General features: G+C 38.2%; 65 protein-coding genes and 1 riboswitch (2 of these 66 running past the window's edge). Of the genes, 34 read left to right on the top strand and 31 right to left on the bottom strand.

The window, feature by feature from the left end; all coding sequences use genetic code 11:
• Together EPA86_RS14525 and EPA86_RS14520 are read right to left on the bottom strand one after the other, a co-directional pair.
• Positions 1–93, bottom strand: partial view of a helix-turn-helix domain-containing protein gene (locus EPA86_RS14525; protein ID WP_140604859.1) — the 5' portion only. The gene continues 636 nt to the left of window position 1, outside the view; only the first 93 of its 729 coding nucleotides appear in the window; the start codon lies at positions 91–93; its stop codon lies off the left edge, out of view.
• A gap of 210 nt (positions 94–303) precedes the next feature.
• Positions 304–504, bottom strand: coding sequence for a cysteine-rich CWC family protein (locus EPA86_RS14520; protein ID WP_170309669.1), 201 nt, complete (start codon positions 502–504; stop codon positions 304–306).
• 249 nt (positions 505–753) lie between these two features.
• On the opposite strand from EPA86_RS14520, the gene EPA86_RS14515 reads away from it, so the two are divergent.
• Complete coding sequence (locus EPA86_RS14515) at positions 754–1314, top strand: peroxiredoxin family protein (protein WP_140604855.1); 561 nt, start codon at positions 754–756, stop codon at positions 1312–1314.
• A gap of 20 nt (positions 1315–1334) precedes the next feature.
• Here EPA86_RS14515 and EPA86_RS14510 read toward each other — a convergent pair whose 3' ends face one another.
• The 6 genes from EPA86_RS14510 to thiC all read right to left on the bottom strand — a co-directional run bounded on the left by EPA86_RS14510 (position 1335) and on the right by thiC (position 8096).
• Complete coding sequence (locus tag EPA86_RS14510; protein WP_140604853.1) at positions 1335–2048, bottom strand: lipoate--protein ligase family protein; 714 nt, start codon at positions 2046–2048, stop codon at positions 1335–1337.
• A gap of 37 nt (positions 2049–2085) precedes the next feature.
• Positions 2086–3633 (bottom strand): thiamine phosphate synthase, encoded by a 1548-nt coding sequence (gene thiE, locus EPA86_RS14505; RefSeq protein ID WP_140604851.1) that lies wholly within the window; start codon positions 3631–3633, stop codon positions 2086–2088.
• Between the two features lie 147 nt (positions 3634–3780).
• On the bottom strand, positions 3781–4575 hold the full coding sequence (locus EPA86_RS14500) for a thiazole synthase (protein WP_140604849.1): 795 nt from the start codon (positions 4573–4575) through the stop codon (positions 3781–3783).
• Positions 4576–4580: 5 nt separating this feature from the next.
• On the bottom strand, positions 4581–4793 hold the full coding sequence (thiS, locus tag EPA86_RS14495) for a sulfur carrier protein ThiS (RefSeq protein WP_140604847.1): 213 nt from the start codon (positions 4791–4793) through the stop codon (positions 4581–4583).
• Positions 4790–6073 (bottom strand): FAD-dependent oxidoreductase, encoded by a 1284-nt coding sequence (locus tag EPA86_RS14490; protein WP_140604845.1) that lies wholly within the window; start codon positions 6071–6073, stop codon positions 4790–4792. The genes thiS and EPA86_RS14490 overlap by 4 nt, the downstream gene beginning before the upstream one ends.
• 64 nt (positions 6074–6137) lie before the next feature.
• Positions 6138–8096 carry a phosphomethylpyrimidine synthase ThiC gene (gene thiC, locus EPA86_RS14485; protein ID WP_140604843.1) on the bottom strand — a complete coding sequence of 653 codons (1959 nt, stop codon included), beginning with the start codon at positions 8094–8096 and terminating at the stop codon, positions 6138–6140.
• 83 nt (positions 8097–8179) lie between these two features.
• A riboswitch (TPP riboswitch) is annotated at positions 8180–8277 on the bottom strand.
• A gap of 173 nt (positions 8278–8450) precedes the next feature.
• Between thiC and EPA86_RS14480 the strand changes: the two genes are divergently transcribed.
• The 5 genes from EPA86_RS14480 (at position 8451) to EPA86_RS14460 (ending at position 12448) form a co-directional block, all read left to right on the top strand.
• A complete protein-coding gene (locus EPA86_RS14480; protein ID WP_140604841.1) occupies positions 8451–9047 on the top strand; it encodes a HutD/Ves family protein in 597 nt (198 codons plus the stop codon).
• On the top strand, positions 9047–9754 hold the full coding sequence (locus EPA86_RS14475) for a lysoplasmalogenase (protein WP_140604839.1): 708 nt from the start codon (positions 9047–9049) through the stop codon (positions 9752–9754). The genes EPA86_RS14480 and EPA86_RS14475 overlap by 1 nt, the downstream gene beginning before the upstream one ends.
• 142 nt (positions 9755–9896) lie before the next feature.
• Positions 9897–10493 (top strand): PEP-CTERM sorting domain-containing protein, encoded by a 597-nt coding sequence (locus EPA86_RS14470; RefSeq protein WP_170309668.1) that lies wholly within the window; start codon positions 9897–9899, stop codon positions 10491–10493.
• A gap of 69 nt (positions 10494–10562) precedes the next feature.
• Positions 10563–11129, top strand: coding sequence for an SOS response-associated peptidase (locus EPA86_RS14465; RefSeq protein WP_140604834.1), 567 nt, complete (start codon positions 10563–10565; stop codon positions 11127–11129).
• A gap of 83 nt (positions 11130–11212) precedes the next feature.
• A complete protein-coding gene (locus tag EPA86_RS14460) occupies positions 11213–12448 on the top strand; it encodes a TMEM143 family protein (RefSeq protein WP_140604832.1) in 1236 nt (411 codons plus the stop codon).
• Positions 12449–12461: 13 nt separating this feature from the next.
• Here EPA86_RS14460 and EPA86_RS14455 read toward each other — a convergent pair whose 3' ends face one another.
• A complete protein-coding gene (locus EPA86_RS14455) occupies positions 12462–13925 on the bottom strand; it encodes a substrate-binding periplasmic protein (RefSeq protein WP_140604830.1) in 1464 nt (487 codons plus the stop codon).
• Between the two features lie 133 nt (positions 13926–14058).
• Here EPA86_RS14455 and EPA86_RS14450 point away from each other — a divergent pair, with 133 nt between their 5' ends.
• A complete protein-coding gene (locus EPA86_RS14450; protein ID WP_140604828.1) occupies positions 14059–14439 on the top strand; it encodes a VOC family protein in 381 nt (126 codons plus the stop codon).
• 368 nt (positions 14440–14807) lie between these two features.
• Here the strand turns inward: EPA86_RS14450 and ahpF are convergent, their stop codons facing one another.
• Positions 14808–16358, bottom strand: coding sequence for an alkyl hydroperoxide reductase subunit F (gene ahpF, locus EPA86_RS14445; RefSeq protein ID WP_140604826.1), 1551 nt, complete (start codon positions 16356–16358; stop codon positions 14808–14810).
• Between the two features lie 79 nt (positions 16359–16437).
• The gene (ahpC, locus tag EPA86_RS14440; protein ID WP_140604824.1) at positions 16438–17001 is read right to left on the bottom strand and encodes an alkyl hydroperoxide reductase subunit C; all 564 of its coding nucleotides are present in this window, start codon (positions 16999–17001) and stop codon (positions 16438–16440) included.
• 246 nt (positions 17002–17247) lie between these two features.
• Between ahpC and EPA86_RS14435 the strand changes: the two genes are divergently transcribed.
• From EPA86_RS14435 to EPA86_RS14420, 4 genes are all read left to right on the top strand, one after another.
• On the top strand, positions 17248–18150 hold the full coding sequence (locus EPA86_RS14435; protein WP_140604822.1) for a hydrogen peroxide-inducible genes activator: 903 nt from the start codon (positions 17248–17250) through the stop codon (positions 18148–18150).
• Positions 18151–18319: 169 nt separating this feature from the next.
• Positions 18320–19669, top strand: coding sequence for an alpha/beta hydrolase (locus EPA86_RS14430; protein WP_140604820.1), 1350 nt, complete (start codon positions 18320–18322; stop codon positions 19667–19669).
• Between the two features lie 114 nt (positions 19670–19783).
• On the top strand, positions 19784–20860 hold the full coding sequence (locus EPA86_RS14425; protein ID WP_140604818.1) for a sensor histidine kinase: 1077 nt from the start codon (positions 19784–19786) through the stop codon (positions 20858–20860).
• A gap of 39 nt (positions 20861–20899) precedes the next feature.
• On the top strand, positions 20900–21628 hold the full coding sequence (locus EPA86_RS14420) for a LytR/AlgR family response regulator transcription factor (protein WP_246058410.1): 729 nt from the start codon (positions 20900–20902) through the stop codon (positions 21626–21628).
• 250 nt (positions 21629–21878) lie between these two features.
• On the opposite strand, the gene EPA86_RS18400 is transcribed toward EPA86_RS14420, so the two are convergent.
• The 3 genes from EPA86_RS18400 to EPA86_RS14410 all read right to left on the bottom strand — a co-directional run bounded on the left by EPA86_RS18400 (position 21879) and on the right by EPA86_RS14410 (position 22847).
• Positions 21879–22124 carry a sigma factor-like helix-turn-helix DNA-binding protein gene (locus EPA86_RS18400; RefSeq protein WP_246058408.1) on the bottom strand — a complete coding sequence of 82 codons (246 nt, stop codon included), beginning with the start codon at positions 22122–22124 and terminating at the stop codon, positions 21879–21881.
• A gap of 65 nt (positions 22125–22189) precedes the next feature.
• Positions 22190–22420 carry a sigma factor gene (locus tag EPA86_RS18395; RefSeq protein WP_246058406.1) on the bottom strand — a complete coding sequence of 77 codons (231 nt, stop codon included), beginning with the start codon at positions 22418–22420 and terminating at the stop codon, positions 22190–22192.
• A 4-nt stretch (positions 22421–22424) separates the two neighbouring features.
• Complete coding sequence (locus EPA86_RS14410) at positions 22425–22847, bottom strand: hypothetical protein (RefSeq protein WP_140604814.1); 423 nt, start codon at positions 22845–22847, stop codon at positions 22425–22427.
• Positions 22848–23099: 252 nt separating this feature from the next.
• Here EPA86_RS14410 and EPA86_RS14405 point away from each other — a divergent pair, with 252 nt between their 5' ends.
• The 12 genes from EPA86_RS14405 (at position 23100) to EPA86_RS14350 (ending at position 33374) form a co-directional block, all read left to right on the top strand.
• Positions 23100–23444 (top strand): 5-carboxymethyl-2-hydroxymuconate Delta-isomerase, encoded by a 345-nt coding sequence (locus tag EPA86_RS14405; RefSeq protein ID WP_140604812.1) that lies wholly within the window; start codon positions 23100–23102, stop codon positions 23442–23444.
• A 35-nt stretch (positions 23445–23479) separates the two neighbouring features.
• Entirely contained in the window at positions 23480–23848 is a 369-nt protein-coding gene (locus tag EPA86_RS14400; protein WP_140604810.1) for a hypothetical protein, read from the top strand.
• Positions 23849–23953: 105 nt separating this feature from the next.
• A complete protein-coding gene (gene lexA, locus EPA86_RS14395; RefSeq protein ID WP_140604808.1) occupies positions 23954–24577 on the top strand; it encodes a transcriptional repressor LexA in 624 nt (207 codons plus the stop codon).
• Between the two features lie 552 nt (positions 24578–25129).
• Positions 25130–26272 carry a cytochrome c oxidase subunit II gene (gene coxB, locus EPA86_RS14390; protein ID WP_140604806.1) on the top strand — a complete coding sequence of 381 codons (1143 nt, stop codon included), beginning with the start codon at positions 25130–25132 and terminating at the stop codon, positions 26270–26272.
• 3 nt (positions 26273–26275) lie between these two features.
• Positions 26276–27871, top strand: coding sequence for a cytochrome c oxidase subunit I (gene ctaD, locus EPA86_RS14385; RefSeq protein ID WP_140604804.1), 1596 nt, complete (start codon positions 26276–26278; stop codon positions 27869–27871).
• Positions 27872–27876: 5 nt separating this feature from the next.
• Positions 27877–28428 carry a cytochrome c oxidase assembly protein gene (locus EPA86_RS14380; protein WP_140604802.1) on the top strand — a complete coding sequence of 184 codons (552 nt, stop codon included), beginning with the start codon at positions 27877–27879 and terminating at the stop codon, positions 28426–28428.
• A 29-nt stretch (positions 28429–28457) separates the two neighbouring features.
• Complete coding sequence (locus tag EPA86_RS14375; RefSeq protein WP_140604800.1) at positions 28458–29342, top strand: cytochrome c oxidase subunit 3; 885 nt, start codon at positions 28458–28460, stop codon at positions 29340–29342.
• A 12-nt stretch (positions 29343–29354) separates the two neighbouring features.
• Entirely contained in the window at positions 29355–30143 is a 789-nt protein-coding gene (locus EPA86_RS14370; protein WP_170309667.1) for an SURF1 family protein, read from the top strand.
• A gap of 1 nt (position 30144) precedes the next feature.
• Positions 30145–30732, top strand: a complete 588-nt coding sequence (locus EPA86_RS14365; protein ID WP_140604796.1) for a hypothetical protein — start codon at positions 30145–30147, stop codon at positions 30730–30732.
• Between the two features lie 13 nt (positions 30733–30745).
• Positions 30746–31774, top strand: coding sequence for a COX15/CtaA family protein (locus tag EPA86_RS14360; RefSeq protein WP_140604794.1), 1029 nt, complete (start codon positions 30746–30748; stop codon positions 31772–31774).
• 6 nt (positions 31775–31780) lie between these two features.
• Positions 31781–32731: a heme o synthase gene (cyoE, locus tag EPA86_RS14355; protein ID WP_140604792.1), complete on the top strand. Its 951-nt coding sequence runs from the start codon at positions 31781–31783 to the stop codon at positions 32729–32731.
• Between the two features lie 16 nt (positions 32732–32747).
• The gene (locus tag EPA86_RS14350; RefSeq protein WP_140604790.1) at positions 32748–33374 is read left to right on the top strand and encodes an SCO family protein; all 627 of its coding nucleotides are present in this window, start codon (positions 32748–32750) and stop codon (positions 33372–33374) included.
• Between the two features lie 20 nt (positions 33375–33394).
• On the opposite strand, the gene EPA86_RS14345 is transcribed toward EPA86_RS14350, so the two are convergent.
• Entirely contained in the window at positions 33395–34456 is a 1062-nt protein-coding gene (locus tag EPA86_RS14345) for a polysaccharide deacetylase family protein (RefSeq protein WP_140604788.1), read from the bottom strand.
• 88 nt (positions 34457–34544) lie between these two features.
• On the opposite strand from EPA86_RS14345, the gene EPA86_RS14340 reads away from it, so the two are divergent.
• Positions 34545–35891, top strand: a complete 1347-nt coding sequence (locus EPA86_RS14340; protein WP_246058405.1) for an MATE family efflux transporter — start codon at positions 34545–34547, stop codon at positions 35889–35891.
• A gap of 18 nt (positions 35892–35909) precedes the next feature.
• On the opposite strand, the gene EPA86_RS14335 is transcribed toward EPA86_RS14340, so the two are convergent.
• The 4 genes from EPA86_RS14335 to nfuA all read right to left on the bottom strand — a co-directional run bounded on the left by EPA86_RS14335 (position 35910) and on the right by nfuA (position 37558).
• The gene (locus tag EPA86_RS14335) at positions 35910–36194 is read right to left on the bottom strand and encodes a hypothetical protein (protein WP_140604786.1); all 285 of its coding nucleotides are present in this window, start codon (positions 36192–36194) and stop codon (positions 35910–35912) included.
• 108 nt (positions 36195–36302) lie between these two features.
• Positions 36303–36671, bottom strand: a complete 369-nt coding sequence (locus EPA86_RS14330; RefSeq protein WP_140604784.1) for a VanZ family protein — start codon at positions 36669–36671, stop codon at positions 36303–36305.
• Position 36672: 1 nt separating this feature from the next.
• A complete protein-coding gene (locus EPA86_RS14325) occupies positions 36673–36927 on the bottom strand; it encodes a hypothetical protein (protein ID WP_140604782.1) in 255 nt (84 codons plus the stop codon).
• Positions 36928–36979: 52 nt separating this feature from the next.
• Positions 36980–37558, bottom strand: coding sequence for a Fe-S biogenesis protein NfuA (gene nfuA, locus EPA86_RS14320; RefSeq protein WP_140604780.1), 579 nt, complete (start codon positions 37556–37558; stop codon positions 36980–36982).
• A 242-nt stretch (positions 37559–37800) separates the two neighbouring features.
• Here nfuA and EPA86_RS14315 point away from each other — a divergent pair, with 242 nt between their 5' ends.
• On the top strand, positions 37801–40350 hold the full coding sequence (locus EPA86_RS14315; RefSeq protein ID WP_140604778.1) for a M14 family metallopeptidase: 2550 nt from the start codon (positions 37801–37803) through the stop codon (positions 40348–40350).
• 27 nt (positions 40351–40377) lie between these two features.
• Here the strand turns inward: EPA86_RS14315 and EPA86_RS14310 are convergent, their stop codons facing one another.
• Complete coding sequence (locus tag EPA86_RS14310) at positions 40378–41160, bottom strand: ComF family protein (protein WP_140604776.1); 783 nt, start codon at positions 41158–41160, stop codon at positions 40378–40380.
• Positions 41161–41215: 55 nt separating this feature from the next.
• On the opposite strand from EPA86_RS14310, the gene bioH reads away from it, so the two are divergent.
• The 3 genes from bioH (at position 41216) to EPA86_RS14295 (ending at position 43451) form a co-directional block, all read left to right on the top strand.
• The gene (gene bioH / locus EPA86_RS14305; protein WP_140604774.1) at positions 41216–42064 is read left to right on the top strand and encodes a pimeloyl-ACP methyl ester esterase BioH; all 849 of its coding nucleotides are present in this window, start codon (positions 41216–41218) and stop codon (positions 42062–42064) included.
• A gap of 86 nt (positions 42065–42150) precedes the next feature.
• Complete coding sequence (locus tag EPA86_RS14300) at positions 42151–42450, top strand: hypothetical protein (protein ID WP_140604772.1); 300 nt, start codon at positions 42151–42153, stop codon at positions 42448–42450.
• Positions 42451–42473: 23 nt separating this feature from the next.
• Positions 42474–43451 (top strand): putative metalloprotease CJM1_0395 family protein, encoded by a 978-nt coding sequence (locus tag EPA86_RS14295; RefSeq protein ID WP_140604770.1) that lies wholly within the window; start codon positions 42474–42476, stop codon positions 43449–43451.
• On the opposite strand, the gene EPA86_RS14290 is transcribed toward EPA86_RS14295, so the two are convergent.
• Positions 43448–44104, bottom strand: a complete 657-nt coding sequence (locus tag EPA86_RS14290) for a TetR/AcrR family transcriptional regulator (protein WP_140604768.1) — start codon at positions 44102–44104, stop codon at positions 43448–43450. The genes EPA86_RS14295 and EPA86_RS14290 overlap by 4 nt on opposite strands.
• Before the next feature lie 221 nt (positions 44105–44325).
• On the opposite strand from EPA86_RS14290, the gene coaD reads away from it, so the two are divergent.
• Positions 44326–44796, top strand: a complete 471-nt coding sequence (coaD, locus tag EPA86_RS14285; protein ID WP_140604766.1) for a pantetheine-phosphate adenylyltransferase — start codon at positions 44326–44328, stop codon at positions 44794–44796.
• Positions 44797–44843: 47 nt separating this feature from the next.
• Here the strand turns inward: coaD and mutM are convergent, their stop codons facing one another.
• The 8 genes from mutM to radC form a co-directional block, all read right to left on the bottom strand.
• Complete coding sequence (mutM, locus tag EPA86_RS14280) at positions 44844–45659, bottom strand: bifunctional DNA-formamidopyrimidine glycosylase/DNA-(apurinic or apyrimidinic site) lyase (protein ID WP_140604764.1); 816 nt, start codon at positions 45657–45659, stop codon at positions 44844–44846.
• 28 nt (positions 45660–45687) lie between these two features.
• The gene (locus EPA86_RS14275; protein ID WP_140604762.1) at positions 45688–46188 is read right to left on the bottom strand and encodes a hypothetical protein; all 501 of its coding nucleotides are present in this window, start codon (positions 46186–46188) and stop codon (positions 45688–45690) included.
• A gap of 97 nt (positions 46189–46285) precedes the next feature.
• Complete coding sequence (gene rpmG / locus EPA86_RS14270; RefSeq protein ID WP_044834320.1) at positions 46286–46441, bottom strand: 50S ribosomal protein L33; 156 nt, start codon at positions 46439–46441, stop codon at positions 46286–46288.
• A gap of 21 nt (positions 46442–46462) precedes the next feature.
• Positions 46463–46699, bottom strand: a complete 237-nt coding sequence (gene rpmB / locus EPA86_RS14265) for a 50S ribosomal protein L28 (protein WP_084692866.1) — start codon at positions 46697–46699, stop codon at positions 46463–46465.
• Between the two features lie 249 nt (positions 46700–46948).
• Complete coding sequence (locus tag EPA86_RS14260; protein WP_140604760.1) at positions 46949–47392, bottom strand: hypothetical protein; 444 nt, start codon at positions 47390–47392, stop codon at positions 46949–46951.
• Positions 47379–48047: an AAA family ATPase gene (locus EPA86_RS14255; RefSeq protein WP_140604758.1), complete on the bottom strand. Its 669-nt coding sequence runs from the start codon at positions 48045–48047 to the stop codon at positions 47379–47381. The genes EPA86_RS14260 and EPA86_RS14255 overlap by 14 nt, the downstream gene beginning before the upstream one ends.
• A gap of 122 nt (positions 48048–48169) precedes the next feature.
• A complete protein-coding gene (locus EPA86_RS14250; protein WP_140604756.1) occupies positions 48170–48481 on the bottom strand; it encodes a PilZ domain-containing protein in 312 nt (103 codons plus the stop codon).
• Positions 48482–48557: 76 nt separating this feature from the next.
• Positions 48558–49241: a RadC family protein gene (gene radC, locus EPA86_RS14245; RefSeq protein ID WP_140605033.1), complete on the bottom strand. Its 684-nt coding sequence runs from the start codon at positions 49239–49241 to the stop codon at positions 48558–48560.
• Positions 49242–49367: 126 nt separating this feature from the next.
• On the opposite strand from radC, the gene coaBC reads away from it, so the two are divergent.
• The 3 genes from coaBC (at position 49368) to EPA86_RS14230 (ending at position 52802) form a co-directional block, all read left to right on the top strand.
• Positions 49368–50576 carry a bifunctional phosphopantothenoylcysteine decarboxylase/phosphopantothenate--cysteine ligase CoaBC gene (gene coaBC / locus EPA86_RS14240; RefSeq protein WP_140604754.1) on the top strand — a complete coding sequence of 403 codons (1209 nt, stop codon included), beginning with the start codon at positions 49368–49370 and terminating at the stop codon, positions 50574–50576.
• A 54-nt stretch (positions 50577–50630) separates the two neighbouring features.
• Positions 50631–51227 carry a nucleoid occlusion factor SlmA gene (gene slmA, locus EPA86_RS14235; RefSeq protein ID WP_140604752.1) on the top strand — a complete coding sequence of 199 codons (597 nt, stop codon included), beginning with the start codon at positions 50631–50633 and terminating at the stop codon, positions 51225–51227.
• Between the two features lie 111 nt (positions 51228–51338).
• The gene (locus tag EPA86_RS14230) at positions 51339–52802 is read left to right on the top strand and encodes an aminoacyl-histidine dipeptidase (protein ID WP_140604750.1); all 1464 of its coding nucleotides are present in this window, start codon (positions 51339–51341) and stop codon (positions 52800–52802) included.
• Positions 52803–52810: 8 nt separating this feature from the next.
• On the opposite strand, the gene EPA86_RS14225 is transcribed toward EPA86_RS14230, so the two are convergent.
• Positions 52811–53869, bottom strand: coding sequence for a GGDEF domain-containing protein (locus EPA86_RS14225; protein WP_140604748.1), 1059 nt, complete (start codon positions 53867–53869; stop codon positions 52811–52813).
• 177 nt (positions 53870–54046) lie between these two features.
• Here EPA86_RS14225 and EPA86_RS14220 point away from each other — a divergent pair, with 177 nt between their 5' ends.
• Entirely contained in the window at positions 54047–54547 is a 501-nt protein-coding gene (locus tag EPA86_RS14220; protein WP_140604746.1) for a hypothetical protein, read from the top strand.
• A 317-nt stretch (positions 54548–54864) separates the two neighbouring features.
• Complete coding sequence (locus tag EPA86_RS14215; protein ID WP_140604744.1) at positions 54865–55524, top strand: response regulator; 660 nt, start codon at positions 54865–54867, stop codon at positions 55522–55524.
• A 32-nt stretch (positions 55525–55556) separates the two neighbouring features.
• Here the strand turns inward: EPA86_RS14215 and EPA86_RS14210 are convergent, their stop codons facing one another.
• On the bottom strand, positions 55557–57671 hold the 3' portion of the coding sequence (locus EPA86_RS14210; RefSeq protein WP_140604742.1) for a hybrid sensor histidine kinase/response regulator. The gene runs 1356 nt beyond the window's last position; 2115 of the gene's 3471 nt are visible here — the last part of the coding sequence; the start codon falls outside the window, past its right edge; it ends in the stop codon at positions 55557–55559.

Raw genomic sequence — 57671 nt, 5'->3', positions numbered from 1 at the left:
ATAAGACTGTTCAATACCGGCAAGTTCGGCCAGCTCAGGCTGGCTTAATCCTCGTTTGGCTCTTAAGCTTTTTAATTGATCACCTAAAGTCATTTTTCATCCTTTTTCTTTATATAACACGGCTTATGCTGGCTCGGGTTACTGTTATGAGTTATAGCTTATTGAGTGAAGCGCCGGCTGCTTCTTGTTAACCTAAGTTTGATTTAAAAGAAATATATTAAGTCAGGCTTAAGTTAAGTAAGGTTATTCTTGGTTATTCCTATATAAATAACTAGCTGAATATTGATGAATATTAAATGATATCTATGAATTTACTGGCTTTTGCTGGTTCAAGTATTGTTCGACACACCTTTGACAAATACAACGCTTGTTTTTAACACCCTCAGGTAATTGCTTAATTAAGCCTTCGGGTACAGGTAACACTTTGCACCAACAATCATTAATTGTAGCTACACGACAATGGTTTTCACACTGACATAAGGGACAAATATTTTCTTCTTGCATGTTCAAAACTCTTCCTTTCATCAAAGCTATAGAGAGCACATTGCCGATATTACAAGCGACTCATCATAATAGATTTCTAGAGTAAAAGAGTAGCTTTTATAGCAAAGTGTTCAAAATAGCATGCACTGAATGAAAGATTTTCTTACGGTAAAGGGTCTTTGCTTACGCGGTATTAAATTTACTTATGAAGTAACTGATACCAAAGATACTTTATACAACATGTACTCATTTATTGATTAGAGATTATATATGAACAAAATGCTTACCATTGCAGCAACATTATTACTTGCTGTGTTTGCTCAATGTCATGCTAGTGAAAAGAAAACCATAGAAATAGGGCCAAAAATTGGCGAAATAGCGCCTGAAATCATGGTTGTGGATGAAAATAATAAAAAACAAACCATTAAATCTTTATCACAAGAGAATGGCATGATCTTAGTGTTTTTCAGATCAGCTGACTGGTGTCCGTTTTGTAAACGTCATTTAATTGAGCTAAAAGCTTCAAGCGCTAAATTGAATAAATTAGGCTATGGTGTTGCTGCACTTTCTTATGATAGTACTGAAATATTGGCCCAGTTTTCTCAAGAACATCAATTGCCATATCCGTTATTATCAGATCAAAATATAACAACTATCAATGCTTATAAAATAAGAAATAAGCAATATAATCAAGGCGATAGTAATTATGGAATTCCATATCCGGGTATAGTTATCATCGATAACCAAGGCAAAGTAGTCGATAAGTACTTTTATCAAGGTTATAAACAGCGCGTTAATTTTGAAATGCTAGCAGAAAAGCTCGCAAAGTAAGTATGTATCCTAGCCTATAGTTAGCGATACAACTGACTTTCAACAAAAGCATCAATGAGTGACTGGTACAAGATATCAATAGTTGGCCTTTCACTCAAATGCTCAAATAATGAAGTATGCACTTTTGCTTTAACTAACTCTGATTTTCCACACTGTTGATAACACAAGTTTACTGGCTGGACGAGTTGTTCAAATAATACATCAATAAGGATGAAAGCTTGTGCTAAGACTATTTTTCCTCCGCCACTTTTTAACACAACTCGTTGAGCTGTACCCACCACTTTTTTACCTTGTATATTGAGATTATAGTCACCATCGCAATAGGAAAAGGGCGTTGCATGTGCTTGAGTTTTAACGCCCCATTTAGCAAAGAAAATGGTTAAAACCGCACATAAGTTTTCGTAGGCTTGCGTAATGGAATACGGCTTATCTTCATGCCATTGATAAAGATGAGATAAATTAATTACCCCTTGGCATTGAGGTACAGGCGCGCCACCTGTTTTGCGTGTATACAGCTTCCAGCCATTTTCTTTTAGAGCATTAATTAATTCTGGTGATTCAGGCCATTTTTTGCCTGCTGGCAACACCAGTGTAGGTTCATTGGCCTGCCAAAGCATTAAGCATTGATCGAGTTCCCCCTGTTGCAGCTGTTTTAGCAAAACACTTTCTTTGCTAAAGACCTGTTCAACAGAGCTTGCTTCAAACTGAAGTAACTTTTGCTTTTTTTTCATCATGTAATTAGCTTTAATAAACTCGATAACAAGGTCAATATTAAAGAAATGCGGTTAACTCAGCAACTGCAAGCTCAGGGTTTTCCGCTTTGGTTATTGCGGTTACCACAGCAATACTATCAACGCCGGTCGCTAAAACTTGTGGAGCTCTTTCAATATTAATACCACCAATAGCAACAACGGGAGTTTGTTTTTCTTGCTGTTCAGGTCTTAAACTTAATACTTGTGCTAAGTTGTTTAGCCCTTGTATTTGGCCGGTCATATCTTTGGTGGTGGTTGGAAAAATAGCACCTATGGCTAAATATGACGGCTGTAACTGTTGTGCTAACAAAAATTCATAACAACCATGAGTACTAATGCCCAAGCGAATGCCAGATTGTTGAATAGAGTGTAAATCTGCCTCAGCTAAGTCTTCTTGACCAATATGGACGCCATAAGCTCCGTACTTAATCGCCAACTGCCAATAGTCATTTATAAAGAGTCGGGTATCATAATCTTTGGCTAGTTCTACTGCTTCACTTATCACGTGCTCTAACTCGTCATCGGCTAAGTTTTTCACTCGCAGTTGAATGATTTCAAGGCCTAGTGGTAATAAACGCTTTAACCAATAGATAGAGTCGATGACGGGGTATAAGCCTAACTTTCTGCCGTTAAGGTTTAAGGAATTAAATGCGGGTAAATCTTGATATTGGCGAGATAGTTCCTCACTAACTTTTGGAAAATCAACGGCATTAGTTGGCCATGATAATGCTTCAAAGGCACCATAATATTGATGTTGCTTTGCTTGGCTCTGCTTAATCGAGGCTTGCAAGCCTTGGTTAATAAACGCTTTACTTAAGGTAAAGGCGTCACGTACTAAATAGCCTAGGGCTAAGAAGCTAGCAAAAGCCGTAGCAAAACTGCAGCCACCACCGTGACTATAGTGACTAGTTATCCTTTTTGATGATAATTGATAACTGATAGGCTGGTGAGTTTTGTCTTGATTGTCTTGTTTTAATTGGTTTAGCTGATAGTAACAATAATCAAGACACTGCTGTGGATTGTCATTATGACCGCCCTTCACAATTACCGCCTTAATATTGAATGCTTGATAAATCGCTTGTGCCAGTGCTGCTTGATGAGCACCATCAGTTAGTTGCACAAGGTTTTGTGCTTCCGCTAAATTTGGCGTGATGACATCCACTATATTAAGCAAAGGGCGGAGTTCAGCTCGCGAAAGTGAATGAAAATGACCGCCAACACTTGCTTGCCCAACAGGGTCATACACCACAATAAGTTCAGGTATTGTAAGTTTAATCTTTTTAATAACCTGTGTTAGCCAAATCACTTGCTCAACAATAGCCACTAAACCGATTTTGATGACCGACGGAGGTTTATCTTCAAGCAATACATCAAATTGTTGTTGCAAAATATCAATAGCAACAGGATTCACAGACAATAATTTCACTGAATTTTGAACAGTATTCGCGGTGATTAAATGGCATACCTCAACCCCTAATCCATGCCCTGTTTTAATATCTGCAGCAATACCCGCCCCACCAGAGCAGTCGCTACCTGAAATTGTCCAAATAATAGGTTTTTGCTTCATTTCATTTATCATTATATTTACTAACACGAATTGTTGCTGATTGACGCTGTATGATTCAATTTAGCGAAAAAAGCACGGAGTTGACGCTAGTCAATGAGTACTTTTGACAAATAAATTGCGCCATACAACAATAAGCAGCTCAATTCTTTAATTTTGGTGCCAGAAAGGTGTATCTAGAGTGGGCGTTGACGGATGCGCGGTTTGTCTTTGCTCCATAACACCAGCGACATAACCTTGCTCACCAGCTTTTAACGCTTGCGCAAAGGCTTTTGCCATCATGACCGGGTTATCAGCCAAGGCAACAGCACTATTTAACAATACTCCGTCATAGCCCATTTCCATAGCTAAACAAGCATCAGAGGGTTTGCCAATACCGGCATCTAGAATCAAAGTTGCTTCAGGTAATCTCAAACGAATCGTCTCAAGATTGTATGGGTTCATTAACCCTTTACCTGTACCTATGGGCGATGCCCACGGCATAATAACCTGACAACCTAAATCATATAAACGCTGACATAGCACTAGATCATCAGTGCAATAAGGTAAAACTTTAAAACCTTCTGCAATTAATTGCTCTGTCGCATTTAATAACTCAATAGGATCAGGCTGAAGGTTATAATCATCACCAATTACTTCAAGTTTAAGCCAATCGGTTTGAAATATTTCCCGACTCATTTTTGCCAGAGTCACTGCCTCTTTGGCGGTTTTGCAACCTGCAGTATTGGGTAATAAGTACCCTTTAGTTTGTTTAACAATTTCTTGCAGGTATTGCCAAATTTGTTGCCCTGCTTGCTCATTTGGGTTTTGTCTTTTTAATGACAAAGTCACAACTTGCGACTCACTCGCCAATATAGCTTGTTTCATCACTTGTGGTGATGGATATAAAGCACTACCTATAAGTAAGCGACTTGATAACTGTTCTCCATAAATTGTCAGCGACATTGACTTTACCCCCCTTGGATAGGTAATAACACATCGAGACTATCACCGTTATGTACCCTAGTGGTGTCATAATCTGCCTTTGAGACAAAATCACCATTTAGGGCAACGGCAAAGGTCGATTGCTGCGCAGTAATAAAATGAAGCTTTAAAGCAGCAGTCACGTTAATGCTGGCTTCATGTTCTATGGTAAAAGCTTGACCATTTATATGAATATTCATGAGATAAACTCTTCTGTCTTGCTGTGGTTTTCATGGAAATCAATGGGTAACCAATGATCATAAGGGCGAGGAGACAACTCACAATATTGCGCTTGCTTGCCTAAGCTTTGAAAACTTGCCCCTTGATGACTCACAAGTTCTTTAATAACAGCCATAACTTGCTCTAGCACAATCGGGGCAATTAAAAAGCCATGTCTAAATAAACCATTAACCTGTACAAGGTTCTGATTCACTCTGATACTCGGCTGATTATCATCAAATGCTGGTCTACACTGGCTTACATGTTGACGAATGTTTGCCTCAGCAAATCCGGGATGAACACTATACGCAGCACTTAATAGTTCCATCGCCGAGCGTACGGTCATTGGCGCATCATCATCACTTTCAATTTCCGTGGCACCGACGACATAAAAACCTTTTTGTTTCGGTGCAATATACAACTGATAACGCGGATGCATTAAGCGAATAGGCCGTGTTAAATGGACATTTGGCGCAAAAAGTTGAAATAACTCGCCGCGCACAGAACGTAAACCTTTTAACGGCGCACCTTGGTTAGTTGCCTTGGCGCTACTAGCTCCAGTACCGCGACAATCAATCACCAAATCAAATGACTGCTGTTGTATTTTACCGCCTTGTGCCAACCCTTCTGCTTGAGTGCAAGTTTGCTCTACATGTAAACGTTTAAAACTAAGCTGTTGTCCTACATCCGTTGCCGCTATCGCAGTTATTTCACATTCACTATGCCAATTAAACTGGTCTTGCTTAGCTTCTTGCTCAATTTGTTTTCTTAAGGCTATCAGTAAACGGCGGTTACCTAATTGCCCTTCTTCAGGTAAGAACAAGCCATTATTGAAGCTACGACCTAATTCTGGCTCTAACGCAAGTAATTGTTGGCGGTTTAATGACTGTACACTGTGCTGAGGATAGTTATTGGCAAGGTGTCGAACAAAGCGTTGATAGTCACCTTTATCTTGCTCATGACTAACCATTATTGCGCCCGCTTGTTGAAAAATAGTGTATTCATCAAGGCTGTTTAATAAATCTGGCCAGCATTTAATCGCGGCAAAACCCATTTCAACAATATTCGCTTCACAATGCAGTGACTCACCTAACGGCGTTAATAAGCCAGCCGCAGCATACGCAGCACTGTTATGGGCATCTTTTTTGTCTTTATCAAACAGCGTTATTTCAAAACTTTGGCTAAATTGTTTGCTTTCTCTTAATAAAGATAAAGCAATTAACCTTCCCATAAGTCCTGCACCAATGATGGCTATTTTCATATAACTCACTTGCCAATTGCCTCTGACAAACAGAGGCAACTACCTGATTATCTATGTGTTTAAGTTACTTAGCTGTGTGATAAATTTCACTGCCGGTAGCTTTGAACTCTTCAGACTTTTCTTGCATAGCTTTTTCAACATCAACCGCTGATGACAAGGTAACGGTTTCATCAAGCAATTTGATTTCTATTTCACCTTTATCAAGATCGGCCGCATAATCTCGTACTTCTTGTGAGATCTTCATTGAGCAGAATTTAGGGCCACACATAGAACAAAAATGAGCGACTTTACCTGACTCTTGAGGCAAGGTTTCATCGTGATACGCTCTGGCTGTTTCAGGGTCTAAACCAATATTGAATTGATCGTACCAACGAAACTCAAAACGTGCCTTACTCATGGCATTATCACGAATTTGTGCACCTGGATGACCTTTAGCTAAATCGCCTGCATGGGCAGCAATTTTATAAGTAATTAAGCCTTCTTTTACGTCTTCTTTGTTCGGTAAGCCTAAGTGTTCTTTCGGGGTAACATAACAAAGCATGGCACAGCCATACCAGCCAATGTTTGCCGCACCAATACCTGAAGTAATATGATCATAACCTGGAGCAATATCCGTCGTTAGTGGCCCTAAAGTGTAGAAAGGCGCTTCACCACAGTGCTCAAGTTGCTCTTCCATGTTGTCTTTGATCATATGAAGTGGCACATGGCCTGGGCCTTCAATGATAGTTTGTACATCATGCTTCCATGCAATTTTAGTTAATTCACCTAAAGTACGTAGCTCGGCAAATTGTGCTTCATCATTAGCATCAGCGACTGATCCTGGGCGTAAGCCGTCACCTAAAGAAAACGATACATCATATTTTTTCAGGATTTCACAAATGTCTTCAAAGTGAGTATATAAGAAGTTTTCTTTATGGTGCGCTAAACACCATTTAGCCATAATTGAACCACCACGCGAAACTATGCCTGTAACACGTTTAGCCGTCATAGGCACGTAACGTAATAACACGCCAGCATGAATAGTAAAGTAATCCACACCCTGCTCTGCTTGCTCAATTAACGTATCGCGAAAAACTTCCCACGTTAAATCTTCAGCAACACCATTAACTTTTTCTAGTGCTTGATAAATTGGCACGGTACCAATTGGCACGGGTGAATTACGTAAAATCCACTCACGTGTTTCATGAATGTTTCTGCCTGTTGATAAATCCATCACCGTATCAGCGCCCCACTTTGCTGACCACACTAACTTTTCAACCTCTTCTTCAATAGACGAAGTAACGGCAGAATTACCAATATTAGCGTTTACTTTAATTAAAAAGTTACGGCCAATAATCATTGGTTCACATTCTGGGTGGTTGATGTTAACAGGGATAATTGCTCGTCCGCGCGCTACTTCATCACGAACAAATTCAGGGGTAATTTGCTCAGGTATGCTAGCACCAAAAGATTGCCCTTTATGTTGCTGCAATAAAATTTCATCTTTAACTTGTTCTCGTTTTAAGTTTTCACGAATAGCAATATATTCCATCTCTGGGGTAATAATGCCTTGCTTGGCGTAATGCATTTGGGTGACATTTTTACCCTCTTTGGCGATACGCATTTTTGGCAAGTGTTCAAAGCGAATGTGGTCAATACCTTCATCTGCTAAACGCTGTTGCGCATATACAGAACTGTTTGATTGCAAGAATTCAACATCATCTCGTGCATCAATCCAGGTTTCACGTAAACGCGGAATGCCTTTATGCACATCAATATCAACGCCTTCATCAGTGTAAAAACCTGAAGTATCGTAAACACAAAGCGGTTCATTTTTCTCGTAGATAGGATTGTCTTTTGTGCCGCCAACTAAGGTGTCAGACAAAGTAATTTCGCGCATACCCACTTTGATATCGTGAATGCTACCCTTTACATAGATTTTTTTAGAATTTGGAAAAGATTGGTCTGATACGTTCTTTAGAAAAGCTTCTGCCGCTTCACGTTTTTCACGTCTTGTTTGTGGCTTGTTTTCAATATCGCTCATGGTCACTACCTGTTTTTAAAAGTGTTAAAATTTAAAAAAAAGGCGGAGCTGTTGACAAAAAGAGAGTAGCTTCATCAAGGAAAATGATGCTCTGTCTTGTTCCCTACGCAGATACTAATCTGTTCAGGTACTACGGATCCCGCTTACGCGATCTCAGCCTTTGGCACTCCGACAAGTTACTTTGTAACCATTATACTCACAGAGTTTTTCTCTGGGCTAGCTAACAAAGCATCGAGATTCTATCCTGAGCGAGTACAAATAGGCAAGCGATAAAAAAACTCTATTCTCTGTAACATAATGGTAATTTGATTTAGGATAGAATGAGTTTTATTTACATTATTACTTAGGCTAGACATGATCACGGTAATTTCTCCAGAATATTTTAAAACCATTCCATGGAAAAACGGTTTAGGTAGCACAACAGAGCTTGCCATTAGCCCAAACAGCACTTTAGCTGATTTCGACTGGCGTTTGAGTATTGCAACAGTAGCCAATAACGGTATGTTTTCTGATTTTTCTGGTTATGAAAGGAATCTAGTATTAATTGAGGGTAATGGCCTAACGTTAAAACATGATAGCGGCCAAGTTGATGAGCTCTCTCAATTACTTGATATTGCAAATTTTGATGGTGGTTGGAAAACAGATGGCTTATTAACTAACGGAACCATTAAAGATTTCAACATCATGGCAAAACAAGGGTGTTATCAATCAAATGTCTGTACATATGTAGCTAAACAAGTCGTTACCTTGGACCCTAAACGTAGCTCGTTATGTTTTGCATATAGCTTATCTGGAGAAATCCAAATTATACAGGGTGATCATAAATTATTCGCGCCAAAAGGCTTTTTATGTCGGATTGATAACCAAGAAAGTGCCAGTGAAAAAGATATTAACCTCATTGGTGAGCAAATGATTGTCATTGAATTAACTAAACACGAAGCAAAACGCTAATGACGATTTCAACACTAAAACAACAAAAAGTAACGCTATTATTTGTCGCCCTTGCCTGCACTTTTATCGTTTCAACATTGGTAAAACCATACCCATTTAGTTGGGCGGTAAAACTATTACCCATTATTTTGTTAATTGGCATAACATGGCAACAATTAACCCAGTTAAAAAAACAAGATAGCAACCTAAAAAAGCTGAGCTGTGCTAAGTATTTTCTCTTCGGTTTATTATGCTCATCTATGGGCGATTTCATTCTCGATTATAACCGAGAACAGTGGTTTATCTTTGGGCTGGGCGCTTTTTTCATTGCCCACTTATTTTATCTTAAAAGCTTAAGTCCATTCAAAAACAAACACACAACTAGCAAAACCACCATTATATTATTTGCATACGGCATGTTTGGCGCCATTATGTTTATCTTGCTAAAAGATGGCTTAGGCGAATTATTCATTCCTGTACTCGCCTATATGAGCGTTTTAATGTTAATGGCATTGGCTACTGTTTTTAGTGCTAAATCTAATGCTTGGTTAATTGCTGGCGGCATAAGTTTTGTTATTTCTGACTCGCTCATAGGTTTTGATAAGTTTACGGCTCAGCTTTGGCAAAGCCAACTTTGGGTGATGGCTAGCTATTATTTTGCCCAATTTGCCTTGGTTAAGGGATATATGAATAGTATCACTACATCACAAGATAGCAGCTTTAAATAAAGTGTCAGGTTATTTTACAATACGTTGAAAGATAGCCGTCGCACTGACAGAAAAAACAAACAAAAACAACAAATTAAATTTATGGCGCATTATGTGCTTTAGTGGAGCTGAGACTTCAAAAATAACATTATTTAGGTTTTTAATGAAAAAAATATTTTGCCTATTATTAGGCTTTCTAGCACTATCAGCTAACGCAACGCTTATTACGTTTGATGAACAAAATGAGCAATACTTTGTAAATAACATTGTTGAAGGTGATTATCTCTTTACCACTAATTTTAATGGTTTTGGTACCAACAATGATAATCTGTGGCCTTCTAACGGTACTATGCATTTAATGTCATGGATTAATGGTGGAAACTCATCTGGGTTTAACCTGACGAATACCGTTGCAGGCACTTTTAGCATTCAATCTTTTGATTTTGTTGGTGGTTATGTGAGAGGTAGTAATGCAGTAACATCATTAAGTGTTTCTGGTTGGTTAGATGGTGTTCTAATCAACACATTCAACTTTACTGCCGGTGTTGATTTTCAAAATGCCTCAAATTACACTACTTTAAGTACTGTATTTTCAAATATTGATACACTTCAAGTTGAAGCCATTGGTTCAAACAATAGAGCACAATTTGAAAATTTCATCGTTGGTGATGCTGTCTCAGTGCCTGAACCAGCAGGGGTTGCATTAATTGCATTTGGTCTAGTAGGTTTAAGCCTTTCTCGTAGAAAGAAAAAAGCCTAATTAAACACTATTTGCCGTAATGAAGCCTCGAATTTTCGAGGCTTTTTTGTTTCTAATTACAGGGTTATTATGTGCGGACGATTCAGTGTTCAAGGTAATATTGCTCCACAAGTCAGTGAAGCGTTTAATATTCCCTTTTCAGTTGAATCAAATGCTAATTTAAGCCCAAGCCAACAAGTTGCCACGGTTACCAAGTCACACTCTGGATTTGCTCAAACTAATTCTTTATGGGGTATAAAGCCTGATTGGTCTAAGAAATTACTCATCAATGCTCAAGCTGAAACTGCAGCGATAAAATCAACATTCAAGCACGCTTTTGAATCTCAGCGCTGCTTAGTACCCTGCAATGGCTGGTTTGAATGGCGCACAGAGGAGGGTAAAAAAGTTAAATATTTCTTTGAGCATGCGAATAAGTTACCGCTTTACATGGCGGGGATTTTATTCAAACAAGAACATAACGAATTAGTTACCTTAACTACTACTCCTAACCCTAAGTGTGCAGAATATCATAAACGCATGCCCGTTCTGGTTTACCCTGAAAATACAGATTATTGGTTTAATGCCACATCAGAGCAATTAACGCCGTTGCTTCTGCCAGTACACGAAGACGTAATCAAGGTATCTAAAGCCGAGTAAGCCGCTATTTTTAATCTATTGATATACCATAAGAATAGTATTTGCCTTACACTTTACCTATCATTTTTTATCAGCCCTTTTTTATGAATAACGACCGTTTTATTCCATTTAGAAAGCAAGATATTATCTCAATGTTAGCTCATGAGTTACCTGAAGAGCATAGCAAAGAGTCATTTCTTCAATTTTCTCAGCTACTTTCCAGTGTTATACACCATGACTATCACCAGTTACTAGACTCATTAAAATGCGATTATGCGCCCTTTGACCCTAACGCTGATACACGATCACTCACTTCGTATTCTTTAGCGGAGCGTAATGAATATAGAGCAAGTTTCGCGAATAACTTTGCAACGGTGCTAAACGCCGCCAATTTTGAAAAGATCACCGAACAAGACTTACAAGATGCATTAACCGAGGAGTCTTTATTTAAAGTCAGGTTAGAAGTCGATTTTGATGACTTTGAGCAAGTGGTTTTTTATCGTCGAGGTGAATCAAGAAAATCTGAAACATTAAGCTCTTTTTGGGGGCTGAGAAAACAAACGATTAATTTTACTCATTATGACCGTGTCGCCGTTTTTATTACCTTTAAAGATGACGAACATTTTAAACAAAAAGGTAAACCACCTTTTGGTTTTGAACCAAATTCAACCATAGTGAAACTTTTTCAAAATGTGCCAAAAGCTGATTTAGAAATGCTCTTTCCGAACAGCGAAGTACGAATGCGCCCCATCGATAAAGCGATAATTAGTGGCTCTGCTATTATCGGTGGTGCTGTGGTATTAGTGACAAAACTAGGTGCTTCAATACTCTTATTAGCAGCTTTACTCGCATTTTGGTTTGGCTGGCGAGAAGAATCTGTTGAAATGACACAACAGCACTTTATTTCCTTTGCCTTAGGTATGGGGGTGTTTGGTGGATTTATTTTTAAAGAATGGAGTAAATTTAAAAATCGTAAAATTAAATTTATGAAAGCTTTATCAGATAATCTCTACTTTAAAAATTTAGATAATAATGCAGGCGTTTTTCATACCTTAATTGATGCCGCTGAAGAAGAAGACTTCAAAGAAGCTATTATTGCCTATGCATTTCTCTTAAAGCAGCCTAATGGCCAGAGTGCTATAGAATTAGATAACGCGGTTGAACTATGGTTTCAAGAGAACTATCAATGCCAATTAGATTTTGAGATTTCAGACGCCTTAGAAAAACTCCAATCAATGCAGTTGGTAACCGTTGAAGGAGATTGCTATTCTGCTCTTTCATTAAAACAAGCTAAAATCACGCTTGATAGCTATTGGGATAATCTCTATCACTTTAAATGATCGTCAATAATGGCTACTGAGTTGGTAAATTAAAGCCAGTGCGAAAATATTGCTCGAACTCACTATCTGATGTGCCGATAGCTGCTTGGCGAAGTAAGTTATAGTAAGCTTCCGATTGATATAATGTGTCTAATACACGATTTAACTTCAGGATAAATCGTTTGTTTATGTCGTCTTGGTGACACATCACATGGCCGATTGCAAAAGGTGGCATACCTTTTATCGGGTAGCTGTATGGCATTTTGTCACCAATAAACTGCCAGTGACTATTTACATCGGCTGGGTAAGCTAACTTCACATCAAATCGACCATTCTTTAATTCTTTTAATTGGGCAAATACATCGGTTGATGCCTCAACAATATTTTTGGCGGGTAATTGTTCCAGCTCCTTCATTAATGGAGCACTATATAAGAGACTCGGGGTAATACCGATATTCAAATTTGATGCGGCAATAAAATTAGCTAACTCAATTTCTTGATGTACTTTTAATGGTTGCATTGAAAATAATCGTGCACCCGTATAAAGCGCAAATGGCTTTGAAAAATAGTGTTTTTCAGCACGCGTTACCGTATAAATTTTATTAGCAAAGCACTGTTGAGCAGTTAAAAGATTTTCAGAAGAGTGGCTATCTATTTTAACAAACTCAATATTAAACTGGGTTAATTGAGATAATATAAGCCGATATAATCCAGCCTCTAAAGAGTGAAGATTTTCAGCCCCTTTAGCTCTATGCAAGTTAGCGTCGTCTGTTTTTATAACTATGGTCGGTCGGTCTGCTTTGAAATTTTCAAAATCGGCATGTTGGTAATCTGCCCCATAAAGCTGTTTCAACTTACCTGAATTACGTAGTTCAAGCATTCGTGCATCATAAGTTTGGGCGAGTATATGACCTTTAGCATTGTCTTTAAATGCAATATAAATAGGCCTTGTGGGTAAAACTTCTAAGCTAGAGATTCTACTTCGAATTTCCGGCGTTAAATTATGCTCATAATCAATAAAGCTATCAATTCGACGATTTAGTAATAATCTAAACCCTTTCTCTTGCGAATCAACCAAATAACTCTTGTGTTGATAATTTATATATTTATTAAAATCATAACCATGCAGTAATGATAAAGTCTTGTTTTCAAAATCTGAGAGATGCTTAATGTCTTGACGTTGGCTAAGAAAAAAAGCTTTAACAGGGTAATCAATATCTAAATACCAGTGCGGAAAATAACCATAAGGTACATCCTCTCTCGCAACACCAATGACGAAATCATAATCTTCCTGCTCGAACAGCTTTGTCATTCTAGTGTATGAAGTAAATTTAAACTCTATTTCTTCGTTTTGATAAATGTCTTTGACGAGTTCAAGGTATATACCTGTCTCATCGGCATTGGTGTAGCCATCCCATACTGTTACCCCAACAACAATTTTAGCGTGTACAACATTACTATAGAGAATAATAATAAATGCCAGCAAAGTGTAATACATTAAATCGACTTCTCCTATTCGCTATACATGCTGCTTAAAGAGGAAACCCGTTATTTAAGGGTAGTTAATTTTCACTGATACGCTAATATAAAATGAGCAAGAAATCCAGTTATTGAACAAGAGTGCAAAATTTATGTCCGACGCAAAAACAAATATTGGCGCCATTGAATGGTGTGATCTCACGGTAAATAACGCAGAAAATATTAAAGATTTTTATAGTGATGTCGTGGGTTGGCAATCTAAGGCTGAATCAATGGGGGAATATGATGATTACAATATAATATTACCCGAATCAGGCGACACCGTTGCAGGTATTTGCCATGCGCGAGGAAGCAACAGTAATTTGCCTGCACAATGGCTAATGTATGTTAACGTTGAAGATGTGAAAGCCAGCGCTAATAAATGCATAGCCCTTGGTGGTGAAGTGTTAGATGGTCCAAGAACAATGTGCGGTAAGCAATTTTGTGTAATAAAAGATCCCGCAGGCGCCGTGCTAGCGCTCGTCTCAGCATAAGTAGCTTCTGTATCAGTTAATTGATACTTTTGATCGGTTACTGATTTATCAAAAAAATAAAAAGCTGAATGATTAACCAATACCTGCAATAACGCGCTAAGGATAGAGGTAAAAAATTCAGCTGATTTAACCTGAACTCGGTTTAAGAAGTAAATTAACAATATAAAATATAGGGCATTATATTCAATTGATTTTCTAGTTTGATAGTTTTACTTAATTCAAGGCAAATTTCGCGTCAATAGCTAGCCTATTGCAAGTAAATTTAACGAAGAAGTCAGTAAAAATAGCAGCTAGAGAATTAGTTATTAAGCCGAGCTCAGGTTATTTAACAATACTAAACTTAAATACTTAGCTTGGATTCAAGTTGTTTAGCTCTCTCTGATCAGGTAATCAAAAGCTGATAATGATGCTTTGGCACCTTCGCCCATGGCAACAACAATTTGTTTGTATGGAACGGTGGAAACATCGCCTGCAGCAAAAATACCCGGTTCGGTGGTTTGACATTTTTCATCAATGATCACTTCACCATGCTGCGTTCTTTCTACCACGCCGTTTAAAAACTCACTGTTAGGGACTAAACCAATTTGCACAAATACACCTGACAAATCGCATTGTAAGATTTCACCTGTGGCACGATCTTCATATGCTAAACCAACAACACTGCCATTTTCTGCAACAATTTCTTTGGTGGCAACATTCTTAATAATCGATATTTTCTCATGAGCCAGCGCTTTTTCAACTAAGACTCGATCCGCCTTTAATTCCGGTAAAAATTCAAAAACCGTCACATGATTCACCATACCTGCTAAATCGAGTGCCGCTTCAATACCTGAGTTACCACCACCCACAACGGCTACATCTTTTCCTTTGAAGAATGGGCCATCACAATGAGGGCAGTAAGCAACACCTGAGCCAATATTTTCTTTTTCGCCCGGTACACCTAACTCTCTCCACTTCGCACCTGTGGCAATAATAACAGTCTTACTTTCAATCACTTCACCGCTTGAAAGATGCAATTTTTTATTTTGTCCTTTATCAATTTTATCAACACGTAAAAATTCTTTAATGGTGATATCGTAGTCTGCTAAATGCGCCTGCATGTTACCAGTTAATTCTGTCCCTGTGGTTTTTGGTACCGATATTAAGTTTTCAATACCGACGGTATCTTTAACTTGACCACCAATTCTGTCAGCTATCATAGTGACATTAAGGCCTTTACGCGCAGCATAAATAGCTGAGGCTACACCTGCTGGGCCTGCACCAATGACGGTTACATCCTGTAAAGGTAGTGATTCGGCATCATTACCTGCAACAATATAAGGGTAGTGTTGAATCAGTTTGTCCACTAATTGGGCGGTATCTATTTTGCCATTTGCAAACAACTCACCATTTAAATATACACTGGGTACGCCCTGGATATTTCGTTCATCAATCAGGGATTGGAATAAACCACCATCAATCATTTCTGCTGAAATATTGTCATTAAGCAATGCAAATTGATTCAATGATTGCACGACATCAGGACAATTATGACAACTAAGAGAAATAAACACTTCAAAATGAAGTTTATCGGTAATTTTTTCTACCATGGCCATTAAACTATTATCGAGTTTTAATGCGGTGCCTGATGATTGCAAAATTGCCAAAATTAATGAATTAAATTCATGTCCACTGGGGATCCCTGAAAAATAAATACCGTTTCGTTCACCATCCACTTCGAGATAAAAAGTGATAGGACTGCGTAAATGTTCATCGCGTTCAATGAGCTGCAAATTATCAGACACTGAACATAATTGTGTTAAAAATTCGGTTAATTCTGCTCGTTTACTATGTTCACCAGTTTGTAGCACTAGTGATACCTTACGAGTCATATTTTGAGTATATGATTTTAATGCGTTTAAAATATCGTTGCTTAACATGAGAATACCTCGAGATCATGAAGTGGGAAAAAGTTACTGGTGAATTGGCAGCCCAATGCTGGGCTGCCTTATATGCAGCTTAGATTTTACCTACTAAGTCTAAGCTTGGTGTTAACGTGGCTTCACCTTGCTCCCACGCTGCTGGACAAACTTCACCATCGTTGTCGCGAACATATTGAGCCGCTTTGACATTGCGTACCATGTCTTTTGCGTTTCGGCCAATACCACCAGCATGAATATGAGCCACTTGAATCACGCCATCTGGGTCTGCTAAGAACGTACCGCGATGTGCCATGTGGTCTTCTTCAATCATGACATCAAAGCCACGTGTAATTGCGCCTGTTTGGTCGCCCAACATTGGGAATTTAATTTTACCAATAGCATCTGATGAATCGTGCCAAGCTTTGTGTGAAAAGTGCGTATCAGTTGATACTGCGTAAACTTCTACACCAAGTTGTTGTAATTCTTCATATTGGTTAGCCATGTCTTCTAATTCAGTTGGACAAACAAATGTGAAGTCTGCTGGGTAAAATAAAAAGATAGACCATTTACCTTTGACGCTTTCTGAAGTGACTTCAGTAAACTCGCCATTGTGGAATGCTTTAGCTGTGAATTCTGGAACTAATTTGCCTATTTGAGCCATGAGTATTTCCTCTTTTAAAAAATAAAACGGTTAATTGTTTTGTGTTAAAAAGCGTATTTGCTTTCGATGTGAAAATAATAAGAAATCCTCTTCAATTAATAAAATTAATAAAATCTATATTGATATTCTAAAAAACTGAATTACATCGATAGATAATTCCATTACACTGAGAGTGATTTTGTTAATTCATTACCGTTCATATAGTGAGAGAGTTCTCATTAGGAATAACTTATTAGGTACGTCATTATGATTTCACTAAAACAATTACGTTATGCCCTTGCCGTAGAGAAAACACTGCATTTTAAAAAAGCGGCAGAAGCATGCAATGTATCGCAATCAGCTTTAAGCACTGCTATTAACGAGTTAGAAAAGCAATTAGGTGTTGCCGTATTCGAGCGAAATAATAAGCAAGTTTTAGTAACAAGCCATGGGCAGCTAATCTTAAACAAAGCCAAAAAAGTGCAACTTGAAGTCGACGAATTAATGCAAATTTCTCAACTCAATAATGCTCCTTTTCACAGCCCAATGTCTTTAGGGGTTATTCCTACCATTGGCCCCTATTTACTGCCTAAAGTATTGCCTGAGGTGCGAAAGCAGTTCCCTCAATTTAAATTGAAAATACATGAAGAGCAGTCTCATGTGTTGGTAGATATGGTACGAAATGGTGAAATTGACGCAGCTATCCTCGCGCTGCCTTACCCTATTGAGGGTTTAATGAGCTTCACTTTTTGGCAAGAGGACTTTTACTGGGTTAGCCATAAAGACGAGTGTCCAACGCAACTACAAGAGATAACGACTGAAGAACTTGAAATAGACAAACTAATGCTATTAAAAGATGGGCATTGTTTAAAAGATCATGCTCTTGCCGCCTGTAGCCTACAAAACCATAATCAAAACTCAGATTTTGACGCAGCAAGTCTGCATACCTTAATTCAAATGGTTGCTGGGAAGCTTGGCACCACCATTGTGCCACAAATGGCATTAGATCAACTGATTTACAATGAATCAGAACTCAGTGCGATACATTTAAATGAACCTGGCCCCCATAGAACGCTAGCATTAATAATAAGACCTAATTACGTTAGAACCGATGAACTAACAACACTAAAAGATATCTTTACCGAACAATTGACGCTTAAATGCAAATAACCAAGTTACAGTAAAAAGAATTTATCAACCGTTTACATAGAAAATAGACCATTGATATAGTTTTCTAACAACACATTAATAGAGGAAGTATATTCAATACAAGTCTCCAGAAAGCCTATGAGCTAAGCAATCTGGTTCGATATTGAAATTAACGATAAAAGGAAATGTTGTGAACAAATTATTAAACTTCTTATTTATGACCTCGCTAGTCCTCACTACAGGTAACGCCATTGCAAACGAACCTTTAATCGGGTCTTGGCAAGGTAACTTAGCCGTTTCGCCAACACAATCTATAGCGCTTATCTTTCACTTTACCCAAGAGAGCGACAAGTTAAAGGCAACATTGGATGTTCCTATTCAGCATCAATATGGCTTAGCCTTTAACAAGTCAACTCTAGAATCTGATCAGTTATCGTTAGCGTTAGATGCCGCTAATATACAGTATCAAGCGAAAATTATAGATGGTGAATTAATTGGCACTTATAGCCAAGGAGGTTTTAAAGCTCCATTAAAATTAAAGCCGACTACGACAGTATCTAAGCGAAAAAAGAAGGTGCAAGAAGTTACCGATATTGCCCCTTACACCATAGAACAAGTTAGTTTTCCTAACACAGTAGATGGTCACACACTTTCCGGTACTTTCACCTCGCCAAAAGGTGCTGTTAAGGCAATCGCTATACTGCTATCAGGCTCTGGGCCAACCACTCGTGATGCCGACGTATTTGGCCACAAAGTTTTTGCCGTATTAGCCGATCAACTTACCCGTAAAGGTATAGCCGTGTTACGTTTTGATGACCGAGGGGTTGGCAAATCTACAGGAGACTTTGCCACAGCTACTAGTGCAGATTTCGCCACTGATGCCAACGCAGCATATCAATTTCTAGCAACCCAAGTGCGCTTTAAGCACAGTAAAATTGGCTTTATTGGTCATAGTGAAGGCGGGCTTATTGGTGCTATTGCTGCAGCAAATAACCAAAAAATTGACTTCTTCGTCAGTTTAGCTGGGCCTGGTACATCTGGCGGGCAAATTCTTATTGATCAATCTTATGCTGTTCAAAAAATAAGAGGCCTTGATAGCAAAAAATTACAAGAAAGTGATAAAGTTCAACGACAAATTATTCATGCTATTGAGAATGGGATATCTTCAGACGAACTAGTAACCTTAATGACATCACTGAATATTTCTCAAGCACAAGCTGAAACGCAATCTAAACAAATGACCTCCCCTTGGTTTGAGTTTTTTATTAACACGAATCCCAAGCAGTATTTCAAAAAGCTAACTATGCCGGTATTGGCACTAAATGGGGCTCTAGATTTACAAGTGATAGCAAAGCAAAACATTGATGGAATCACGAAAGCCGTTGATCCATTGTTACTTACAAGTAAAATTTATCCTCAGTTGAATCACTTATTTCAACCTGCTATATCAGGGTTACCAGAAGAGTACAGTAAAATAGATATCACTTTTTCAGAGCAGGTTAGTGCTGATATCAGCCAATGGATTAAAGCACTTAATTAATCAATTTAAGCATTGCGCCTTAGATAAAAAGTAGCTTAAGCTTTTGATTTATTAACTAAAGTTCAATCAACAAATCACTTATATAATACTCATCGATTCAGAAGACAATTAAAAATGAACATTTTTCAGCCTGAATATCCCGTTAATACCCGAAATAACAACGCGCTTTTTTGGTTTCTGCAAATTATTGGCTGGGGGCTGTTTACTTTATTGAATTTAGCAGGAAGACAATATTTTGTTCATTTCCATGTCTCTGAATTAATTAACTCACTCGTACTAGGCAGTTGCTTAATTATTACTACAAGCTTATTGAGGAAATATTATCAATCTCGGCTGAACTCCACTCATATTGTTAAAACTATTGGCCATATGATTCTTGCTTCAATAGTGACAGCCTGCCTAACAATGATGCTATTTGCGGTAATTATTGTGCCCAATCAAATGGCCATTTTTAAAAGTAATGATCAACTGCTCTTTCAGCAAATTATGCTGAGCGCACCTATGATAGCTTTTTTAGTATTGGCTTGGTCAGCACTATATACCATGTTAAAGAAACAACAGCAGTTGAAGCACTCACAGCAAGCACAAAAACATCTGTCGCATTCTTTAAAAGAGGCACAACTCGACGTTTTTCTTAGTCAAATTAACCCTCATTTTATTTTTAATGCCATCAATAATATCAGAGCGCTCATTTTAGAGGATGCAGACAAAGCAAGGGATATGCTAGCTCATTTATCAGAAGTGATGCGATATACCATGCAAATTGATAAGGAAAAGCTGATCTCTTTTAGTGAAGAGATTGATATTGTCGAACAATATATCGCACTAAATTCTCTACAATTTGAGGATAAGCTCACTACTGAGTACAACTTAGCACCTGAAACAATGTCGTTATTACTGCCGCCAATGGTTTTACAATTATTAGTAGAAAACGCCATTAAGCATGGTATTGGTAAATTAACCGCTGGGGGTATAATTAAAATAACCAGTGAACTACATCAAGAGCACTGGCTAATTTCAGTAGAAAACAGTGGTGAATTATTAGCGAAAAATAATCCTAAACAAGCACGTTCAGGGGTAGGCCTTAATAACATCAAGCAACGTTTAGCCCTAGTTTATGGGAAGAAAAGTTCTTTTACCCTTGAAAGCTCAGATATTGGCGTTAAAGCAATGATGAGTTTACCTAGGTAAACAATTACTAGGTTTTTAATAATAACAAATGGAATGACAATGATTACCGCTATTATTGTAGAAGATTCAAGGTTAGCGCGACTTGAATTAAAATCTCAATTAGAAAAAATACCTTATGTGCATTGCGTCGCAGAAGCTGAAAACATCGAAAAGGCACTGACACTTTATCAAGAACACAAACCAGATTTGGTCTTTCTTGATATCGATTTACCTGATGGTAACGGGTTTGACTTTCTCACTCAGCTTGAACACGCACCTTATGTAATATTTACCACGGCATTTCAAGAGTATGCTTTACAAGCATTTGAGCAAGATGCCATTGATTATTTACTAAAGCCTTATACTCAAAAACGATTAAACCAAGCGTGTGAAAAAGTAAAATTAATTACTCAAAGAAATACTAATCAAAACAGTGATCTTAGTGAAAGCTTAATGACCTTAGCCAGCCAGTTTTTTGTCAAAGACGGTAAACAATGTTGGTTAATTAAACTAGAGCAAGTGGAACGTTTTGAATCCATGGGTAACTATACTCGAGTCTATTTTGCAGATAAAAAGCCGATGATTTATAAAACACTGGCACAAATAGAAGCAAGATTACCCAAAGATAGTTTCTTTCGCATTAGCAGACAAAATATTGTGCAACTTAATACCATCAATAATATTGAGACTTGTAGTACAGGTGGTTTAGAGTTGACCCTGAACAGTGGTGCAATAGTTGAAGTTTCTCGCCGGCAAAGCAGTGTATTTAAAGCAGTATTAGCTTTGTAAATAGCAATGAACAAGTAGCGGTTTTATCATCTATTTTTCTGAACATAGTGATGCAATTTATCAAATTTACTCAAAATGAGTTCACTGTCATTATGCTTAAGAACTCAACAAAAAGGTGACTACTATGAGAAAATTGATTCAACTTATAAAAGCAGTTTTTGTCGCAAAAACTAATAAGAATTCAGCGAAAGATTGTAATTACCCAAATAATTACTATGGCGATCAGCAGTGTCAATAACTGCTGTAGCTTTTAACAACCATCACACTTGCCATTCTTAGGTTGATAATCAATGACATTCCCTTGTTTATCAACTGAAAAATGGCAACAATCTTCATAAATGCCTTTTAATAATTCCCTGCTTTTTTGAACTCTTGATTTTAAAGTTGAATAACTAACGCCTTGCTTATTGGCATAGTCTTTTTGTGACTCACCGTGTACATCAATCGCCGTTAATAAATCAGCGTGCTCTTCAGGCAAAGCAGAAATAAAAGGCACGACACATGTTAAAAATTCCTGCTGAACTGATATTTCATCTTGTTCAAACCATAGCTTTTCATCCGCTAAAGCATTCGCTTTTGCCTTATGTCGATAAAATTTATCGTGGTTCTATTCGCCACCTGAAAAAGCCATGACTTAACGCTCGTCGCTGCACGAATATCAGATAAACCCTGATGAGTTTTTATCAGCACTTCTTGCAGTAAATCTTCGACATCATCATGATCAGCTACACGCTTGAGTAAAAATGCTCTTAATGCTGACTGATATTCCTGCCAGAGCTCTTCTAGATTCATCGTATTATGCGTCAGGAAGCTTTTCATCTAGTGCTTTTAATGAACGAAGGAATAAGCCTAATCCGCCCATAGCCAGTACTAAAATTACAATCAAATCAAACGATGTCATGGTTCTAAACGAAAATCGAATTGATGATATTACACCAAATATAAGCGCTGTTACTGAGCCTATAGATAAAATCCAACCCAGAATATTTTTACTATTATAAAAAATCAAACCAACACCGAAAATAAACGGGATCATGATCATACCGCTGGTAATATTATAAGAGCCACCCATGGCCGAAAAACCATATAAACGCATACCCATACCAAAGCTTGATGTGACGGTAATTGCATTTAACAGCATATAAAAACCACCACACATCATTACTAAGCCAATAAAAAATTGCCCTAATCCACCCGATGTACCACCTGCACCTTTCATAAATATTCCTTTAACAGTAAAACAGCCAATATAATTATTATTTTTAACTGGTTAAATTTTTCACTATTTAAACATATTCAGTCAATCAATGTGTCGACTTTTTTACCCGCAATTGAAACCACAATATATTTTGTAGGGCATTAATATTTCATAACAATTATTATTTGGGTTTTATGTGTAATTACTTTATTTTAAACATTTGAAAACTGAACCGACCTATTATCAAAAAATCGATCTACAACAGGAAACGACATGCCACATTTTATCGTAGATTGCTCTGAGAGCATTCTTGCATCTTATGATGAAGAATACATTATTGAGCAAATACACCTAGTTGCTGAGAACTCAGATTTATTCGACAATAATGATATTAAAGTCAGGTTAAACACCTTTAAAAAATATTCCGTTGGTAATGCTCGACAAGACTTTATTCATGTTTTTGCTCATATCATGCAAGGTAGAACTACCAAGCAAAAAGCGGCACTTTCTCAGCATATAGTTGAAAAATTGACGGAGTTATTTCCAGATATAGCGAATATCGCCATGAACATTAGCGATTTCGAAAAGGCAACCTATTGCAACCGTTCAATGTTGTAATAGTTAATATTTATAAAAAATCAGGTCATGCATATATGAGTAGTCCTTGGGGTGGTATTTACTTATCTGCCATCAACAGAAATCAACAAAACAAATTTGAACAAGCACAAAAAATACTGATCACTCTTGATATTCGTGTTGAGTATCTCGGTAAAACGGTCGTTTCAACTAGCCATAATACCTATATTGGCGAGCGCCTTATGCTTGAAGGTAAAACCTATTCAATTGACATACAAACCACAGTATTAGCGTCTGGATTATTAAATACCATTTGTTGTATTTCTGATAATACTACCAGTTACGAACAAACATTCAATTTAGCACCCAATGAACCTGCCTCTTCAGTAGTTGCCGATAACGATAGACTGTCGATAAGTATTTTAGCCATACCTTGCTCAAATTAAAGTGCCAATAAAACAACATTGTCTATTTACAAAACAATTACTTGTCTTTAATTACAGACTGTATATACTACCAGTACTACTGTGTAAATTTACAGGAATTATGCTATGGAAAACTTACGTCCATTAACAGCAAGACAGCAACAAATTTTTGATTTAATAAAAGAAAAAATACAAGAAACAGGCATGCCGCCAACGCGTGCTGAAATTGCTGAGTTTTTTGGCTTTAAATCTGCCAATGCAGCTGAAGAACACTTAAAAGCATTAGCTAAAAAAGGCTATATTGAGATGTTAGCTGGCACCTCTCGAGGTATTCGTTTGGTAGAAGAACAGCTTGAAGAGGAAGGCATTCCTTTAATTGGTCAAGTTGCTGCGGGTGAACCAATCCTCGCCCAAGAGCATGTTGAAGATCATTACAAACTCGATGGCAGCCTCTTCCATCCTGCTGCCGATTATTTACTGCGTGTAAATGGTGAAAGCATGAAAGAAATTGGTATTATGGATGGCGATTTATTAGCAGTACACCAAACAACTGACGTGCACAATGGGCAAGTTATTGTGGCGCGCGTTGAAGATGATGTTACGGTTAAGCGCTACAAGCGAGAAGGTAATATTGTTTATTTACATGCTGAAAATGATGCATTTGATCCCATTAAGGTCGACTTAACAGCACAGCACTTCAATATTGAAGGCATTGCTGTTGGCATTGTTCGCAACGGTAACTGGATGTAGCCTATACTGCTAATAACTTTATTGGAGTATTTTAGCGATATTCCAATAAAGCCCAACTTGTAAGATGATAATATTCATTATCATTTTCTCCCAATAGCTAATCTTTACTGCTATTCCCCATTATTTTGAGACAAACACCGCTTTTTTCTAGCTAATAACAATTATTTTTTTGTGATATATGTCACTTTAATTGAAAAATTTTTCAGCTATTACTTTTCAGTATTCATCTAGCCTAGCTCAATAGTTAGAGTTATTACTCCATTGAATTAATTGGCTTTTTTGCCAACTATGTCCTATAAAAATAATTGACCTAGATCAATTTTTAGGTAATCCTAAACAAGGATAGAACAAAAAATGACCATAACAAGAATAAAAAGACGTCAATACGCTAATACAATCCTTTCAGATTATTATTGCTCGTTCACGTCGTTAATTTACTAAATAAAACTATAAAGAATTAACAGATATTCAGTTCAGTGGGCCGTGATTTACATTGCTGCATTTCTGTTTCTAACAACATACCTGTTGGTATTAGAGGCAAGGAGATGTCGAGTGAGAGGACGTAACCGAATATGGCTGCTATTGGTAAGTTTATTTTCCAATGCTGCTTGGTCTGATTCGCAGTTGAATCTAACTAAAGGTGTTACCGCAATCAGTAATGAAGTTTATGACTTACATATGCTGGTGCTATACATTTGTACTGCCATAGGCGTTATAGTCTTTGGTGTCATGTTTTGGTCAATTATTTTCCATCGAAAATCGAAAGGCGCAAAGCCAGCAGATTTTCATGAAAGTACTAAGATAGAAATTCTTTGGACCGCCATCCCTGTTGTTATTCTAATAGCTATGGCCATTCCCGCTACCAGCACGTTAATAGCCATGGAAGATAATAGTGATTCTGATATCACCATTCAAGTTACGGGCTCACAATGGAAATGGCATTACAAATATTTCGATCAAGACATTGAATTCTATTCTGTTCTCTCTACCCCACGAGAACAATATGAAAATCATAATGGTGAACCTGCAACACGCAGTGAACATTATCTAATCGAAGTTGATAAACCCTTAGTCATTCCCGTGAATAAAAAGGTTCGTTTTTTACTAACTTCTGATGATGTAATTCATTCTTGGTGGGTACCTGCTTTTGCCGTTAAACAAGATGCCAACCCCGGCTTTATCAATGAAGCGTGGGCAAAAGTAGATAAACCGGGCATTTACCGCGGTCAATGTGCCGAACTATGTGGTAAAGACCACGGCTTTATGCCCGTTGTCGTAGAAGTTAAGTCTGAAGAAGATTATCAACAGTGGCTTAAAGAGCAACAACAACTCATTGCTGATGCCGCAAATGCAGAGCAAGCTTCATTAAGTGCTTCAATGAGTAAAGAAGAACTCATGCAACTGGGTGAATCTACATATCTTGCACATTGTGCAGCCTGTCATCAGCCAACAGGTTTAGGTATTCCTCCTGCTTTTCCTGCTCTTAAGGGAAGCCCTATTGCGACAACAGGCAGCATAGAAGAACACATCGACATTGTCTTTAACGGTAAAGCCGGCACAGGTATGCAAGGTTATGGAAAACAACTGAGCTTAAAAGAAATTGCCGCCGTAGTCACTTTCGAGCGTAATGCTTGGGGTAATGACACGGGTGACTTAGTACAAAGCGCCGATGTAAAAGCTGCCAGCGGAGAATAACAAATGACCACAGATACGCTAGAAAATACCGAACATCACGAAGAGCATCATGCTCAACCCAGTGGTATAAAGCGCTGGCTTTATACAACAAACCATAAAGACATTGGCACGCTATATTTATGGTTTTCTTTTATTATGTTATTAGTTGGCGGTGGCCTCGCCATGATAATTCGGGCTGAACTATTCCAGCCCGGCTTACAAATCGTTGAGCCTGATTTTTTCAATCAGTTAACCACAACACATGGTTTAATCATGGTGTTTGGTGCCATTATGCCAGCCTTCACTGGTTTTGCTAACTGGATGATCCCTATGATGATAGGTGCTCCTGATATGGCATTACCACGTATGAATAACTGGAGCTTTTGGATTCTACCTTTTGCATTTAGCATACTCATAGGCTCTTTCTTCATGGAAAGTGGCGCGCCAAACTTTGGTTGGACATTTTATGCACCACTATCAACAACCTATTCAAATGGTAGTACAGCATTCTTTGTCTTTGCCGTTCATATTATGGGGATATCTTCTATTATGGGCGCAATCAATGTCATCGTCACCATTATGAATATGCGTGCGCCCGGCATGACCTACATGAAAATGCCTTTATTTGTTTGGACCTTTTTTATCACTGCCTATTTGCTCATTGCGGTAATGCCAGTGTTAGCGGGTGTTGTTACCATGGTACTTACAGATACTTATTTTGGAACCAGCTTCTTTAATGCTGCGGGCGGTGGTGATCCTGTCATGTTCCAGCATATCTTCTGGTTTTTTGGACACCCGGAAGTTTACATTATGATTTTGCCTGCATTCGGGATTGTTTCTACTATCATCCCAGCATTTGCCCGTAAAAAATTATTTGGCTATAGCTCTATGGTCTATGCGACCGCATCAATTGCTTTATTGTCATTTATTGTTTGGGCGCATCATATGTTTACCACAGGGATGCCGCTCTTTGGCGAGCTATTCTTCATGTATTGCACCATGTTAATCGCCGTACCTACAGGGGTGAAAGTATTCAATTGGGTAGCAACAATGTGGCGCGGCTCAATGAGTTTTGAGATACCTATGCTGTTCTCTATCGCTTTTGTTATATTATTTACTATTGGTGGCTTCTCAGGTTTGATGCTGGCATTAACGCCTGTTGATTTCCAATATCATGATACTTACTTCGTTGTTGCTCATTTTCATTATGTACTGGTGACAGGTTCATTGTTCTCAATCTTTGCGGGGACGTATTATTGGCTACCTAAATGGACAGGCCATATGTACAACCAGACATTAGCTCAATGGCACTTCTGGTGCTCTATTATTAGTGTCAACCTATTGTTCTTCCCTATGCATTTCCTTGGTTTAGCAGGTATGCCTAGACGAATTCCTGATTACGCATTGCAGTTTGCCGATTTTAATAAATGGGTCAGTATTGGCGGCTTTGCATTTGGCCTATCTCAACTGCTTTTCCTTGCCGTCGTTATTAAGTGTATTCGAAGCGGAGAGAAAGCAGCAGATAAACCTTGGGATGGTGCTGAGGGACTTGAATGGACGGTTGCAAGCCCAGCTCCATACCATACCTTTAGTACGCCGCCAGCGATCAAAGACGAGTAATCATTATGACTAGCGATAAGCCAACACCGCAAAGCCATACAACCACTGTGAAAAAGCTCATGTTTGTCGTAGTGGGTATGTTTGCGTTTGGCTTCGCTTTAGTCCCATTGTATGACGTGTTTTGTGATATTACGGGCCTAAACGGTAAAACTAATGATGAAGCAGTAGCATACACGGCTGATGGTATCGATACCTCACGAACGGTTACTGTACAGTTTATTACTCATAATGCTAAGCAAATACCTTGGAAATTTAAGCCACTTATTCAACAAATAAAAGTACACCCAGGTGAACAAAAAGTGGTGAAGTTTTACGCTAAAAATCAAGCTACTCAAGCCATTGTTGGTCAAGCAGTGCCTTCTGTTTCACCGGGAATCGCTGCCGGCTACTTTCAAAAAATAGAATGCTTTTGTTTTGAACGACAACCGTTACAAGCCGATGAAGAAGTTGAAATGGCATTACAGTTTTATGTAGATGTTGATCTGCCAAAAGATATATCAACACTCACATTATCTTATACGTTATACGACATTAGCGAAAAAATTGCCTCCTTATAAATTCATATTTAAGGAGATAAGGAACTAATATGACAACTAAAGAATATGAAAGCTATTACGTACCCAGTCAAAGCCACTGGCCTATTATCGGTGCTATTGCGCTATTTCTCATCGCCATTGGTGCGGGGAATTATGTCAGTAACTTGAATAGTGAAGAAAGTGGCTATGGCGGATATGTCTTACTCGCTGGTATCGCCTTAGTACTATATATGATTTACGGCTGGTTTAGTGATGTCATCACCGAATCTTTGGCGGGTAAATATTCACATCAAATGGATAACTCATTTAAACAAGGCATGAGTTGGTTCATTTTCTCTGAAGTTATGTTTTTTGCCGCTTTCTTTGGGGCGTTATTATACTTACGAGTATTCTCAGTACCTTGGCTTGGTGGCGAAGGCAACAATGCTGAAACTGCAGCGGTTTTATGGCCTGACTTCACAGCAGCATGGCCTTTACTAAAAACACCTGACGGCACTGAAACCACAGCTATGGGCTGGTATGGCTTACCATTACTGAATACCGTACTGTTATTAACTTCATCAATTACTGCACACTTCGCTCATTCTGCACTAATCAAGAACAACCGTAGCCAATTAAAAGTTTGGCTAGGGATCACCATTTTACTTGGTCTAGCCTTTATGTACTTTCAAGTACTAGAGTATGCACATGGCTATTCTGAAGAGATGCGCCTTTACCTTACTAGTGGTGTTTACGGTAATAGTTTCTACTTATTAACTGGCTTTCATGGCATGCACGTAACATTAGGTTGCATTATGCTTATTGTGATGTTTTTTAGGGTACTCAAAGGACACTTTACAGCAGAAAATCACTTTGCATTTAAAGCGGCTAGTTGGTATTGGCATTTTGTCGATGTAGTTTGGGTAATGCTATTTGTTTTTGTTTATATTATTTAATGAGTACTGCCATTGCGAGATGTTAGCATAAAGTCAAATATTATCAGAAAAATTGGCTGGGTCATTTTCACCTTTGCCATTTTTTCTGCGCTAGTTAAACTCGCCCACTGGCAATATTCTAGAGCTATAGAGAAACAAGCCCGCCTTAGTAAAATAGCCTATCTAAAGAAAACTAATCCGATTACATTGGCGCAAGTCGTAGCTCTTGCAAACAACCCAGAAGAAGACATTAACGACATGCCAATCGAGCTTTCAGCAAAGATAAATAATGACTTTATTTTCTTACTCGACAACCAAGTGCATCAGGGTCAACTTGGCTATCGAGTTTTTCAAATTGCTCAAACCGAACACCATGGGGTTTTAGTCAATCTAGGCTGGGTACTAGGCAATATAGATAGAACCAAATTACCGGAAATCACCCCGATTTTGGGTGAGCAACAATTTAAAGCTCATGTACGGGTCGTAGAGCAAGGCATTATTCTTAAGGAAGATGATTTCTCATCGGTGAGTTGGCCCCAAAGAGTGCAGCAAATTGACCTTTCAGCCTTCAATAAATTGCTTGAGAATCAGCTAAAACAACCTTTATTACCGTTCGTTGCCTATGTAGATGAAGCTGAGTCTATAGGCTATCAAAAGAGTTGGCAGCCCATTGTTATGCCGCCAGAGAAACATCAAGCTTATGCCTTTCAATGGTTCTGTTTAGCCATTGCATGGTTACTACTTATGGCATGGGTTAGTGGTGTATTTACTTGGTTTAAAGCCTACTTTCAACAAAAAATAATAATTTCCAATAAGGTTTAATATGAGCACTTTAGACACCACAACCATTCGAACTTCTTCGAGTAAAATGAAGTCAAAAACGACCTTCTTGTTAATGCTTGCAGCCTTTGCCTTGCCCGTAATATTGGCCAAATTAGCACTTAACTATAATTGGTTAAATTACGGCGTTACCAATAAAGGAACCTTAATTGAACAACTTGTTACTCTAGAGCAGCTTAATATTGATAACACAAATTTCGCTAAAAAGTGGTTGCTTTTGTATCACCCAACAAAACACTGTAACACCATTTGCCAAAGCAGCATGAAAGCTTTATACAACACTTATTTGGCCTTAGGCAAAGACAAACCAAGAGTGTTGCCCGTTGCATTATTAAGTAATGAGCAAAGTCAGCAATATCATGCTGTCGAGCAAGCAACTGATTGGCACTTTTCACCTACAACACAAAAATCGACAGAAACGTTTACACAGCCACAAGTATTAATTGTTGACCCGCTAGGTAACATCATTTTATCCCATCAGTTACCCACAGATGAAAGCAATCAAACAGTATTTGGTAAGCAAGTATTGGCCGACATGAAAAAATTACTGAAATACTCCAAAGTAGGTTAAGGGGAAGTACGATATGGAACACGGAAAAATAAACCTTCAGCGATTAGTACTTGTCAGTATGTTATTAGCCATTATGGTGATTGGGCTTGGTGCCTATACTCGTTTGACTCATGCCGGTTTGGGCTGCCCTGATTGGCCAACATGTTATGGCTTAATTGATGTCCCCGAAACCGCTGAACAAATTAAAAAAGCTGAATTAGCTTTTCCTGAAAGGCCTGTTGAACCCGCTAAAGCATGGAATGAAATGATCCATCGTTATTTTGCCGGCGCCTTAGGCTTGTTTATATTCTCAATAGCGTTGTTATCTTTCAAATGTAGACAACTGCATGTCCCGTTAAAATTACCATTATTTATTGCCTGTTTAGTGGTGTTTCAAGGTGCGTTAGGCATGTGGACAGTTACCATGAAACTTATGCCTATTGTGGTGATGGGGCATTTGCTTGGCGGTTTTACCACGCTGTGTTTACTGTTCTTGCTCTATTTACGGTTATCGAATAAAAGACAAGCCATACCTTCAAGCAATAATATAACTCGTTTAGGTCTTGTTGGACTTTTCATTTTAGCAAGTCAAATTGCGTTAGGTGGCTGGACTTCAGCCAACTATGCCGCCACAAGTTGTGTTGAATTACCCATATGCCAGGGTGATTGGTCAACACAGTTAAATTTCTCAAAAGCATTTGAATTGATCCCCCCCGAAAAGGAAAGCTATGAATTTGGACACTTAGCCTTTAATGAACGTGTCACTATTCATGTTAGTCATAGGATAGGGGCTATTATCACAACCTTATATTTGCTTTGGCTTGCCGCGATGGTTTTTCGCAAGGAAACAAATGCAGCCACCAAATCTGCAGCCAAACTATTACTACTTGTGCTAACAGTTCAGGTCGGGTTAGGGATCAGTAATATTTGGTTTGCCTTACCTTTAGCCGTTGCCGTAGCTCACAATGTCGTCGCAGTTTGCCTAATGATGTGCTTAATTGCCGTAATCTTTCTAGCCCAAAACAGCCAGCCAATGTTTTCTAACCATACGCTGTCGGAGTAACTCAAGATGAATAAAACTATACATAAGAATTTAGCTGGCATTGTCACTCCAACAAACACTAACGAGGTGAGCCTTTCAAACTCGGCAACAATTCCATGGCGAGCATATTATGAAATGACTAAACCTAGAGTAGTGGCATTACTTGTTCTTACCGCGCTTGTCGGGATGAGTTTGTCAGTTCCAGGCGGTTTACCATGGCAAATTCTTATTCCTGCTATGTTGGGCATAGGTTTATTGTCTTCTTCTGCAGCAGCAATAAACCATATCGTAGATCAAAAAATTGATACCATTATGGGAAGAACTCACAATCGCCCATTACCTACAGGCCAAGTGACCACAAGCAATGCCATTATCTTTTCATGCACGTTGGCAATAACAGGCTTTGCGTTACTTTATCAACTGGTTAATCCATTAACCGCCTACTTAACTTTAGCTGGCCTAGTCGGATATAGCTTTGTTTACACGTTATATCTAAAACGAGCAACTCCGCAAAACATCACAATTGGTGGCCTAGCTGGTGCCATTCCTCCATTATTGGGTTGGACAGCAATGACCAATGAAATTCATGGTCACGCATTGTTATTAGTGCTAATCATCTTTACGTGGACACCACCACACTTCTGGGCGTTGGCGATACATCGCAAAAACGATTACGCCAAAGTAAATATTCCTATGTTGCCTGTGACCCATGGCGTTGACTTTACTAAAACACAAATATTACTTTATACCGTACTATTATTTGTCGTTTGTTTATTACCTTACCTCGTAGGTATGAGTGGCTGGCTTTATCTATTAGGCTCTGTCACGTTAAATCTAATGTTCTTTTACTATGCATGGCAATTGAAGTTTAATGATAAAGAAGGCACTGCGTTTGCCACATTTAAGTTCTCCATCGTCCACTTAATGGCACTATTTATTATTTTACTATTCGATCATTACTTGCTGGCTAGTGTGTAGAAAGGAAAAGCGCCCTATGAATAAAGTTTTAATTATCATCGTTGCCATTATTGCGACAAGTGCAGGGGCTGTTGGTTTTCACTTACTCACGAAAAAGCCTTTACCCGAGCACGCTCTTTATTATAAACAAAGCAGAGCCTTAACGAATTTTCAGCTAGTTGACCAAGCAGGAAACCAGTTTACTAATCAAAAACTTAGAGGAAAGTGGAGTTTTGTTTTTTTTGGCTACACCTCTTGCCCTGATGTCTGTCCAACAACACTACAAAACCTAAGTTTTATCTATGAGCAACTGCAAGAGATTGATGAAAATAGCCAAGTTTTACTGGTATCTGTAGATCCACAACGTGATAGCCAAAGTAAATTGGCGCAGTACATAGCTTATTTTAATGAAGACTTTTTAGCGTTAAGAGCCGAACATGACAAGCTTTACCCTTTTGCACGAAGCCTCGGCTTAATGTATGCAATTAGCGATGCTAATAACAGTGAAAATTATCAAGTCGATCATAGTGCTTCATTAGCTTTGATAAACCCTGATGCAAAAATCGCTGCCATTTTTAAAGCAGAACAAGCTTTAGGAGAAGTGCCTAGTATAGACAGTGATAAATTACTCGAAGATTATCAAAAAATCGTTGCCTTATATTAGAGACTATCAATCTCTGCTTGTTAAAGGTGAAACCATGTGCCGTCAGGCTTTAACACAAACCAAGGCTTAGAATACCAATAATATCGACCTGGTTTACTTTTGCTTGCGGCTGTACAGTTACAACGAACACGCCCAACGGGTAAATCTTTTTTAAAGGTAATAGAAAAGGTATTGTCATCAAGCCAGTCTATTTTTTGCTTACCTAGACCTGAAATATAACAATTCAACTGAGATTGGTAGAAGTCATCTGTTTCTACCTTGAAAGTCACCTGTTTACTTTCTTGGTGCTGAAAAATAGTTTGTGCATCTTGCTCAGATAAAGTAATTGCCATAGGTAATGAATTTAACTTATCTCTTAGGCTTGAAATTTTATCGTATGGTTGCGAGGCCGGAAATCGTGGAATACTGGTTACATCTGAAACTATACCCACTGCTCCTGATTGCTGTGAAAAAGCAACAAAATCATTTTGCTTGACCCATGCTTGAATTGCCGGGCTATACTCACCATAGGGATAGGCAAAATAACGCCAGCTTTGCCCTGTTTTTTCTTCTAATATCTTTTCTGCTTGCAATAATAATTTCGACTGCTCTAAAAGCCAGTCCTCTTCACTTACGCCAGCTGGCACCCTCGCTAATGAGTCATGTTCAAAACCATGATTTGCCATCATAACGCCTTCATCTGACATGGACTTTAACTGCGCCCACGATAAATAAGGCGATGTTTCTCTTGATTCGTAACGCTCAATAATACCTGGGTTAACAAATATTGTGTAAGGAAAACCAAACTTATCTAGTAGTGGTTTCGCTGTGGTTAAGATATCGGTATAAGCATCATCAAAAGTTATCGCAACAGTCTTATCTTTGATGGCCTGTTGAGTTTTAATGGCTTCAACGATGATTGATAAAGGCACCACGGTGAAATCGTTATCCTGCAAATATTTTAAGTGTGCCTCAAATTGGCTAGGAGAGATTGTTGTACTTGCAGGTGTGGTTTCACTAACGTGGTGATACTGCAATATAACCGCAGCAAAACTAGAGGTTTGGAATAAAATGCATAGTAAAGCAAGGACGCGAGCAATCATGATAGTTGTCTCTTCTCATGGCTGAGGTTTACAAGATAAGGTAAAATACCGCTTTTCTTATTAAAAGCCTAGCCATTAGGGATATTTCTTGCTGTTATTTAGCGATCTTGATCAACATAAGCGTTTATTTCTGTTAGCGCTACCAATGATCCTTTCCAATATTACGGTACCTTTATTAGGTTTAGTCGATACGGCTGTTATTGGTCATTTATCTCATGCTTATTATTTAGGTGGCAGCACAATAGGCGCGATGGTCATTACTTCTGTGGTGTGGCTATGTGGCTTTCTGAGAACGTCGACTACCGGTCTAAGTGCTCAAGCTTTTGGTCGCAGTAGCAAACCTGAAAATTTAATGGTGTTATGTCGTGGTTTGTCTGTCGCACTTGCCATAGGTACAGCGTTACTTTTATTACAAGCACCATTTATTCGTATAGCACTCACCATCGCAGGTGGCTCTGAACAAGTGCAGTTTTATGCTAATCAATATGCACAAATACGTATATGGGGAGTACCTGCTGCTCTTGCTAACTTAGTCATTTTTGGTTGGCTGTTGGGCAACCATCAAAGTAAAGCCGTTATGTGGCTGTTAATATTAACAAACCTTGTAAATGTTATACTAGATATCGTCTTTGTATTTGCTTTTCAATGGCAAGTTTCAGGTGTCGCCTTAGCCAGTGTTATCGCTGAATATTCATCTTTTACTTGTGGATTAATCATTATTTTTAAGAGGCACAAAACTGACATTTTCAACTTAATAACTGACGGTCGCATTTTCATTACAACGCTATTTGAGCGCCGTATCATTAGTGCCTACTTCAAACTGAATCGAGATATTTTAGTTCGTACCATCTGCTTGCAAAGCTGCTTTATGTTCATTACTTTTCAAGGCGCAAGAATGGGTGATGATGTCGTCGCTGCCAATGCAATTTTAATGAATTTTCTCTTACTCATTTCATTTGGGCTAGATGGTATAGCCAATGCTGCAGAGGCTATGGTAGGAAAAGCGCACGGTAAAAGAGATAAAACTGAATTAACGTCTACTATTAATATTGCTTTATTTTGGACCGCTATTTTTGCTTTACTTTATACGTTACTTTTTGCCGTTGCTGGTAAAGAGCTCTTGTCATTAATTTCATCAATAGAAAGTGTTATTAACTACGCACAAGATTATTTAATTTGGATGATACTTTTACCAATAATCTCATGTTGGTGTTTTTTGTACGACGGGGTTTATGTTGGTTTGATGCAAGCGAAAGCAATGAGAAATAGTATGATTATTTCTACTTTCTTATGCTTTTTCCCATTATGGTATTTGCTTCAACCCTTTGAGAATCACGGATTATGGGCAGCTTTTTCTTTGTTTATGCTAGCACGTGGCGTAACACTGGCGTGGCACTTTCATCGTCAACTTAAGCCTGAATACACAACGTACTAACATCGATTCAAATGCCAGTTAAGCATCTTTTTTATCGGTATCTTGCTTCTCTATTTTCAAATTAGGGATACTGGTACCACCTAGTGCCTTCAATACAACACCAACAGCAGCACAAAAAAATGTAATAGCACCCATGGCGGCTTTAATTTCAGCCTCAACAGAACTACCATAGATCAACGTAATGACAACACCAATCGCCGCACAGGCAAAACTAATGTTTGCAATTATCAGGGAGATTTTTTGCCAAAGTCGTTTAGGCGGATGCTTAACGGGTAAATGATGTGCTGGTGGTTGTTCTGACATAAGGTAACACTGTTCAAAAATATAATGTGGGGCAAGTTTAGCACGACTTAATAAGTACTGCTTGATACCTATCAAGTATTAACAATTACTTTACGATGATTATGTAATTTACTGTGACTTTTTGTAACTAAAATCAGCAAAAATTTCGACGAGTTTTGCTACAAAAATACCGCAAAGCAACCCCAATATATTCGCTAACATATCGAGCCACTCACCATAACGGTTCACATAGGGCTGCACTAATTCAATCAAACCGCTAAAGGCGATAAAAGCAAAGGCAATGTAAAGCCAACCTTTAGGTTTCTTTAAGGCTGTTGGCAGCATTAATAAGCCATAAGCGATAAAATGATGTGTTTTATCTGTGCCGGGTACTTGAGGTAAACTTGCTGCTGGCCATAAGGATAAAGTTGCAATGGCCACTACGGTGAAGAGGGTTAATGGCAACCAATAATGTTTTATGAGTGAGAGCAAACGCATATTATTTATTATGTCTATCAGGGTTATGCCTTGTCAGAATATGGTACCAACGATTTGCAAAAATGCCGATATACCCCCACAACGCGACTGCACAAGCTATTGCTAACACAATGATACCAGCCATTTGCCATGCATAATGAAAGAAATAACCCATAGCGATTAAACACAAGCCTAAAGCAAAAAGGCCAAGCCCACGAACAAATATTTTCATACTTGCTTGCGGATTCTGGCCTAGTTTTTCCAATATAAACAACATATCGTACTAATTAACCATACCCAAAGTAACTGATATAGTCTTTGAGCGATGCTTAGTAATATGAATGATCACCACGTTGGTGTTCTGTCATATCTTTAACGCCTTTAATTTCATCACCCATGATTTCAATTAATTGCTTTTCAATGCCATCTTTAACCGTGACATCAATCTGGCTACAACCATTACAACCACCGCCAAATTGCAGAACAGCATAACCGTCGTCAGTAATTTCCATTAACGTACACTCACCACCATGCCCAGCTAATTGAGGGTTAACCTCTGCTTGCAAGAAGTAATGTACACGATCAAAAAGTGGTGCATCATCGGCTACTTTACGTAGTTTTGCGTTTGGTGCTTTCAATGTAAGTTGAGACCCCATTTGATCAGTGGTGAAATCAATTTCTGCATCTTCTAAAAAGCTTTTGCTATCACTATCAACCATGGCAGAGAAGCCATCAAAAGGTAACTCGAGATCATCCGGTTCAACGGCATCAGGTGGGCAGTATGAAACGCCACACTCAGCTTTAGCTGTACCTGGATTTACCACAAACACTCGAATATGGGTGCCTTCCGCTTGTTGCGAAAGTAACTTTACAAAATGCGCTTGGGCACTTTCTGAAATACTGATCATGACGTTTACACTCTCTTTGCTCTCTCAAGTCACTTATTACTTATAAGTATACCTGACTATTTTACTCAAGTATGCCCATTTTACTCTGCTATCAAGTTAGGCGCTAGCAATTTCATCGATATTAGACAGTACTGAACATCTCTGTTTGTTTTTTGGTCAAATTGAAAGGAGAGATGGCTATTAACAATGATTTTTCACCATATTTTTGTTATTTTATCTGCCATTAACAAAAGAGGTTTTTTATGTTGCTGTTGCGTTTACTAATTATTTTAAGCTTTTTTATTTTTTCAAGTGTAGTTCAAGCAAGTTCAATTACGCATTATTTACCTAAATCAGCGAGTTATAATCAAGCTATCCCCCTACCGAGTATGAGCTTAGGTTTTGAAATTGGTCAACGCCATATTAGGCATGATCAGTTATCACAATATTTTTACCAGTTATCGACTGCCTCTTCTCGAGTTATGTTAACTTCTATGGGGAGAACACCTCAGTTTAGAGAACAATTATTGGTTACAATCTCCAGTCCTGAAAACCTCGCTAAATTACCTCAATTATTAGCAAAAAATTCAAATGAAACAAAAGATACACAAAAACCTTTAGTCGTCTGGCTTGGTTACAGTGTCCATGGTGATGAAATTAGTGGCGCAAATGCCGCTATGGTTGTTGCCTATTATTTAGCTGCAAGTAACGAAACCAGTATTGAGCAGATTTTACAAAATACTATTATTGTTTTGGAGCCAAGCATTAACCCTGATGGCATGGATAGGTTTGTTAATTGGGTAACAACTTACAGAAACTCTTCTGATAACAGTGATGTAAACCATATTGAGCATCATCAAGATTGGGTAACCGGCCGTACTAATCATTTTTGGTTCGATTTGAACAGAGACTGGTTACTATTATCTCAGCAAGAAAGCCGTCACAGATTAGCCTATTATCATCAATATCAACCACATGTTGTGGGTGATTTTCATGAAATGGGTCATAACAGTAGTTACTTCTTTCAGCCAGGCATCCGCAGCAGAAACCACCCCTTAACCCCTGCTGATAACTATAACTTAACAGCAGCAATGGCTGAATTTCACGCCAAAGCATTAGATAAGCAACACAGACTTTACTATAGTGAAGAAAATTTTGATGATTTTTACTTTGGTAAAGGCTCTACCTACCCTGATATTAATGGCAGCATAGGTATATTATTTGAGCAAGCAAGCTCTCGTGGTATGCAACAGCAAACGAACAATGGTTTACTTACTTTTGAAGATAGTATCAAAAATCATGTCTTAACTTCTTTATCTACTATCGAAGGGGCATGGCATCATCGCGAAGCATTAATTCAATACAAGAAAGATTTTTATCAAAGTGCTCTTAAATTGGCTAAAAAGCAGAAAATTGCTGGTTACTTATTACACGAAGCACATGATAGCTACCGATTATCAGCATTGTTAAGTAAGTTACAACAGCATCAAATTAGTATTTACCCGCTTACTGAAGATTATGAATACAAAGATAAGCTTTATAGCAAAGAACATAGCTATTTTGTGCCATTAGCGCAGCCTCAATATCGCTTAATTCAAGCTCTCTTTAATCAACAAAGTCACTTTAAAGATAATACCTTTTACGATGTTTCTGGCTGGACCTTGCCGTTAGCAATGAATATTGAACATCAGGCATTAAGACGTACACGTGGATTATCATTAAGCCAGCAAGCATGGCAACCACCTGCAACAATTATTACTAATGAGGTTAATAAGCAAACGTATAGTTATGCCTTCAACTGGCAGAATTATTTAGCCCCTAAATTATTAAACCGCTTGTTAGCAAAAGGGGTAAAAGCCAAAGTGGCCACTAAAGCATTCACCAGCGTAGTGGATGGTAAAAAACAGCATTTCAGTAAAGGTAGCATAGTGCTTTTAGCCGGCATTCAATCTATTGAAAATTGGCAAGATATCGTCGTTAATGCCAGTAATGAAGTGGGTATTAAGTTATTTAATATATCAACTGGCTTAACACCAATAGGCGTTGATTTAGGTAGCAGTTCATTCAAAGTAATCAAGCAACCGAAAGTCTTGCTTATTGGCGGGCAAAGTATTTCACAATATGAAGCCGGCGAAGTTCGTTTTTACTTAGATGAAACCTTAAACATTCCCGTTTCAGTGATTAAACACAATAACCTTGCACGTCGAAATATCAGTGATTATAGCCACATAATTATGGTCAATGGTAATTATCAACACATGTCAGAGAAAGTGACGTCAAAATTAAAATCATGGGTCAAGCAAGGCGGAGTGATTATAGGTCAAAAAAGAGCGGCAACATGGTTAGCAGATAATGAGATTTTATCTGCCAAAATAGCGAGTAAAAAACAAATAGACCAACTCTTTGATCACCAAAATCTAAGTTATGAAGATAAAGAAGCCCTTGCAGGTCGTAAACGTATAGCCGGTGCTATTTTTGAAACAGAGTTAGATACCAGTCACCCTCTCGCCTTTGGTTATACATCAAAGTCTCTGGCACTCTTTAGAAATAGCACACTGATTATTGAGCACCCGCAACAACCTTTTATTACTGTCGCTAAATATACGCCCACTCCGCTATTAAGTGGCTATACCGATCAAAATTTAACAAATCGGCTAGCGCATAACGCCGCTATCGTTGCCCATAACTACGGTAAGGGTAAAGTCATTGCCACCAGTGATGTTCTAGCTTTTCGTGGTTATTGGCATGGTAGCGCTAAGTTGCTCGCTAATAGCATATTTTTCGCCCATGCTTTTTCTGCATCAGCAAAGTAGTTTAAGTAAACTTGTTATAACGTGCTACTAAGGGCACTTTTTAATTGTCGGCAATGAGATACATACCGTTACCAAAGTAACGGTATGTACACCTAAGCTAAGTAATAGTTTGCTTATTTCACTGGCGGTGCTGCCAGTAGTAACCACATCATCAACCAATGCTACATGTTTCAGCTTTGCTGTATTCCCATTATTGAGTATGAAATTATTGCGCAATGCTTTTCTTCGTTCAGCGCCCGTTTTCCCCACTTGGCTATCTACCTGTTTGACACGCTTTATTAAATCACTCTGATAGGGCACCTGCAGTTTTTTCGCAAATTGACAGGCAATTAAATGTGCCTGATTATATCCCCGTGTTTGCCATTTTCTTATATGTACTGGCACAGAAATAACTAAATCAACCTGTTCATATGGATGGACTTCATTAGCAATTTGCCACTGTTTAAATAGCAATTCAGCAAAGAATGGCGCTAATTCAAAACGACCTTGATATTTCAGTTGCTTAAGCCAAGTATCAAAAGGAGGAGTATAAGGAGCAAGGGACAATAACCTGGCAAAATGTCTCTGTGGTAATCCTTTATCAATAGCAGGCCAGTGAAGTAAATCACCTTGTATTGCTTTACAATTAAAAATTGGTAGCTCATCCAGACAAATTGAACAAACAAGAAGTTGCTTAGCATTCCCTGACGCCTTCATGTTGTCACTCACCGTTACAGAGCAAAGATCACAGCAAGCTAGATGTGTTATGCCTCTTTGCCACAATGTCAATACTATGCTTCGCCACTGATTAACTGCGCTTTGCCATTCCATTGTTTGTCACCTTTTTGTACACTAGCGCTTTTCCTTTAAACGCATCCTTCTAAGCATGGCAGATAGTTTACATTTTACCAAAGTAGCAGCAGAGACACTCCCAAAACAAGCCAAGAAAATCCCAATTGTTTTTCTACATGGCTGGGGACTCAACTCAGCAATTTGGCAGCCATTATTGGATGAAATAACACCTTTATTGGCTGATGAATTTGAGTTCATCACCGTGGATTTACCCGGTTTTGGTCAAAATAATCATATCGACTTAAATGCATATAGTCTTGATAGTATTTGTCAGTTAATCAGCGAAAATATCGCTCAGCCCGCGATATATTTGGGGTGGTCACTTGGTGGATTGGTTGCAACTAAAATGGCGCTCGATTTTAATCAGCAAGTTCTTGGCCTTATTTCTGTTGCTAGCACTCCACTTTTTGTCGAGCAGCAAGACGCCTTAACAGATGAGATTATTTGGCCTGGAATTAAACCTGCGATCCTTTCTAGTTTTCATCAACAGTTATCACAAGATAGTGCTAAAACCATTAAAGGCTTTTTAAAGATACAAGCCATGGGCAGCCCTCATATTCGACAAGATTTGAAGCAAATTACTGAGCTTGTAATGGCTCAACCTCTCCCCAGTAAAAACACGCTAGATAAATCGCTAAGCTTACTTGAGACAAGCGATTTCCGAGCGAAATTAGCACATATACAACAACCTTTTTTACGCTTATATGGCCGTAACGATAGTTTAGTACCAAAGACTGTTTGTCCAAAAATCAATGCCTTAATGCCAAAAAGTGAGCATCATATTTTTGAAGGTGCTTCACATGCGCCATTTATTTCTCATTTGCCCGAATTCTCTCAAATTCTAGCCAATTGGCTGATAAAAGAATTCATTAACAAAATTTAACTATTGAGCAGAATAATCAATTTACTTTTTGTGATTTTTGATTAATAATTAAACAGATGAAGCTATAGAAAATAGGGGTATTTGCTATGGAAATTCAATCAGCGTTTAATGCGGGGGTCCAAGGCTTTCAACAAGCTAAGGAAAATGCGAATCAAGCTGCTGCCGATATTGTCGCAAGCACTACGATAGAGTCTGAATCCAATCAAACAACTAGTACTGAAGTTACTAGTGAAGTGACTAGCCAAGTAGCCACTAAAACAGATGCGCCTGAATTAAATCAAGCGATTGTTGATTTAAAAGTTGCAGAGTACCAAGCAAAATCTTCAGCTGAGGTCATAAAAACCGCAGATGAAACCTTAGGTACCTTGCTAGATGTTACTGCGTAAGTTGCACTAAGTTTAATGTTATTATGAATATTACTTCTCACACACCGATGATTTCCATGCCTACGGTGGCTAATTTGCCAACGGAAAGCTTGCGTCGTGAAAATCAACAAAGAGAGGTAATTACTCAAGTTAGCGCAACCCATCAATCCGCCGCTGAAAAGGGCGTCGCTTCTGAAAAGGAGCGAGCTCGAACCCCCGCCCAAAACAATGAGCAGGTTGACTTTGCTAATTTACGTAAGCAAGCAGAGCAGGATACGCAGTCAATTAATGGCGAACATCAAGAGCACAACCCTGAGCATCAAGAAAAAGAGCAAAATCATCATGGTTTTAATCAACAGCAAAATGATGAAGATGAGCACTCTTCCCAATCACAGCATGAATTAACGCCTGAAGAAGCCCAAATTGTCTCAGAACTTAAGGAACGAGACCTTGAAGTTAAAGCCCACGAGATGGCTCATGCAAGTGTTGGCGGCTCAACTACGGGTTCGCCTTCATATGATTATGAAGTAGGGCCTGACGGCAAAAGGTACGCTGTTTCAGGTGAAGTATCTGTTGACCTTTCTCGCGTTGCTGGTGACCCACAAGCAACGATTGCTAAAATGCAGAAAGTGCATGCAGCGGCATTAGCTCCTGCTAACCCCTCAGCTCAAGATACCCGTGTTGCTGCCAATGCAACTCAGATTATTCTGCAAGCTCAGAGTGATTTATTATCAGAACAAAATGAAGAGCGTAGAATTAACAGTGAAAATAGCGCTAAAGCTCAAGTTAATACGCACCTTAACGAAGGGGATGATAATGACTTTGATACTTTTATAAACCAAACATTATCTGACCAAGAAGCATTAGTGCCAAGCCATAATAGCTACGGTTCAACAGCTCATATACAAACTGATCAGTCTTTAGAAGTTACTCAACGAGCTCAGCGGATTGAAAGCTTCTACCAAAATATTACATTAGCTTATGCAAAATCTGATAAGTCTCAATTTGAATTAACAGCTTAGGCTGTCTCTAACGCTTGCTCATATTTTTGTTGGTATAAATCGCGCGCTTTAAGTAACTCTGCTTTAGCTGCTTCTGTTGTATATGGTTTTAAAATAACCAGTATCTTTAAAACACCTTGATAAAAAACTGAATCATTCACTTCACTAACAATAGTTTGTGTTTGATAAAAGCTAATCCAAAAGGTATTTATTAAACGTAAAATACTGACAATATCGGCAAGTTCATCATCTTCAAAAGCGATAATATCAGCACTTCTTAACGATAATAATAATTCTCGAATTCGCTCAGCAATTGTGTGCTGCACTTCAACATACTTTTCACGTAAGCTTGGGTTTTTATCTAAAAGAACCGGCAAATTACTATAAAAGAAACGAAATTTTCTAGTGGTTTGCGATACCGCATCCATATATAAAATCAATGAATCAAGCGGTTTAACTTCAGCAGAGACTTTAGGTAAGGCTTCAAGTAATAGGCTACGAGCATATTCTTCATAAATTGAAAGAATAATATCTTCTTTGTTTCGAAAGTGATAATACAGGTTACCTGGACTAATCGATAAATGAGCCGCAATATGATTTGTGGTTACGTTGCGCTCTCCTTGCTCATTAAATAATGCAATACTGGCTTGAATTATTTTATCACGGGTCTTCATACTAACTGCTTCTTTTTCTTGGCTAATGGAAGGTAATCTTCTCTGGTTGAACAATGATACTATCAATTTTCAGTTAATATACAGCATTTTGAGTAAATACTTTAAGCTTTTTTATGATTATTTATTCATTTTTATCTGTTTTAATTATAGAGACTTGTCAGTGGCTCTATTAGCCCATTACAATATGTCTATATCTTCGAATAATGTTGAACGACTAAATCATGACAATAAAAGCAATTTACCCTGGTACTTTTGACCCTGTAACGAATGGACACAGTGATCTAATTGTTCGTGCCAGCAAACTATTTAACGAAGTTATTATTGGGGTTGCCTTTAGTCCAAGTAAAAAACCGCGATTTGACTTAGAGCAACGTGTAACTATGCTAAAAGAAGTAACTAAAGACTTAGATAATGTCTCAGTCGTTGGTTTTAGTGGTTTATTAGTAGATTTTGCTAAACAACATCAAGCAAAAGTGCTAATTCGAGGTTTACGTGCGGTGTCTGACTTTGAATATGAATTTCAACTCGCCAATATGAATAGAAGATTATCACCAGAGTTAGAAAGTGTTTTTCTAACTCCTGCTGAGGAGAATTCTTTCATCTCTTCAACCTTAGTAAAAGAAGTCGCACTTCACGATGGCGATGTTGGCCAGTTTGTACACCCTGTAGTGAAAGCTGCACTAGAAAAATAGCACTCTACATCTATCTAATCTCAAGATACCTATAATTAAGCTAACGATTATTCACTTTGGCAGCTCGGACAAAAAACTGAGCTGCGATTCGATTGCCTAATTTCTTCTAGCGTCGTATTACAACAATGACAAGCTTGCCCAGCTCGGCCATAAACTTGCAATGATTGTGCAAAATACCCTGGTCGACCATCTGCTTGGGTAAAGTCTTTTAGCGTTGTTCCACCCTGTTTAATTGCCGCTGCTAACACTGCTTTAATGATATGAGTTAAGGCATTTAATCGCTCTTCATTTATATTACCTGCTTGGGCAGTCGGTAAAATGCCAGCTTTAAACAATGCTTCATTAGCATAAATATTACCGACCCCCACAACAATATGATTATTCATTATAAAGGTTTTAATTGGCACTTTACGGCCTTGAGCTTTTTGAAAAAGGTAACCATCTGAAAAATCGTCTGATAAAGGTTCAGGTCCTAATTTAGTTAGTAAGCCTTGTTCATCATGATGACTATCCAACCACAACACCGCGCCGAAACGTCTTGGATCGTTCAATCTAAGAACATTGTTATTCTCAAGCACTAAATCAAAGTGATCATGCTTGGCAATAGCCGTTGATTGGTTCACTACTCGAATCGTGCCTGACATACCAAGGTGTAATAGTATTGTTCCTGATTCACATCGTATAAGTAAGTACTTAGCCCGCCTTTCAACTGCAAGGATAATTTGGCCTTTTGCTTGTATTATCTCAGCAGGTATAGGCCAACGTAATTGGTAATTTCTAACCACAATATCCTGTATTTTTTCACCGATTAAGTGTGGACTAATGCCCAATCGACATACTTCTACTTCTGGTAATTCTGGCATATTGTTCGTCTATAAATTTGGGTAATAATTACTGTACCGGCAACAGTTGCTTACTTACAGCTGCTGGTAGTGATAACCAAACTTTAGATGTTTGGTTATAGATTAGTAATTGGTCTGAAAGTGGATAAAGCCAATATACCAGAGTTTCATCAATACCAGCTAAGGCAATATGGACTTGCGTTGCTAAGGTTTGATCAATGATGATTTCATCCGCTTGTACTAGGCCTGAGCTTTGCTGCCATGAAAACATTAATTGTTCAATTTGCTGCTCAGATAAATTTACCACTAGGCCTTTGCTTGTTAACTGCCAACTGCGACCTACACGTGCAAAGTGCATACTTTGCTTGTCTGAAAGTAATATAGATAGTGTTAATATCACACTATGCTCAGGTAATAGTGTTTGTGAGGCACCTGAGGTTTGCTCAGCATCTTCAGGAAATAGCTTATCGTTGGTAGCATTGATCATAATAATAATAATCATGACTGAAAAAATAATTACATTATTCCAACCAGTGCGTGATAGCTTCATATTTTCTCTGCATTATTAATCTTTATGTTTATCATACTGAATTTTTGGCAATAAAAAACCCGGTAAATACCGGGTTTTTAATTCGAAACAATATTAATTACTTAATTTTTGCTTCTTTATACATTACGTGCTTGCGAGCTTTTGGATCAAACTTTTTGATTTCCATTTTCTCTGGCATAGTCTTTTTATTCTTATCAGTAGTATAAAAATGACCAGTACCTGCACTAGAAACTAAACGAATTTTATCACGCATGATATTCTCCTAGATGAGTACTTAAACTTTTTCGCCACGGGCACGAATGTCAGCTAATACTGCATCAATACCTTTTTTATCGATAATACGCATTCCTTTCGGAGTTAAACGTAATTTAACGAAACGATTTTCACTCTCAACCCAAAAACGGTGAGATTGAAGGTTTGGTAAGAAACGACGACGAGTCGCGTTTCTTGCGTGAGAACGGTTGTTCCCTACGACTGGCTTCTTGCCTGTTACTTGGCAAACTTTAGACATGTGAGTCACTCCAAAATTAATTTCAGCTCGAGCTATATTTCCCCAAGACCGTCGCCTCAGGATCCTGAAAAAGGTGGCATATTATAGAGAAACTAAATTATTAATGCTAGCCCAAATGCAAACTTTATAATGAAAGGAATGTTTTAACATAATATCAAATACTTATATCGACTTTAAAAACAAAAAACTCACTATTGTAGTGAGTTTTCGTATGATTATTGTCACTTTCACGAACAAAAAGCCAACAAATCAATCAATTTTTGATTGCAACAACTTCTTCAACTGTTCATTTTGTTCTTTATTACACAATTCATCGATTAAAATTCGTAAAATATGTGATTTAGCTAAATCTGATTCAGCTGACAACTCATGCAATTGATCTATAGCATCTTCACTTAAAGTAAAAGTTGCGCGACGAAATGGCTTATCACCTTTTGTTTTTCCTTTTGTCCTTTTACGTGACTGTTGCTCCGCTGACTGATGCTCTTTTTCTTTTAATTCAATAAAGCGCTTCGCTTCAGCAATGGCTTCTTGTAAATTCAATTTATGATCAGCTTCAGCACCTGCAACCGTGGTTACAATTTTTGGATCACCCTTGGCATAATTTTCAGCATCAGAAATAAACTCATCTATGGTAAAGCTTTTTTTCTTTGCCTTGCCATCCTTAGTCTTTTTTAAATCAGTTAAACTCATGCGAATTGTCCGGTTCCATTGCTAGTAATTCTTCTGCAATAGCAATCATTTCTTGAGCGGCTTTACCACTAGGATCGTTTTCAATTACGGAAGAGCCTTGCTCTTCACTATCATCATAGACATTTCTGTTATAAGTCACTGCATCTAAAACATTAATACCATATGAGCTACACACTTCTTTTGCTTCTAATATTCGATTTGCTTGATTAGGTAAAGATGGGCATTGAGTTACCACAAAGGAAGCCATCATTTTCGGGTTAACCATTTTACAAGTACTTAACATGTCTTCCATATGAGGTACTGTTTTCAAGTCTCTACGCTTTGGTCTTAAGGGAATAATTACATGGTCAGCGACAGACATAGCAGCACGTAGCGCTAAGTTATCTTGTCCACCACAATCAACAATTACATAGTCATAATGCTGCCCAAGACTTAATAAATCATTTCTAATTTTACCGTACAGTTGAATACAGTTAATTGCAGGGAGTGAAGGATCAGCATTTCGAGCCTGAATCCAATCTGAGGTAGTACGTTGCGGATCACAATCAACCATTAACACGATTGCTTTCTTATTTCGGGCGAAGTATACGGCTAAGTTCTGTGCCAGACAGCTTTTACCACTACCGCCTTTTTCACCACCCACTAATATCATCATATGTCTATCATCCTTTACTTCTATCTTTTAACACTGAACTCCATTAATTGTAGTTCAATTTTATTAGTCTAGCTTATTTCGAATAACCCCACGCGCTGTGAGTTGCCAGTTAACTCACTTAACTACTTGGCATCATCTAAAATTAACGCGATTTCAAACCAACCACTGTCTTGCTTCACGCAACGTAAGACTTTACCGCTCAGCGTTTGGTTATTTGCACTTGCCGCTTTAAATATAACGGTTACTTGGGTTGTTAAAGGGATTGCTTGATCACAATCTAAGCGTAATCCACCACGAGAAAAATCAAGACAGGCAATTTTCTTTTGTTGAACTTGACCCGTCGCATCAGTCCAAGAGATATCTATTAACTCTTTTTCCATGTCTAAACGAAAGAATTTACGACGCTCAATTCCATCATTACTACTTTGATCCATATGATGTTCCTCAATTATTTATCTCACTACCTGAACTCTAAAAGTAACTGGGATTTTTAATTTTATCAACTAATTATCAGGATATTATTTCCCCATGTTCCGCAAAGGAATAATACTGATGTCCTGCAATAATAATATGGTCTAAAACGCTGACATCAATTAACTGCAAAGCTTGCACTAATTTATCAGTAATAAGTTGATCAGCATGGCTTGCTTGAGCAACACCCGAGGGGTGATTGTGGGTTAATATAACAGCCGCCGCGTTGTGCTTTAATGCCTGTTGCACCACAACTCTCGGATATACTGCAGCAGCATTTAATGTACCGAAAAATAGCTTTTCAAATTGAACCACTTGGTGCTGACTATCTAAAAAGAGTATCGCAAATATTTCCCGCTGCTCAGTTCTTAACTCAGCCATTAAATATTCTCGAGTTAACTGAGAAGAGCTTAATTCATAACTTTGTTGCTGGACTTTTTCTGACAAATAGCGCTTTGACATCTCTAAACAAGCTTGTAATTGAACAAACTTGGCCGTTCCCAAACCATAATGCGCACAAAAATCACCATGGCTTGCTTGATATATAGCACTAATACTGCCAAAACTCTTCAACAGCCTTCTCGATAAATCAACAACATTGCATCCTTTTACGCCTGTTCGCAAAAATATGGCAAGTAATTCAGCATCTGATAGGGATGTTGCCCCTCGTTGTAATAATTTCTCTCTTGGCCGCTCAATTTCAGGCCAATCTTTAAGTAACATTTGACTAAGGTTATCTGGTTTCATTTTGCATCCTTGCATGTATTATTTTTTTCTGTGTGAAATTTTTCAATAAAGCGAATAAATGTTATCTTAGTACCAACATTGATTAGTTAAGATTAGCAGTTTATGCAAATTCTTCAGGACAAAAAAATTGTTCTTGGTATTAGTGGTGGAATTGCAGCCTACAAAACACCAGAATTGGTACGCCGCCTCAAAGAACAAGGGGCTGATGTACGAGTAGTAATGACTGATGGTGCAAAAGCATTTATCACACCTCTTACCTTACAAGCCGTATCAGGTAACCATGTATCCGATAGCTTATTGGATACACAAGCTGAACTCGCTATGGGTCATATTGAGCTTGCTAAATGGGCAGACATACTAATCATTGCTCCAGCAACGGCCGACTTAATTGCGCGTATAGCCGCAGGAATGGCAAATGACTTACTTTCTACCCTTTGTTTGGCAACAGATGCCCCGATTGCTATTGCGCCTGCAATGAATCAGAAAATGTGGCATGCACCTGCAACACAGCGAAATATCGAGACGTTGACTCAATGGGGTTACCATATTTGGGGGCCTGGAAGCGGAGAACAAGCATGCGGTGATGTTGGTCTTGGCCGTATGTTAGATGTACCTGATTTAGTTACCTTAAGCAGTGATTTCTTTGTTGAAAAACATTTAGCTGGACAACATTGGTTAATCACCGCAGGGCCTACAAGAGAAGCCATTGACCCTGTGCGTTATATTTCAAACCATAGCTCAGGAAAAATGGGTTATGCCATTGCTCATGCGGCACTTAGAGCCGGAGCAAAAGTCACGCTAATTTCTGGCCCTGTTACAATTACACCACCTGTGGGTTGTCATATTATCAATGTAGAAAGTGCGGCAGAAATGCATCAACAAGCACTTGAGCACGTGAAAGAAGCAACTACATTTGTTGCTTGTGCTGCCGTAGCAGACTACCGTGTAGCCAATGTTGCCCAAGAAAAAATAAAAAAATCTAATGATGCTATGCAACTAGATTTAATAAAAAACCATGATATTGTTGCAGATATTGCTCAGTTAGCCGATAAACCGTTTATTGTCGGTTTTGCTGCAGAAACTCAAAATGTTGAGCAGTATGCTCGTGGTAAATTAATGCGCAAGAATTTAGATCTCATTGCGGCAAATGATGTTGCTAAAGCAGGCCAAGGCTTTAATAGCGATGATAATGCGTTAACTTTATTTAGCGCGGTAGATAAAACGGAAATTCCATTAGCTAGCAAGCATATTGTTGCCAAAAAATTAGTCTCTTTAATTAATGAGCACTATCAGCAACGATATCGTACATAAGCGACTAACCAACGTATTTAAACAAATAATAACAACCAAGAGAAAAGAGTTAATATGAGCGCAACTCCTCAAAAAACAGCAAAACCAAACCGCAAACAGCAAATTCTAGAATGTTTAGCCTTGATGTTACAAGACAGCCCTGGTGAACGTATTACTACAGCGAAGCTAGCGAATAAAGTGGGTGTTTCTGAAGCGGCTTTATATCGACACTTTCCTTCAAAAGCGAGAATGTTCGAGGGGTTAATTGACTTTATCGAAGAGTCAATTTTCTCAAGAATAAACTTGATCTTAGCTGATCACAAAGAAACATTAGTACGCTGTCATCATATTCTGCATGTTTTATTGGTTTTCTCTGAAAGAAACCCAGGAATTTGCCGCATTCTTTCAGGTGATGCTTTAATGGGTGAGAATGAGCGCCTCAGAGGTCGTGTGCATCAGTTCTTTGAAAAACTTGAATCACAATTCAAACAGGTTCTACGCGAGCGTAAATTAAGAGAAGGTAAAACTTTTTCAATTAGTGAGCAAGCACTTGCCAATTTGCTGGTTGCTTTTGCTGAGGGGAAAATCAGCCAATACGTAAGATCGGGTTTTGAAAAACTTCCAAGTAGTGACTTTAATGAACAATGGCAATTTCTAATGGCGAGTAAATAACCTTATAGTCTGCCAAACTATCACTATATAAATTTTGCCCAAGTTCACATTGGGCTGTAAACAATCAGCAGTTGCCCAATTCGTTGCAACTGCGTCGGTTAAGGAAACTTTATGAGTACATTATCACAACTTCAACCTAACAGTTTATGGCAAATATTTGAAAAAATTTGCAGCATTCCACACCCATCAAAGCATGAGCAAAAAATCTCATTATGGATTCAAGAGTGGGCCAAAGAGTTAGGACTTACTATCAAAGAAGATGCCATTGGTAACTTATTCATTAAGAAGCCTGCAACTAAAGGAATGGAAGATAGAAAAGGTATTATTTTACAAGCACACATGGATATGGTGCCACAAAAAAATAATGATACTGAACATGACTTCCTCACAGATCCAATCAAACCATATATTCAAGAATGTGGCGAATGGGTGACTGCAGAAGGCACAACACTTGGTGCTGACAACGGTATTGGTTTAGCTTCCGCATTAGCCGTACTCGCAAGTGATGATATTGAACATGGCCCATTAGAAGTGCTTGTTACAATTGATGAAGAGGCAGGTATGTCAGGCGCATTTGGCTTAGAAGCAGGTTGGTTAGATGGCGATATTCTCATCAATACTGATTCAGAGCAAGAAGGTGAAGTCTACATGGGCTGTGCGGGTGGGATTGATGGCTCTGCTGATTTCTTACTAGAATACACTGATGTCCCTGCAGATCATCAAGCTTTTAATTTATCTATCTCAGGATTGAAAGGTGGTCATTCAGGTGTAGATATTCATACTGGCCGCGCAAATGCCAACAAGCTATTGGTACGTTTTTTACTTGATGCAAGCAATGAATTTGATCTTAGCCTTACAGAGTTTAATGGCGGAAGTCTTCGTAATGCTATTCCACGAGAAGCAAACGCAAGCTTTGTCGTACCAACAGCTAATGTTGAAGGGCTGAAATCTGCTTTAGCAACATACCTTGCAACAATACAAACTAACCTTGGTAGCGTAGAAACCGACATTGATATGCTTTTAATTTCTCCTGAAGATTTTGACCAATGTTGGACAAAAGCAACCCAAGCAGCAATTTTGCGTGCTTTAAATGCTTGCCCAAATGGTGTTATCCGAATGAGTGATGATATTGAAGGCATTGTTGAAACCTCTTTAAACCTTGGCGTTGTACGTACCCGTGGCAAGAAGCTTAACGCACTTGTACTAATCCGCAGCCTACATGATGATGGCCGTTTAGAAACTGTGCGTACCGTGCAATCAGTTTTTGAATTAGCAGGCGCAAACGTCGAATTTTCAGGCGCATACCCTGGTTGGAAACCAGATACGAGCTCCGCTATTATGAAAACAGTAAGGGATACTTACGAATCACTCTTTAACAAAGTGCCTGAAGTTATGGTGATTCACGCAGGCTTAGAGTGTGGCCTATTTAAAACAGCCTACCCACATTGGGATATGGTCTCAATTGGGCCAACAATTAAATTCCCACATTCTCCAGATGAGAAAGTTGAAATTGCTACAGTTGCCCAGTACTGGCAACTGTTAACAGCGGTATTAGGTAACGCACCAAGTAAATAGTCATATGGTTAGGGCGATACAACCACTCTGTTTCGCCCTAACTCTTTTGCTTGATAAAGTAACTCATCTGCTGATTTATATACCTGCTCAAAAGACTGCGTTTTCTGGGGTTTAATAATATATAAACCTGCTGATATGGTTACAATTGATTGGATATTCTCTTCTTTTACTACGTCTTCAACTGCTTCCCTGATTCGTTCTAATAAAGCAATCGCGGATGTTTCATCTTTTGGTTTATACAGCAAAGCAAATTCTTCACCTCCTAAACGAAAAAGCACATCATCTGAACGTTTCATGGTTGTTTTTAATAGTTCTGCCAATGTAATTAATACCTGATCACCTGCTGGATGGCCATAAGTATCGTTATACTTTTTAAAGTGGTCTACATCGATAATCGCCAGCGCTAACATTTCTTTACTTCGTCTAGCACTATTAATTTTATCACTCAGCACGTCATTAAAGTGCCGTCTGTTGTGCAACCCGGTTAACTCATCTGTTATGGTCATTTTTTCCAGTATTGATTTAGTTTTATTTAACTGCTCAAAGGTTCTCGAAATTAGCAACTCTGCTAAGTAAGCAAAAAATAAAATAAACACAGAAACAAAAGCAAAACGTATAAACTCGAGTTTAGTTACAGTTTCACCTACCCAAAAAGATAAAAACAGTAATAAACAACCTAAAAAGCCCCCCGCTATCATCAGCCCTTTTTGATGACCGTAAAGCGAGATAATCAGGTACATATATAAAAATGACCAAATAGGAGTGTAATCTTGAGCTTGATTGAAATAGACAATAACGAAAATACCGCCCGCCATAAAATGGGCAATACTATGAATTACCAAGCGTTTATTATGCCGAAATAGGAATGTGATTAAACATAGGCCTGAAAATAAGGCTAAGTTTGCATAAAAAATGGTACGAGAGCTTAAAAAGAAATTGCTAAGCGTTAATAAGAACAATATGGCGAACGAAAAAAGAATCACAAAATTACCTGTGACTTCACGTCTATAGGAATTACTCCCCACTTCTTTTTCCATTAATAGGTAAGACTTCAACCACTTTATCACTCTAACCACCTAACCCGTTAGAATTTGCTCTACATTACTATAAAGATTATGCTCTATTTTTCATATTGACCACTAAAAATTAAATTAGCAACTAGTTTATTATTGAATGATTCACAACAAAGGTTTATTACACTAACCCTCTATAATGACCGCTAAATTTATTAATAATAGAATACTATGAATGATTATGATTGGTTTATCATAGCTCGTGCAGTGCACGTATTATCTGTCGTGATGTGGATTGGTGGTGTCGCTTTTATTACCACCGTTTTATTGCCAGCCATGCTAAAGCATATTAAAAATGAACAACGATTTACCTTATTTGAACAGCTAGAACATAGCTTTTCATGGCAAGCAAAACTCACGACAATAGCTGCAGGTGTCTCTGGCTTTTATATGCTGTATTTCTTAAATGCTTGGCATAGATACCTTTATGTTGAATTTTGGTGGCTTCATTTAATGACGATTATATGGCTAATATTTTCAATAGTGTTGTTTGTATTAGAACCCCTTTTTTTACATAAGTGGTTTGAAAACCAAGCTAAAACAAATAGTAAACAAACCTTTATCACCATATTGCGAATGCACCGTGTTCTTCTCTTTCTCAGCTTATTAGCAGTTGCAGGCGCTGTTTTAGGATCTCACGGTGGACTACCAATGTTCAATAATGAATATTAACCTAAAGTTTTAGAATTATTATTCGCAAGTGTTATGTGATTACATATAATACTTTTGTACAATTTTAACTGGTGATTTTACTAACAGTTCATCACTCGTCATTAAGTGCTTCTGGCAATTACTCCGGTTAACTTTTCATCATAGAAAAAGAAAAAGTTATTTTTTACAATAAGTTGATGCACTAGAAAAAATAAAACCTTTATCTTAACAAGGATTTATTTACTAATTTGCCAAGAAGAAAATAATACAAAAAACTAGGCTTTGTAATTAATTTGTTTTCCGTTAGAATGAAGATAGATTTTCTAAGGAAGTATGCAATGATTCAGCCTGAAAAAATAATAATAGCTGACGATCACCCCTTATTCAGACAAGCCTTGCTTGGCACATTGAAGCCAAAATTAAGCTATACATCTTGGCTCGAGGCTCAAACCATTGCCGAGCTTGAAACCTTGCTTGAAGCTAATAATGAAAGTGATTTATTATTACTCGACTTGAATATTCCAGGTGCACACGGCTTCAATACCTTGATTCATGTACGTAACCACTTCCCACAAATACCTGTTGTGGTCGTCTCTGCGCACGAAGACCATGATACTATCAGCAAAGCTATGGGTTATGGTGCTGCAGGCTTTGTACCTAAGTCGACACCCGTTGATGATATATACAATGCTATTGTCACAATATTATCAGGTAATGTCTGGCTTCCTGCTTCATTTCAGCAAATACAAGATAATGATGAAGAGTGTGACATTGCTGAACGTGTTGCCAGTCTAACGCAACAGCAATATCGTATTTTGATGATGTTCGCCCAAGGTATGTTGAATAAACAAATTGCGTATGACCTCAATGTTTCGGAGGCAACAATAAAAGCGCATGCCACAGCAATTTTTCGAAAATTGAACGTTAGAAATCGCACGCAAGCTGTTATTGCTATTGGCCAGTTAGATTTAAATGAAGCAGGCTTTAATGCCGAATAAGTTATATTAATGACTTATTTGGCAATATAGCATTAACTATAACCAACATAATCAGCTTGTAATTTCTTAGCCAGCATCGCACTCATCATCGCTCTTAACGCCGCAGGTTTAACTAATTTTCTCATATAACCAACATCATAACTTTTGGCTTTTTCTTCAATACCCGCTTCTGTAGTAGCCGTAATAAGAATAGCTGGAATACTTTGCGGGCACTGACTGCGTAAATCTTTAATTAACGTTAAACCATCTGCCTGTATCCCTTTCTTATCACCAGCTATATAGCCTAATTGGTAATCCACCAACAAAATATCAATCTCATTCTTATGATTAGCAAACTCTTCTAGTGCACTTTCACGCGAATCAGCCGCAAGAATGTTACATTGCCATGCAGATAACAATTCAACCATGCCACTTAATACATCGGGATCATTATCAATACACAACACCGTTATATCTTTTAATGCAACGTTAAATGCTGGTACCGCACTTGGTATAGCATTAAGTTTTGGTGCAACTCTTTCTACATGTACTGAAAACTTGCAACCTTGCATCGCCTTAGATTGTAAGCTCAAACTATGACCCAATAAGTGCGATAAGCTTTGAGTTATATTTAATCCAAGTCCTAAGCCTCGACCTGCTTGGTTATTAGCTGAATCTAACTGGGTAAACTGCTCGAAAACCAAGCTTTGTTTTTCCACGGGAATTCCAGGGCCATTGTCTAGTATTTGAATGATAACGTCATTATTGACAACGCGGGCACCAAGCAGCACTTTCCCTGGGCTTGCGTACCTAAAGGCATTCCCAACCAAGTTTTGAATAATGCGACGTAATAAGTGCTTATCAGAATTAATCCACACTTTTGACGACCTTAAACGGAACTCTACTTTCTGCTCTTCTGCTAAGGCTTCAAATTCTTGTGCTAAATCTTCAAACAGTTCGTTTAAGGCGAAAGGTTGCTTGTTCGCTTTAATATTGCCACTTTCTAAGCGTGCTATTTCTGCCAAATCAGCCAATAAATCATTGGCGGCTTTGAGCGATCGATCAATATTTTCAACTTGACGGTATTGATCTTCCGTTAAATTATTTTGCTCTGATAAAGCCGATGTGAAAAGCCTTGCAGCCTCAAGAGGTTGCATTAAGTCATGACTACACGCTCGTAGATATTGACTTTTCTTTAAGTGAGCTTGCTCAGCTTTATCATGAGCTTTTGCTAATGCTTCATTGGTTTTTGCTAATGTTAAAGTACGTTCATAAACGCGGGTTTCTAAATCAAGATTTGCTTCTTTTAATACTTGCTCCGCTTGTCGGTACGCCGTGATATCTGAAAACATCATAACAAAACCACCATCAGGTAATGGGTTACCTTCAATACGAATAGTTTGTCCGCTTGCATGTTGTCGTTCAGAGTTATGTGGACTGCCTTTTCTCAAATACTCTAAGCGCTTATTAACTTGTTGCTCTAAATCTCCCATGCCACATAAGCCACGCTTCACATTATGACGAATTAAAGACTCAACAGGACTGCCTACATATATCAGTTCGCTGGGGTAATCGAATAAATCAAGGTACTTTTTGTTCCAAGCTACCAGCTGTAAATTTTCATCGACAATGGAGATACCTTCACTCGCATTTTCAATCGCACTTTGCAGTAAATTTTGAGAGAACTGTTGGCGCTGACTTGAGGCTTCTTCTACGAGTACAGCTAATTCATCAAGAGCAATATCCCTGCCATCAAGAGCAGAAGATAACACTAACCGCGCAGAAGATGCGCCCATTACCGTTGCAAGGGTGTTTTCTGTATGCTGCAATAGCAGCTGGTTATAGGCTGCATTACCTAACTGTTTTTTATTATTTGACGAACGAAATAAACTAAAACTGGATTTGGCTTTATCTAAACCGACAAAACGTGAAACCAGTAGCTCCAACTCTTCAGTATCAATTTGTCGTTTTTTTTGTGCTTTCGTTAAAGTTGGCGATTGCCATTCTAAAAACAATGAAGCTTGTACGCGTTCTTGCACACTTTGGCGACTGATCTGAGATAATGCCCACATCACAATAATATTGGCACCTAAACTAAATAATGTTGCAGTCGTTTTAACCGGTAAAAAGCCTTCAGCAAACGGTGAGGGGTATAAGCCAAACTGAGG

It is taken from the genome of Litorilituus lipolyticus, assembly GCF_006439335.1.
Taxonomy (GTDB): Bacteria; Pseudomonadota; Gammaproteobacteria; order Enterobacterales; family Alteromonadaceae; genus Colwellia; species Colwellia lipolytica.
Note: the sequence above shows the minus strand (reverse complement) of the source record. Positions and strands in the feature narration are given on the sequence as shown.

Bases quoted from the DNA above. Each gene is read 5' to 3' on its own strand.
- EPA86_RS14480 (WP_140604841.1), top strand. From the start codon at position 8,451: ATGATCACGGTAATTTCTCCAGAATATTTTAAAACCATTCCATGGAAA.
- ahpF (WP_140604826.1), bottom strand. From the start codon at position 16,358: ATGTTAAGCAACGATATTTTAAACGCATTAAAATCATATACTCAAAAT.
- EPA86_RS14275 (WP_140604762.1), bottom strand. From the start codon at position 46,188: ATGAAGCTATCACGCACTGGTTGGAATAATGTAATTATTTTTTCAGTC.
- EPA86_RS14375 (WP_140604800.1), top strand. From the start codon at position 28,458: ATGACAACTAAAGAATATGAAAGCTATTACGTACCCAGTCAAAGCCAC.
- EPA86_RS14450 (WP_140604828.1), top strand. From the start codon at position 14,059: ATGTCCGACGCAAAAACAAATATTGGCGCCATTGAATGGTGTGATCTC.
- EPA86_RS14250 (WP_140604756.1), bottom strand. From the start codon at position 48,481: ATGGATCAAAGTAGTAATGATGGAATTGAGCGTCGTAAATTCTTTCGT.
- EPA86_RS14400 (WP_140604810.1), top strand. From the start codon at position 23,480: ATGAGTAGTCCTTGGGGTGGTATTTACTTATCTGCCATCAACAGAAAT.
- EPA86_RS14420 (WP_246058410.1), top strand. From the start codon at position 20,900: ATGATTACCGCTATTATTGTAGAAGATTCAAGGTTAGCGCGACTTGAA.
- EPA86_RS14325 (WP_140604782.1), bottom strand. From the start codon at position 36,927: ATGTTGTTTATATTGGAAAAACTAGGCCAGAATCCGCAAGCAAGTATG.
- cyoE (WP_140604792.1), top strand. From the start codon at position 31,781: ATGAATAAAACTATACATAAGAATTTAGCTGGCATTGTCACTCCAACA.
- radC (WP_140605033.1), bottom strand. From the start codon at position 49,241: ATGTTACTTAAAGATTGGCCTGAAATTGAGCGGCCAAGAGAGAAATTA.
- EPA86_RS14475 (WP_140604839.1), top strand. From the start codon at position 9,047: ATGACGATTTCAACACTAAAACAACAAAAAGTAACGCTATTATTTGTC.
- lexA (WP_140604808.1), top strand. From the start codon at position 23,954: ATGGAAAACTTACGTCCATTAACAGCAAGACAGCAACAAATTTTTGAT.
- EPA86_RS14230 (WP_140604750.1), top strand. From the start codon at position 51,339: ATGAGTACATTATCACAACTTCAACCTAACAGTTTATGGCAAATATTT.
- EPA86_RS14500 (WP_140604849.1), bottom strand. From the start codon at position 4,575: ATGTCGCTGACAATTTATGGAGAACAGTTATCAAGTCGCTTACTTATA.
- thiC (WP_140604843.1), bottom strand. From the start codon at position 8,096: ATGAGCGATATTGAAAACAAGCCACAAACAAGACGTGAAAAACGTGAA.
- EPA86_RS14260 (WP_140604760.1), bottom strand. From the start codon at position 47,392: ATGAGTTTAACTGATTTAAAAAAGACTAAGGATGGCAAGGCAAAGAAA.
- EPA86_RS14365 (WP_140604796.1), top strand. From the start codon at position 30,145: ATGAGCACTTTAGACACCACAACCATTCGAACTTCTTCGAGTAAAATG.
- EPA86_RS14490 (WP_140604845.1), bottom strand. From the start codon at position 6,073: ATGAAAATAGCCATCATTGGTGCAGGACTTATGGGAAGGTTAATTGCT.
- EPA86_RS14465 (WP_140604834.1), top strand. From the start codon at position 10,563: ATGTGCGGACGATTCAGTGTTCAAGGTAATATTGCTCCACAAGTCAGT.
- EPA86_RS14520 (WP_170309669.1), bottom strand. From the start codon at position 504: ATGCAAGAAGAAAATATTTGTCCCTTATGTCAGTGTGAAAACCATTGT.
- nfuA (WP_140604780.1), bottom strand. From the start codon at position 37,558: ATGATCAGTATTTCAGAAAGTGCCCAAGCGCATTTTGTAAAGTTACTT.
- EPA86_RS14360 (WP_140604794.1), top strand. From the start codon at position 30,746: ATGGAACACGGAAAAATAAACCTTCAGCGATTAGTACTTGTCAGTATG.
- EPA86_RS14255 (WP_140604758.1), bottom strand. From the start codon at position 48,047: ATGATGATATTAGTGGGTGGTGAAAAAGGCGGTAGTGGTAAAAGCTGT.
- EPA86_RS14290 (WP_140604768.1), bottom strand. From the start codon at position 44,104: ATGAAGACCCGTGATAAAATAATTCAAGCCAGTATTGCATTATTTAAT.
- EPA86_RS14405 (WP_140604812.1), top strand. From the start codon at position 23,100: ATGCCACATTTTATCGTAGATTGCTCTGAGAGCATTCTTGCATCTTAT.
- rpmB (WP_084692866.1), bottom strand. From the start codon at position 46,699: ATGTCTAAAGTTTGCCAAGTAACAGGCAAGAAGCCAGTCGTAGGGAAC.
- EPA86_RS14300 (WP_140604772.1), top strand. From the start codon at position 42,151: ATGGAAATTCAATCAGCGTTTAATGCGGGGGTCCAAGGCTTTCAACAA.
- thiE (WP_140604851.1), bottom strand. From the start codon at position 3,633: ATGAAGCAAAAACCTATTATTTGGACAATTTCAGGTAGCGACTGCTCT.
- EPA86_RS14295 (WP_140604770.1), top strand. From the start codon at position 42,474: ATGAATATTACTTCTCACACACCGATGATTTCCATGCCTACGGTGGCT.
- coaBC (WP_140604754.1), top strand. From the start codon at position 49,368: ATGCAAATTCTTCAGGACAAAAAAATTGTTCTTGGTATTAGTGGTGGA.
- EPA86_RS14215 (WP_140604744.1), top strand. From the start codon at position 54,865: ATGATTCAGCCTGAAAAAATAATAATAGCTGACGATCACCCCTTATTC.
- slmA (WP_140604752.1), top strand. From the start codon at position 50,631: ATGAGCGCAACTCCTCAAAAAACAGCAAAACCAAACCGCAAACAGCAA.
- bioH (WP_140604774.1), top strand. From the start codon at position 41,216: ATGGCAGATAGTTTACATTTTACCAAAGTAGCAGCAGAGACACTCCCA.
- EPA86_RS14350 (WP_140604790.1), top strand. From the start codon at position 32,748: ATGAATAAAGTTTTAATTATCATCGTTGCCATTATTGCGACAAGTGCA.
- EPA86_RS14515 (WP_140604855.1), top strand. From the start codon at position 754: ATGAACAAAATGCTTACCATTGCAGCAACATTATTACTTGCTGTGTTT.
- EPA86_RS18395 (WP_246058406.1), bottom strand. From the start codon at position 22,420: ATGAATCTAGAAGAGCTCTGGCAGGAATATCAGTCAGCATTAAGAGCA.
- EPA86_RS14435 (WP_140604822.1), top strand. From the start codon at position 17,248: ATGATTTCACTAAAACAATTACGTTATGCCCTTGCCGTAGAGAAAACA.
- rpmG (WP_044834320.1), bottom strand. From the start codon at position 46,441: ATGCGTGATAAAATTCGTTTAGTTTCTAGTGCAGGTACTGGTCATTTT.
- mutM (WP_140604764.1), bottom strand. From the start codon at position 45,659: ATGCCAGAATTACCAGAAGTAGAAGTATGTCGATTGGGCATTAGTCCA.
- EPA86_RS14425 (WP_140604818.1), top strand. From the start codon at position 19,784: ATGAACATTTTTCAGCCTGAATATCCCGTTAATACCCGAAATAACAAC.
- EPA86_RS14315 (WP_140604778.1), top strand. From the start codon at position 37,801: ATGTTGCTGTTGCGTTTACTAATTATTTTAAGCTTTTTTATTTTTTCA.
- EPA86_RS14470 (WP_170309668.1), top strand. From the start codon at position 9,897: ATGAAAAAAATATTTTGCCTATTATTAGGCTTTCTAGCACTATCAGCT.
- ahpC (WP_140604824.1), bottom strand. From the start codon at position 17,001: ATGGCTCAAATAGGCAAATTAGTTCCAGAATTCACAGCTAAAGCATTC.
- EPA86_RS14380 (WP_140604802.1), top strand. From the start codon at position 27,877: ATGACTAGCGATAAGCCAACACCGCAAAGCCATACAACCACTGTGAAA.
- EPA86_RS14460 (WP_140604832.1), top strand. From the start codon at position 11,213: ATGAATAACGACCGTTTTATTCCATTTAGAAAGCAAGATATTATCTCA.
- EPA86_RS14330 (WP_140604784.1), bottom strand. From the start codon at position 36,671: ATGCGTTTGCTCTCACTCATAAAACATTATTGGTTGCCATTAACCCTC.
- EPA86_RS14455 (WP_140604830.1), bottom strand. From the start codon at position 13,925: ATGTATTACACTTTGCTGGCATTTATTATTATTCTCTATAGTAATGTT.
- thiS (WP_140604847.1), bottom strand. From the start codon at position 4,793: ATGAATATTCATATAAATGGTCAAGCTTTTACCATAGAACATGAAGCC.
- EPA86_RS14410 (WP_140604814.1), bottom strand. From the start codon at position 22,847: ATGAAAGGTGCAGGTGGTACATCGGGTGGATTAGGGCAATTTTTTATT.
- coaD (WP_140604766.1), top strand. From the start codon at position 44,326: ATGACAATAAAAGCAATTTACCCTGGTACTTTTGACCCTGTAACGAAT.
- EPA86_RS14220 (WP_140604746.1), top strand. From the start codon at position 54,047: ATGAATGATTATGATTGGTTTATCATAGCTCGTGCAGTGCACGTATTA.
- EPA86_RS14510 (WP_140604853.1), bottom strand. From the start codon at position 2,048: ATGATGAAAAAAAAGCAAAAGTTACTTCAGTTTGAAGCAAGCTCTGTT.
- EPA86_RS14345 (WP_140604788.1), bottom strand. From the start codon at position 34,456: ATGATTGCTCGCGTCCTTGCTTTACTATGCATTTTATTCCAAACCTCT.
- EPA86_RS14310 (WP_140604776.1), bottom strand. From the start codon at position 41,160: ATGGAATGGCAAAGCGCAGTTAATCAGTGGCGAAGCATAGTATTGACA.
- EPA86_RS14335 (WP_140604786.1), bottom strand. From the start codon at position 36,194: ATGTCAGAACAACCACCAGCACATCATTTACCCGTTAAGCATCCGCCT.
- ctaD (WP_140604804.1), top strand. From the start codon at position 26,276: ATGACCACAGATACGCTAGAAAATACCGAACATCACGAAGAGCATCAT.